This is a genomic window from Acinetobacter minutum, assembly GCF_035916735.1.
GTDB lineage: Bacteria > Pseudomonadota > Gammaproteobacteria > Pseudomonadales > Moraxellaceae > Acinetobacter.
This window is the reverse complement of the sequence record NZ_JAQIHG010000022.1, coordinates 1-42,882: the sequence shown is the minus strand read 5'-3', so window position 1 is coordinate 42,882 and position 42,882 is coordinate 1. Positions and strand designations below refer to the sequence as shown.

The window sequence follows — 42,882 nt, the reverse complement described above, 5'->3', positions numbered from 1 at the left end:
TGGCTCATTAATCTTACTGACTAAAAATTCGCTCAAATAAACTTCGAGTAATTTCTACCAATTCAATCAATGATAATATATCGATCAATCAACCAGTAAAAATCCACACAAGTTGTTCTTCATAATCTCTTAATGATCTTCTCGATGCTTCGTCAGCATCAAGCTAGGTCGGCTATACTACTCTGTTTATCCAGAATGTCAACTCTTAAATTTAACTTATTTCCAATCGCTTGATTTTCAACAAGTTTTATTCAACAGCGCCGCCGATGGATTCGCATTATAGGCCATTCCTTCACAGACGCAAGAAGTTTTTGATAAAGAATCCACTAAGTGTATTTTATTTAGTCAGTCTTTTTTATTTTTTAAAAAGCAAGGCTCTGTATTTAATAACTTTTCTTGAAAAAAAGATTTTTGCTGGTTTTCCTGCCATTTTAATGGTCGGCAATCCACATATTCGCAATATCCGGATTCCCCGCTGTAGCGTTTACCATTCAATTCTGCATCAAAACGGAAACTTCCCACATATCCAGCCCCCAAACCAAATTTAAAATCACCGCGACTTTGTGCATGAATGGTGAGATAAGGTTTTTTATCTTGATAAATTCGCCAGTTAAATTCACGAGGTAAATACATGCGCTGGGCATTCGGTGTTTGCACCCAAGGATAGACGCGGTCTATTTTGAATTGAACATGCTGATCAAAAAATTGATGTTCACCATCCGCCTGTCGAATATAGCAACGGGAAATCACAACCTGATTAAATTGATCACGTACTTGCTGTAATACGATTTGCAAATCATCAGCGAAATGTAGAATCTGGCAGGTATAAAAACACAGAGGTAATGGAGGCATATGCACTGACCGTGCGTATTGCAATGCTCCCATCCCTTGAATGTGATAGGTCTGCCCTTGGTAACGGACTTGCCCCTGACAGTCACATAATACCGACCAGAATTCCATCAGGTTGAGACGTAATTTACTGAAATAGACAGGCTGATTATTGGCCCTTATCTGTAAATCAACCTGAAATTCTGTATCTAAACGCTGAAAACGAAATTGAGGAAACTGACCGGAAATTGTATCAGTCTGTGCAAAACGGAATTGATGATCTTCAAATTGACAATCACGACTGATCGAATAACGTTTGAGATGCCCAACCATATGAGGACTGGCACTGACTAACACGGTTGCGGTATCAAGTGAATCATTGAAAACCGCATCCGCATTCAACCAAATCGGAAGATTCGGCTGACCAAGCAAGGTAAAAAAATTCAGATAATATAACGGTGCAGGAAGCCCCGGAATGACGAGGCTTTGATGAACAATTTTATAACGCCCCTGTGGGGCATGATAAGCAAGTGGCTCTCGATGTTGAGCTTTGAGGTTTAGCTGCCGAGAGAGATCTAGAAAATTGGTGATCTTCAGCATACTTACCTCCTACCCGTTAACTTTTCCTGGCTAAGAAAGTTGTTACAAAACCAGACAAAGCATAAATGAGTGCCACAATCAGAATCCCGACAGGAATATTATAGGTGATTGCAGCAAAAATAAGCACAACCGGTAGCATCACCACAAAAGGAACCCGCTTACGATCAAGCTGCTTGAAAGAGTAATATTTGATATTAGAGACCATCAATAAACCGACTAGCACCATCACGACAGCATTCAACAACTTAATACCAAGAGATTGCAAATCAAATACGCCCGGATAATCCAATCCCACCCATACCAGTGAGATGACCATGATTGCCGCTAATGGACTGGCCACACCAATAAAATAGCGTTTATCCACCACACCGATCTGTACGTTAAACCGTGCTAAACGAAAAGCTGCGCAAGCCGTGTAGATAAAACAGCAAGCCAGACCAATGCGCCCGAGATCATTCAAACTCCAGCTATACATCAAAATTGCAGGCGCAACACCGAACGCGAGCAAATCGGACAAAGAGTCATATTGTTCGCCAAAGGCACTTTGCGCACCAATTGCACGTGCAACACGACCATCGAGACCGTCAAACAATGCAGCCAGAAAAATGGCATATATCGCTTGGGTAAACTCCCCATTCATGCTGGCAATAATCGAATAAAAACCTGAAAGCAGCGCAGCAGTGGTGATCAGATTCGGCCACAAGTAAATCCCACGGCGTCTCACGCGCTGTCCTTCACGCGTATGCTCTTCTTCAACCACCTCGAAGGTGATGCCATCAAAGGAATGCTCCTGGGTGGACTGCTCGCTTTCCGGCTTTGGTGTATTTGTCATTGTTTGTCCCAGCTTGACCTGTCACATAAATTATTTGAGTCTGAACGGGTTATTCACCCACCAACCAGCGCACTGCAGCGTGGCCACCATTTTCCTGCATACGTAAATGCGGGAATAACCATTGCAGTGCTTCATCTGCCTGTTCAGAGAATTGCCAAGGTGGATTGATCACCAGCAAACCGCAACCATTTAATCCCACTGGCGTATCATCCGGCCATACACAAATTTCACACACCAACTGGCGACGAATGCCCGTTTTCATCATTTTCTTTTCAAAGCGTTCAATCATTGCGCGGTCTTTAATTGGATACCATACCGCAAAAACACCCGTTGGCCATTTCTTGTACGCATTTTGCAACAATTCCACCAACTGGGGAAAATCTTTACGCTCTAGCTCATACGGTGGATCAATCATCACCAAACCACGTTTTTCTTTTGGTGGAATGACACCCAGTAAACCTTCGTAAGCATCACGCTCATGCAACCCCGCACGCTTATCACGAATATTCTGGCGCAGTTGCTGAAATACATCGCGTTGCATTTCAAAAACTGTCGCCTTATCAATATTGCGCATTCCTTGTAATGCAAACCACGGCGATCCCGGATAAGCTCCCTGACCGTCCTGAGCACGCATCTGTTCAACCAATTTTAGATATTGGCGCACACCTTCCGGTGCCTGACGTTTGACAGAGTCTTCTAGCTTAACCAAACGATGAATCCCGTTCAGGAATTCACCCGATTTCTGGGCTGGCGCCAGTGACAGATCATACTTACCGGCACCACCATGTGTATCGATATAACGATATGGTTTGTCTTTGGCATTTAAGCGTGCCAATAATTGCAGCAGCAACACATGCTTCATGACGTCGGCAAAGTTGCCGGCATGGAAATGGTGACGGTAATTCATCTTTATATGGGTTCCTTAAATCGGCAGATATTTTAGCATGAAAAAAAGTTTCTTTACTGATGATCACCTGATCTAAAATACTGTTCTGTTTCAATTACACATTTTCAGACTCAATCGAGGCGTCATGACCGCATTTTCTATCCCGTCACATTGGAATATCGATCAGGTTTTGCAGGACATCGATCAACATGGGTTTGCCGTCATTGACCAAGCCTATTCTGAACAGTATGGACAAGCCTTACTTGATGAATGTAACGCTAACCTGGCACGTTTTCGCGAAGCTGCCATCCAGAATGGTGTGGTCAGCAATATCCGCAGCGATCATATTCTATGGATTCAAGAAGATCTCCCTCTCGCACAACAGCATATTCAGGCTTTACATAGTTTCGCCCAAGAACTGAATCGTGCCTTTTTTACCGGAATCCGAGAAGTTGAGGCACATTTTGCCTGTTACCATGCCGGAGAATTCTACGCACTGCATCGTGATAACCCGCAACAGAAAAATGACCGGATGATCTCGGCTGTTTATTATTTACATCCCGAATGGCAACCCGATTGGGGTGGTGAACTGCGTTTACAAGATAAACATGGCGAATGGCATATTCTACGGCCCGAACCCAACCGCCTTGCTGTTTTCCAAAGTGATCTGCTTCACGAGGTCTTGGTCGCCAAACAACAACGCCTTTCTATCACCGCCTGGTTACGTAGTGGCCATACACTCTGGTAAAAACACTCACGGCTTTAAATTCCGAGGATCATCCTCATATAGAACAGATCAATTCAGAGGTTTTGCTTCATGGCGGAAAATGCACAACATATCATCGCGCGTATTGGCGAGACAGATCAACTGTACTTGAGCCAGAACACTCCTGAACTTTCTCTGGAACGCGGAGATTTACGTCTGCAGCTGGTGGTACTGAGCAATATGCGTCAGGAACAAATCCATTTTCTGCAGGAAGCGATTGTCATTCTGGAGCAGGCACGGATTGAATATGAAGAAATACCTTTAGCACTCTATCTGAGCCTGTCTTTACATTTAGCCAAAGCCTATATGCTGTATTTTGAACTGAACCGTGAAAACCGTTTTGCTTTAATCACGCAACAGATTCTGAAACCACTTGCACATCATGAAGAAGGGAATATTTATTTCTTCTTGGCTTATGCCTCAGCTGCTCAAAAAGAACATGCGCTGACACGTCATTGGCTCAAAAAATACACCAAAACCGCAGAGTTTGATCCACAACTTTTACAAGTACATCCAGCTTTTGATCCGCTGCGTACAGCAAGCTGGTTCCAGCAAATGATTGCTCAAACACTTCACTGAATTTACAATCATCTATCAAGGCAAAACCTGAAGTCTTAGACTTCAGGCATGCTGTCTTCATGGAGTTGTTCATTCAGCTGGTCAATAATGACAATCCATTCATCATCTTCTTTCCAGTGACTTTGCAAAAAATCGCGCTGTCCGGCATTCCAAAATTCGGCACAATGCAGTTTGACCTCTGCCGGTAACTGATGTTCTTGAATAAATTTTTCAATGGAAGCTTCGTCAGAGGGAAGGCCGAGCTGTTCAAATAATAATTCGAAAGTAGGTTGTTGTTCTAACATAACGCTCTCCTGTTATTTTCAGTATTTTCTGTTGATTAAATCAAACTCGCGTATTTGTTTTCAATTTACCGCGACTCTCGCATCCAGTCTTGTTATTTTTTGTTTTGCCCGATAAATACCATAAAAAAAGCACCCCAAGTGGAGTGCTCTTTCAATCTAATCTAAAAGATTAAATTATTTAACCATGTCAGCGATTGCTGCACGTTCTTCTTCTAGCTCGTTCAGCGTGAAGTTGATACGCTCACGGCTGAATTCGTCGATTTCAAGACCTTGAACGATCTTGTATTCGCCATTTTCGCAAGTTACAGGGAAACCGAACATTACACCTTCAGGGATACCATAAGAACCGTCAGAAGGAATACCCATTGTTACCCATTCGCCGTTTGTGCCAAGCGCCCAGTCACGCATATGGTCAATTGCAGCGTTTGCAGCGGAAGCAGCAGAAGAAAGACCACGTGCTTCAATGATCGCAGCACCACGTTTACCAACTGTAGGAAGGAATACGTCTTTGTTCCATGCTGCATCGTTGATTTTGTCTTTCAAGCTTTCGCCGTTTACATTGGCAAAACGGTAGTCAGCATACATTGTTGGAGAGTGGTTACCCCAAACAGTCATGTTTTTGATGTCAGAAACCGCAACACCCGCTTTTTGAGCAAGTTGAGTCAACGCACGGTTGTGGTCAAGACGTAACATTGCTGTGAAGTTTTTCGCTGGAAGATCTGGAGCAGATTTCATTGCGATGTAAGCATTGGTGTTCGCAGGGTTACCTACAACAAGAACTTTAACGTCACGGCTCGCTACTTCGTTAAGCGCTTGACCTTGACCGATGAAGATTTCACCGTTTACTTTTAATAGGTCAGCACGTTCCATACCAGGACCACGTGGACGTGAACCAACCAATAACGCGTAGTCAGCATCTTTAAATGCAACTTTCGGATCATCAGTACCGATCATGCCTGCCAATAATGGGAAAGCACAGTCATCAAGTTCCATCATTACGCCTTTAAGCGCAGCTTGAGCTTTCTCAAAAGGAACTTCTAACAATTGCAAAATAACTGGCTGGTCTTTACCTAGCATTTCACCGCTGGCAATACGGAATAGTAGGCTGTAACCAATTTGACCAGCAGCGCCAGTAACGGCAACGCGAACAGGTTGCTTCATGTAATTATCTCCAATTGAGGATAGTCAATGCGATTAAATAGCTGTTCTATTTAACCTAATAATCATAAACGCGAAAGATTGTACTCCAAAGCTTGACTGCCTGCACCCAAAAGCACATGTATTTCAACAAAAGTCTGATAGAAAATATAAATGAAAATTGGAAAAAGGCTTAATAAATACCTTTAATCAGGAAGCTGGCCGGACAGCTGGAAGTCAGCTGAGTTGAGCATTGTTTATACTGACCACCAACTGTATAGCAAACCTGAATATTGGTGAGTACAGCATTCCCCCCGCTAGATTGGCAATTAAAACGTAACGCCCCGGCGGGTAAACCTGAATTCAAACGTAAAAATTGTTGTTTTAAGCGTGTAGCAGACATACTTCGCGTCTCAGCACTGCTTAATTCTGCTGGAACTTTTAAACGCTCAGCCAGATTGATGATGGTACGGAAATATTGGCTTGCATTCATCGGAATACATCCACCAATACTACGCCATAACTGAACCCGGGCGTTTTCATCCGGCATTACCCGTGCAACAACTTTAGCCTGTAAGGGTGACAAATTTGCGGATGAACGGGTCGCACAGTCTTTTTCGGAAGTTTCAGGCAACAAACCTGTAATAGTAAGAGAATAACCCTCCAGACACTTGCGCTGTTTTTTACGTGCGGGATCCAAAGCACAAACTGCAGGCGTCATTTGCACCTGCATCACATAGCCTTGCAATGGTGCAGCCTGCACATTCGAACCCAAGCATAATGCCAGTCCACTCCCCACAAGAGAACCGAGAAAAATCAAGCTAGTCTGCGTGGTGCTTTTATTTTTCATCTCAACCCAAGACATCAATCGCAACCGTGACAATAATTATGGCGTCATCCGCATCGGAATCACCTGCATGCGCTGACCGATAGATTGTGCTCCCTGCCCCAACAAAATGCCGTAATGCGTAGCGTTGGTCATCACGTGCTTGACATAGTCCCGTGTCTCGAGCAAAGGAATGGTTTCCGTATATTGATCTGCAGAAAGTGGTTGCACTTCTGATTGCCAACGGCGTGCGCGGTTCGGTCCTGCATTATAACCAGCTGTCGCTAGTACGGGATTGGCATTCAGCTGATTATGAATCATCGACAGATAGAAAGTGCCATAACGGATATTGGTATTCAGGTCACTTAAGGCCGCAGGTGTGTAGGTTTCGCCCATTTGCCGTGCAACCAGCTTTGCAGTGTCAGGCATAATTTGCATTAAGCCACCGGCGCCCACATGAGATCGGGCACTGGTCACAAAGCGGCTTTCCTGACGCATCAAGCCGTAAGCCCAAGCAGGATCTAGGTTGGTATTGCGGCTATGGTTCACTACAGTATCGCGGTGTGGCATCAAATAACGATAGTTATAACTGGGTTTGTTGACAGTACGATCCGCTGCATAAATGGCCCGGTCGTACCATCCCATGTCCGTTGCCTGTTTTGCTGCAGCTAACAATAAGCCATCATCATGCTTGAGATAAGCCTGGCGTACCGCCCAGTTCCACTCCCGGTTAATATAACTATCTGGTGCATTGATGCTGCGCAAAGTGAAGGCACGGTTAAAATGAATATCTTGTGCTAAGCGCTGCAGATCACGCCGACTCGGCTGGTCATCGGTAGGAATACTGTTATAGCGCTGACCGATTTTGTCTTTAGCCAACAGGTTATGGTAATCATCTCCCTGAGCCAGGCGCTGATAAATCTCTTGCGCAACACGTTTTGCATTCGCATCTCCACGTTGTTCGGATGCTCGGGCCAACCAGTATTGCCAACGGTCTTCCTGCCGCTGATTTACACTCATCGCATTAATGGCACGAATCAGGCCTTCCCAAGCACTAAAACGGATGGCTTGACGTGCATAGATTTCCGCCTCTTCAGGACTAAAGACCAAACCATAGCTGGCATCAAAGGCATTTAACACGGCACGGTTAAAATTATTTTTCATGACCGTAGTTCCCCCGATATAGGCGACCGTACGGTATAAATATTTCTGGATTTCAACTGGCGTATCCTGGGCAGCACGCGGAACAGCAGCCAAGGCCGTATTCAGGTCACTGTCTGCCAGACGACCTAACGCAAAAATCAGATAAGCATAGTCCTCTGCGGTCTTTTTACTGGCTGACCAGAGATAATTCTGTGGGTCGAGCTGGATCTGGTTGAATTGTGCCAGTGAGAGGTTCATTCCAATGGTTTGTGCTGTTGCAATCGCCTGACCACTCTGTCCAGCACGCAGTTGTCCCCAAAGACGTTGTTGTCGATCCTGAGCCGTGAGTAATGGACTCGATAGCATCATACGTCCGAGACCGGTACAGGATTCCGGTTGGCTATCGGTCTTTAGCCAGATATCTTTGTATTCAGCAAAAACCAAGGCATCACCTGATTTGGCACGGACCTGTGCCACTGCACAGCTTTCCGCCTGGTCTGGATTGGTGACATAGCTCAAGACTGGCTGTGCACTAGTAAAATCCGCTTGTTTAACTTTTTCTTCTACATAGTCAGCAGCCAGTTTTTCAGCCATGGCAGATTGCGGGTAGCGCTGGGCAAAAGAAACAATATTTGTAGCAGGCTGGAAGGCAAGGTTACTGTTCAGTTTCCAGTATTCGGGATAATAGCCCAATACATCATTTTGCATTGCGAGCTGATACTCATCCAGCAGAGCCAGATCAGCATTACTGGCTGCACGTAAAGCATCGTTAAACTGTTGTTCAGCCGCGTGAGCGGTTTGACCGGCGATGACTAAAGTACAGACAGCCATCAGCACCGGGTGATTAACCTTCTTCGTACGAAGGAATAAATCACTGATTTTATTGAACCTCATGCCGCCCTCTGCCTGCTACCTATCCACCCTTGATGGATATTTTAGTTATTCCAAAACAACAGTATTGTTGTCTTATGTAACCTTATGACTAAAAGGGATTAATTTTCAAATATTTTTTATTAAAAAATCAACATGCTAAGCCGGACAGATTTTTATAAGTTTAACGCTAAATGCTGCTAAAATAGCGCTCTCATTTTTTGATCCCTCCCATGGACGTGTCTCGGCATTGCCATGTTTATCCGTTTTAGGAGCCTACATGACGGTTCAAACCTTCATCCCCACTGCTGCCAACGCTGCCTCAGAAAACACTGTCCACCAGCCTGCGCACACTTCTTCTCAAGGCACAGTCAAAAAACTGTACATTGAGACGCAAGGGTGTCAGATGAATGAGTATGACAGTCACCGTATGGCGGATCTGCTTGGCGACTCTCATGGTTATGTATTAACCACGGATCCAAGTGATGCCGATATTCTGCTGATGAACACCTGTTCCATTCGTGAGAAAGCACAGGAAAAAGTATTCAGCGAACTCGGTCGCTGGCGCAAACTGAAAGAAAAAAATCCGGAGCTGATTATTGGCGTCGGTGGTTGCGTGGCCTCACAAGAAGGCGACAATATCCAGAAACGCGCGCCTTATGTCGATATGGTTTTTGGCCCACAAACCCTGCACCGTTTACCACAGATGCTGGATCAACACCAAGAGCAGGTTGAATTACCGAAAAAAGAAAAAATCAAACTCGTTGATATTTCCTTCCCGGATATTGAAAAATTTGACTTTCTGCCAGAACCTCGTGTCGAAGGTTATAAGGCCTTTGTTTCAATTATGGAAGGCTGTTCCAAATATTGTTCATTCTGTGTTGTACCTTATACACGGGGTGAAGAGGTCTCACGTCCACTTGATGATGTTCTCGCAGAGATCGCAACCTTGGCTGAAAAAGGCGTACGTGAAGTCAGCCTGTTAGGTCAAAACGTCAATGGCTATCGTGGTGAAACCTTTGAAGGCAGCATTTGCACCTTCCCTGAATTGTTACGTTTAGTTGCAGAAATTCCGGGTATCGGTCGAATTCGCTACACCACCTCGCACCCGCTCGAATTCTCTGATGAGCTGATCCAGTGCTACCGTGACTTGCCACAGATGGTGTCACATCTGCACTTACCTGTACAAAGCGGCTCGAATGCCGTGTTACAGGCAATGAAGCGCAACCATACCATTGATGTGTATATCGACAAGATTGCTAAACTGCGTCAAGTACGCCCAGATATGCATTTATCAAGTGATTTCATTATCGGTTTCCCGGGTGAAACGGATGAGCACTTTGCTGAAACCTTACAGTTTATTAGAGACTTGGATTTTGACCACTCTTATAGCTTCGTCTACTCAAAGCGTCCTGGCACCCCTGCTGCAGAATTACCAGATGACACGCCAGAAGAAGTGAAAAAAGAACGTTTGGCTCAAGTTCAGCAGGTCATCAAGCAATCCAGCATTGATAAAACAGATGCCATGCTCGGCACCATCCAGCGTGTCCTCGTCGAGAACGTTTCAGAAAAAGATCCGAATTTGCTCGTCGGCACTGCAGACAACACCCGTTTAGTAACTTTTATTGGGGACGCTGCTTGGATTGGACGTTTTGCCGAGATCGAGATTACCGAAATTAAAACGCTAAATTTAGTTTACGGAGAACTCTTGAATCTAGAGCCAGACGTGGCGTAATGTAAGGCGACAAGCTAACTTCATAAGGATTTCTCTTGACTGCAGCGATTCGACGTACAGTAACTTTTACCGGGATTTCGATGGATCGTTTACAAAGCATGTTGGGTGCTTATAACGGCCATCTGAAACAGATCGAACAGCGTTTAAATGTTCAGATTACCCAACGTGGAGACGCCTTTTTTATCGATGGCGATATTGATGCAGTAGAACGTGCCGAAGCCTTGTTGCATCGGCTGTTCGAGGAATCCGAACCTCCTCGACAAATCACAGCCGATCAGTTGCACCTCATGATTCAGGGCAGTCAGACTGAACGCGAACTGTTGGACGATCCAGATCAGGAACATACTGGTCTGGATAATGTCTGGCTGCAGACCCGTAAAGGACGGATTAACCCGCGTGGTGCCAACCAGAAACGTTATGTCCAGCGTATCCTGCAAAGCGATATTTCCTTTGGTATTGGTCCGGCAGGAACAGGGAAAACCTATCTGGCCGTTGCCGCAGCCGTCGATATGCTGGAGCGTAATGAAATTCAGCGCATTCTATTGGTTCGTCCTGCTGTCGAAGCCGGTGAAAAACTTGGCTTCCTGCCGGGTGACCTGACCCAGAAGATCGACCCTTATCTGCGTCCGCTGTATGATGCGCTGTATGAGATGCTCGGCTTTGAAAAAGTCGCCAAAATGATTGAACGCCAAATCATTGAAGTTGCTCCTCTTGCCTATATGCGTGGTCGTACCTTGAACCACTCTTTTGTGATTCTGGATGAAGCACAAAATACCACGCCCGAACAGATGAAAATGTTCCTCACCCGTTTAGGCTTTGGTTCACGTGCTGTCATTACCGGGGATATTACCCAGGTCGACTTGCCGCGTGGCCAGCAATCTGGTTTGGCACACGCCTTACGCGTATTGGAGCCGATCAAGGAAATTCACATTACCCGCTTCCACTCGCGTGATGTCGTACGTCACCAGTTAGTGCAGAAAATTGTCGAGGCCTATGAAGGCTGGGATAGTGAACAGCAGCGTTTAAGTGCTGAAGCACGTGCCGAACGTAAGGCCCGTCAAGAAGCCTTAATGGCTGAACATAATGCTGCTGCAGACCAGCAGCATAACGAATAAAAAGGTGTATTTTTGAAACTGAGTCTGTCTTTACAGCAGGACTTTAAAAGTCCTGCTCTGGAAGTAAAACGTGGTGCCCTGAAAAAAGTCCTGGAAACCACCTTGCGTCATGTACACATGGACAGTGATTGTGAAATGGGCATTGCCTGTGTTGATCTTGCTGAAAGCCAGCAGCTCAACCAGCAATACCGTGAAAAAGACAAACCAACCAACGTCTTATCTTTCCCTAGTGAAGTTCCGGAGGAAGTGCTTCCTATGCTGGAAGCTTTACCGCTCGGTGACCTGGTGATCTGCATCCCGGTTGTTCTGCGTGAAGCAGAGGAACAGGCGAAAAAGCCGCTCGATCATTTCACCCATATGCTGGTGCATGGTACCTTGCATTTACTCGGTTATGATCATGAAAGTTCAGAAGCCGATGCTGAAGAAATGGAAGCGTTAGAAATCGAGATTATGGCCAAATTAGGCTTCAGTAATCCCTATACTGAACGCGATGAATAAACATCAAAAAAGCGAGCCTGGAGCTCGCTTTTTTATGATCAAGAAAAGAATGAATTAATGAACTTCAAATTCTGCTTCTGCAGGATCAAAACGCCAGGTCCGGATAATTCTCAGCTCGGAAATCTCGCGCATGTTGGCATCAAAACGTCCAAAAGGTGCACCCTTACGCACAGAAGCTTTTGCTGCTTCATCCAGAATAGGATGACCTGAACTTTCCAGCAGAGTGATCGCACGGATTCCACCTTGTGAATTGAGAGCCACCATCAAACGGACTTCACCAGATAAGCGCTGCTGTTTGGCTTGTTCCGGATAATAGCGGTTGCCATACAACTCCACCTTTTGTCGAAACTTGTCGAGATAGGCCGCTGAAGCATCCTGTTTCGCCTGAATACCATCGACGGTTTTAATTTTTTGCTGTCGACTAAAATTCTGCTGTCGTTGTAAATACTGCGCTTCCAAACTCGCCACCATGGCTGCTTTCGCCTGGAACTGACTTTGTAACTCTTCGAGGGCTTTTTTACGCTGCTTTTCTTCGGCCTGTTTTTGCCAGCTCAACACTGTCATGAGCACTTTTTCCTCGAATTTAAGCTCACGTTGTTGCTGCATTGATTCTAAAGTTTCGTTAGGCTGCTCACCATTGGTCTGATCCTGCATTGGCACAGGCATATCACTCGACATGCGATGAACTTCTTGAAATTTTCCCGCGCCCTGCTGATCCGCTTGGGCAAGGAAATCGGCCTCCTGAACTGTATCCGCACTTGGACGCAACGTGATCGCAATATCCTTGCTCGCCGCCTCTGACGGTTCAGGCATTGCAAATTGAATGGCCAAGATCAGGGCATGCAAAATCACAGCAAATGTCACGGCACCGACAAATATGGGGTCTTTCCACCAAAATGCAGTGAAACTGGATTTAAACAATGCTTTTTTTACCATGGCATTCTGCTGACAAAAAATGTCCATCCCCAAATTGCGAAAACAGTATAATAAAAAATATATGCCCTCTCTGAATAGCATTGTATTTCGGCAGTTTCTCTACGGCATCAAAGAATCCACAGCAAAATGTGATGTCATGCACAATCCATCCGGAAGAATACTTGATTTTTTTTTTGCATTCGCCAAGATGGGCACTCATATTTAAATCGATCTGTTTTCCTGGAAGCTCCTGTATATGCAAACGCTGATTTCCAATTTCTCTAAACGTCTTCGCCAAGTGTATCAACGGGCGGAAGAATTTATTGAAGAGGAGCGCGAGTTTGCTTTATCGCAAGTCTTCCTGAATGCCACCTTTAAGCGCTACGTCACGGATAACGTCAGAATTTTACAAGACTTACATGCAGATTTGCATGAAGACTGGTTAAGACTGTATGCAACGCTTGAAGTCAAAGGTCTACATACCACACTGTCCGTAGACTTAAAGCTGATCCAAATGGAACTCAACCAACGTGTCCAACTGGTCGTCTTTGAACAGATCAGTGAAACTCAAGTTGTGGAAGCACGCTTTAAAAACTGGTTCCAGAAAATAGGTTTTTATGCAGCGATTTCCTTTTATCAGAAAATCTTAAAAGAAGATCCCTTGGGGAAAATTCTGGAAAAATACCAGATCGTACGGGTTCAGGATGAGTTGTTATATCTGGATTTGAATCGCTGGATGGGAAAAAGCCGCTCTGTGATCGAAACCTTAGGCAAGGTACATATTAACCATGCCCGATTACGCGAAACAGAGTTAGTTATTCTGGGAAATGTAAATCTGGCTGCCCTCCTCAACAAAATGAGTAATATGGCTTCTGACACGGATTCCTTTGATCTCCGAGATAGTCAAGTGTCTCCGATTCAGCAAAAATAAAAGACTTGCGTGGCTCTACAGGATTTATACAGTTTTCACATGATTATGTGGATTTCTCCATGCTTTAAAGCACAGCCACGCGTTACAATTATTTCAAACATTTCTTTACTTAGGACTGATCCACTAATGGCGATTTCACTTGTTAAAAACATGCGTCTGGTGTTGGGATTTACGACTACTGTCTTGTTAACCAGCATGACGGGCCACGCACTCGCCATGAGTCCATTCCAGGCCAGTTATCAGTTTTCTTATAATGGTAAAAACCTGGGTTCCGCCACGCGTACGCTCAGCAAAAGTGGCAATCAGTGGAATTATGTTTTTAGTGCCAGAGCGGGGGGGCTTGCCTCAGCGACTGAAAGCAGCCGTTTTAGCTTTAACAATGGCAAGATCATTTCCAACGACTTCAAACGCAGCAGCAAGGTGTTGATTCATAACAATACCTTGACAATTGATTTCGACCCAGCCAGAAAAATCATCAGTACACGCAAAGATGACAAGGCACGAAGTTTCAGCTGGACATCAGGGGTACTCGATGAATTGAACGCTGAGCTGCAAATTCGTGAAGATCTTAAAGCTTCAGGTCTAAAATCAGCTTATCCAATTGCAGATGCCAAAGAAGTTGAAGCACGCCGTTTTATTAAACAAGGGAATGAAACGGTGAAAACCAGTTATGGTACTTTTGAAACAGTGAAAGTCAAAATTCAACACAAGAAACCAGAACGCAATACGATCTTCTGGCTTGCACCTAAACTCGACTACTTACCAGTAAAAGTCAGCCATCAGGATGGTAACAGCTCTTATGGCTTACTCTTGACAGGCTACAAAGGCGCAACCCAATAAACTGACGTAACAAACTTCTGTCTTTCGACACATCTCAAATGTCTTGGAATATTAATCAAAGAGCACCTTAAGGTGCTCTTTGGTTGTTTCTAGCTGGACAGTTTTTTCACTAACTCACCCAAGCGCTTGCCTTGTGCTTCACAAAGAGCTTTTTCATCCTGACTCAGGCTAAGCTCATGACGTGGCCCGCTGACGTGACTAGCCCCATACGGCGTTCCCCCACTTTGCGTATTTGATAGCGCTGGATGGGCATTCGGTAAACCCATGATAAACATGCCGTGATGGAACAAAGGCGGTAACATACTAAACAAAGTCATTTCCTGACCACCATGCATAGCCCCAGAGGACGTAAAAACGCAGGCCGGTTTATTATGCAGTGCACCATTCAGCCAGAGGCTAGTCGTCTGATCCCAGAAATATTTCATTTCTGCCGCCATATTGCCGAAGCGTGTTGGTGAACCGAGCGCCAAACCTGCACAATTGGCTAGATCATCCAAAGTACAATAAATATCCCCTTGCTCTGGGATACTTGGTTCTGCTTCCTTGATTGAAGGGAAAACATGAGGCACTGTACGGATTTTTACCGAGACACCCGCCGCCTCCACGCCATTTGCGATGAGATGCGCCATTTCCCGGGTAGAACCATATTTGCTGTAGTACAGCACAAGGACATATGCTTGCATATTATTTAAAAAATTTGGTTAAAAAGAAAAACTATACGGTATTTCTCTTACTTTTTGGCTAAGCTAATAATAAATCACCGCAAGAACATCAAAAAATTGAGATCCGTGCCGATGATGCATTTATTAAAGAAACTGCCTTTTTATCAAGAAACCTGGTTTCAGTTTGTGGTCTTTGTTATTCGTCGTTTTGAAGCAGATCGCTGCCGGGAACAGGCAGGCTCTTTAACCTACACCACGTTGTTTGCTGTAGTGCCGATGCTCACGGTATTCTTGGTGATCATTTCTTCAATTAAGGCCTTAGAACCGGCACGGCAACAATTACAACAATTAATCTATAGCCATTTCCTACCCAAAAGTACCATCGCCTTTGATAAGGCACTGAATGCATTTACAGAAAAATCCAGCAATTTGACCGCCATCGGGGTGCTGTTTCTGTTTATCACGACGGTACTGATGCTGATCAGTGTAGAAGGTGCTTTTAATCGCATCTGGCGGGTCAAAGAAACCCGCGGTGGGATTATGGGTTTCATGCGTTACTGGACCATTATTTCCTTAGGACCGATTGTCTTAGGAAGTGCCTTTGCGCTTTCCTCTACCGTCGCTTCCATGAATATCCTGAGCAATAATTTTGCAGGTTATGAAGTGGATGGAGCATTTATCTTATGGATCATTTCATTTGCTCTCACGGTCATCGGTTTTTTTATTCTGTACTGGACCATTCCTAACCGCAGTGTCCCGATCTCAGCCGCAGCAGTTGCAGGTCTATTCAGTGCTGTGGTATTTGAGCTGTTAAAGAATCTGTTTAGCTGGGTCATGGCCAATTTTACCAGCTATGAAATTGTCTATGGTGCCTTTGCTGCCGTGCCGATTTTCCTGCTCTGGATTTATCTGTCGTGGAATATCGTCCTGCTCGGCGTCGAAATCAGCTATGCACTCACGGCCTTTCATACCAGCAAAGAAAGATTACGACATCCAGTGCTCATGCTGTTGGATATTTTGGAACTGTTCTATCGCAAACAGCAGATCGGTGCGAGTGTCAGTGATGAAGAAGCCCTAAATATTCTGGGTCGCGGTGAGATGGGGCACTGGCCCACTTATGTGCTGATGCTGGAACAGCAAAATCTGATCAAGCGTACCGATAATGACGAATATGTTTTGGTTCGCAATCTGGCTCAGGTCGATTTCTGGAGTTTTTATAGTGCCCTGCCGTATCCGCTGCCTTTACGCAAGGATATCGGCAATTTGCATACGGATGACAGATGGATCTGCCGGATCGGCCCGGCTCTGATCGAAACAGATGATTATCTGGCAGCAAAGCTGTCTATTCCACTCGCACGTATTTTTGAACAAAAATAATTTCGAGCCTAGGACCAGCGGGTGATCCTAGGTCATACGATAAAAAATTATTTTACAAAGGTCGTCCAGACAAAATCCTGCGTTGTGCCATTCAAGGTCATGGTCAACTGATCGCCTGAATGCAATGCTGCAACACCAGCAGGTGTGCCAGTCATAATCACATCGCCCGGCTGTAGAGAGAAACTCTGACTAATTTCTGCAATCAAAGCACCAATCTCAAAAATCAGTAAGGCTGTATTACCTTTTTGACGGATTTCGTCATTGACCTGTAACTGATAACTTACTGCTTTCCAGTCCTGGATTTCGCTTACCTCCACCCAGCTTCCGAGCAAACATGAGCCATCAAAAGCTTTGGCACGCTCCCAAGGCTGGCCTTTGGCTTTTAATTCATTTTGTAGATCACGCAAGGTTAAATCCAGCCCCAAAGTCACCGCACCCACCGCCTGCAAGGCTTGAGATGGATCTGTTTCTGCTTTTAATGGCTGATCTATACGCAAGCACAACTCACTCTCATAATGGCAATCCCCGAGAGCCCGATTCCATGCGATTCCCTGTTCCAGACTCACCAAGCTACTCGGTGGCTTGATAAAAAGAACTGGACGGTCAGGAACAGCATTACCCAACTCTTTGGCATGATCCGCATAACTGCGACCAACACAGACAATCTTTGATGGAATGCTCATCACAATCTTCCTTATTTTTTAAAGGTGTTTTCAAATAAACTCTTGTCGGCTGCATTGGCAAAAGCACGCTTTGGCACAATCACCACCATACGGTTATTAAACTCGATCATATAAGTCAAGTCGCTGCTAGCAAAATGGCGAACGGCGCTATAAGCAAATACCTGTTTGCGTCCATTGACGTAGAGTTCAACATGATCCTGGAACAGTTCAATCCCCTGTTCACTTTTCCCGAGCTGATATTTGACAAACTGGCGCTTGAAGACCATCGGTAAAAACCAGTAGCGCATCACTGCCTGTAAAACCAGAAAGAATGCCCCGAGCGCAACATAATAACGCCCGACTCCAGCGAATCCCAAATAAATACCCCACAGCATAATCCCGATGCTGATCAGCGGGGTCATAAAACGGGTGAATTGTTTTTTACCAAAGGCTGCTAGCGCAAAACCATCTTGTGATTCTTCCAGATTGAGCTGATAACGTAGCGCCAAGGCAGGTTGTTGATCTGTCATAACGAAAATTCGGTTGGTCGTATAATCGCCGCTATTAGAGCATATTCAGATAGTCTTGAAAAATAATAGACGGATTTATTTCAAGAGGGGTAAAGGGAGAAGATTGGGGAAATTTCAGGCACAAAAAAACCGCTATAAAGCGGTTTCTTATTCAAGTTGGTGCGCTCAGCGCGCACCAGAAACCATCAGTAGACTATTGATAGTATTTAACTTTTTATACTTAAAGATTTTATTTACCGTATTAAATACCGTAAAAACTTTAATCAGATGTATGACATCAAATGCCTTATGATTTTATTGCCCACATACATGATTTAGATCTATCTCATTATTCTATCATATTCAATTTCTTATTTATGATATGTTATATCATTACGTTTTTAGATGCTCCGTTTTTCATATATCATTAATTAATTAAGATTCAGGGTTCAGGGCATGTTTGAAAGTATTGATGATTTAAAGAAAAAATTAGATCAGCATCGTCCTCTTCCTCCTGCAATTGTAAAAAATTTACAAGAAGATCTTATTGTCCGTTGGACATATCACTCGAATGCAATTGAAGGCAATACACTTACATTGCTTGAAACAAAAGTTGTTTTAGAAGGCATAACCGTTGGTGGCAAAGCCTTACGCGAACACTTCGAAGCAATCAATCATAGAAATGCGATTTATTATGTTGAAGATATTATTCGAAAAGAAGAACCATTCTCTGAATGGCAGATTCGAAATATACATCAACTCATTTTAAAAAATATCGATGATGACAATGCTGGCCACTATCGCCAGCAAAACGTATTGATTTCAGGTGCTACATTTACCCAACCTGATTACACATTACTAAATGACAAGATGACTCAATTAGTAGACTGGTATAATAGTGAAGCACATAAGCTGCATCCAATTGAACGTGCAGCCAAAGTACATGCTGATTTTGTGGGTATTCATCCGTTCATTGATGGCAATGGACGTACATCACGTCTTTTGATGAATCTTGAATTATTAAAAGCTGGCTATCCGCCTTGTGTGATTACAGTCGAAAATCGTTTGGCTTATTATGAAGCTCTTGATCAGTGGATGGCTTATGGCAAAACTGAAGCTTTTATTCAGTTGATTGCCGAAGCTGTACTAGAGGGATTTAAACCATATCAGGTAGTTTTAGGGCTTTAACTCTTTGCGATACGAATTTTTAACTTATACTTTTACTTACAATTCTTTAGTTCATCATTTAACTTTTCCTGCCTTCCATTATGGAGAGGCAGGACTCAACTAGAAGTTGATAGAAGCACCCGCATACGTAGAGAAGCCTTCGCCAGGTGTAGAGCGCGCCACATCTAGTCCCTTATCGTTGTAGCCTGGTGTAACCGTGGCAGCATAGTGTTTATCACCAATATTTTTGAAGTCAATCCATGTATTCCATTTCTTGCTTTCAGGCTGGTAGCCGAGACTGACGCCCCAAGTATTGTAACCATCTGCATAAAATGAATTTGCATAATCAACTGGCACTTTAGATGCATGCTCTGTATTCAGGCTGGCAAATATACCATTGTAGAAATCCATTCTAAGCTGCGCCTGATAAAAATGCTTAGGCAACCCGGGAAGCTGATTTTTTCCGAATACAGGATCATCTTTGTACTTAAAATCACTGTAAGTATATGATTGGCGAAGTGATAAATCACCCAAGCCATCCTGACTCAACAATAAGCTGTTCAGGCCTGCCTCTATCCCCTGATGAATGGTACGGCTTGCATTTGATTCGGCAATAATAGGATTCGGCATTGGAGAAATCTCAACACTCAACAACTCATTTTTGACTTTAGAGTAGTAATAATTTAAATCCCAGCCCCCAATTGTACTTTCACCACGACCACCAATTTCGAAAGTTTGTGCTTCCTGATTATCTAAATGAATCGGTGCACGCATACGACCAGCAGCAGGACCACTACCTTGTGGGAAGTATTTATTTGATCCCCAAATTAATGACCATGGATGCGGCGGTTCAACACTTTTGCTGATATTACCGTAAACTTGAAGATCTGGATTAATCTCATACCGCAGACCAAACCTTGGTGCAAAATCCCAATTGCTTTCACTTAACTTTTCATTCGTAACTGGATAATAAACTTCACTGCCGCGTTTGGTGTAAATGCCAGCCACACCTGCACTGAACCATAAATTTGGCTGAATTTCGGATTCATTGCTCAATTGAATCACATTGTCAGAACCACGATATGTATATTTGCGGGTAATCGTTCCTGCATCATAACTGTTTCTATCGAAACGAAGCGATTCTGTGACACCTGAATCCGGGCGATGTGTAGTGCTGCGAATTGATGCCTTTACTACACTATTCAATCCGAACAAATCATAAGATTGCAGATATGACAGGCTTGCAGAGATATCACTATATTTCACATCTGTACGGTACGGACTTTCTTGCAAATCCATAGGATAATTGTGATAAGCCAACGTTGCTTGCAATGTGCCGCCATTATCTAAATTTAATGTTGTTTTATTGGCCAACCAAGTACTACCCGGCTGAATGCGTTTTGCATCATATTGCAGATTGTAGGCATTTGCCGCCTTAGGGTCATCTTTAATTTGCTGTTTAGTTAAACGACCTGGTGTCTGATGTTCAGTCTCACGGTAACGTAAATAAAAACGAGTTTCTAAATTTGGATTAATCTGATATCCAACATTAGCTGCAATACCTTTGCTATCTCCTTCACCATGCTTTTGGTATCCATTATAGGTGGAACCATTAATTGAAACATAATAATCAAGATCGGCAATTTTTTGGCCGGAACTAAGCGCATACTTTTGGAAACCTCGACTGCCAGCTTCGTAACGGAGCTGCAAGCGTTCAGCATCCTTCCCTGTTTTAGTCACATAATTGACTGCACCACCTAGAGCCAAAGAACCTTTATCGAAGCCATTTGCTCCTCTAAATACTTCAGCTCTGCTCAACCATAATGGTTCAAGTAATTCATAAGGCGTTCCACCAGGCCCTGTAAAAGGGATATCATCCAGAAGGACATGCACGCCTGAAGCATGAGCACCCGGTGTACGGTTAATACCGGAACCACGTATAGATACTTTTGTACCTTCATTGCCTGGAGATTTTGCATATACTCCGGGCTGGAGTGCCAATACATCTTCATTAGTGCCAGACTTTCCTTTCTCCAGCTGCGCTGCACTGATCAAATTGGTGCCGCCCGGCACTTTTTCTAAAAAACTTCTTGGCTGCCTGGAAACTCGATTTTTCCTCAGCTTTGACTACAACGGTTTCAAGATGGATCACCTCATCTTTTTCATCGGTATTCTGTACTTCATCAGCATATACTCCTCCTGCCCCCGCAGATGCAATCATGACAGTTAGAATTTTCTGTTTAAATGGGTTAGTATTTTTCATTGTTCATTCTCTTAATGACTTAACTCACGTTTAGAAATCGGCTGGTTAGTCTTTAAACGGTCACCTTGCCCATATAGTTTTTTTCGCAAACCTGGCCGATATTCTATTTTTAACAAATCACGCTTCCTAAGTTCTGGTATAAGAGCATCTTCAAAATATTCATAGCTGTTGCAGAAATCACATCTGCAACATTAATAATGCCATGTAATTTCTGTAGCTTCATTTGTAACTTACCCTTTAAAATCTCAATCAACAGTATGCTCTGCAATAAATAGAACAATTTTATCCAAAATTCCATCAATTTCTGATTCATTCTTAATAACATGTATCTGTGTCATACTTTGTACTTATTCACAATTTAAAATCTCTCTATTTTTTTATTAAAACAATAATGATTTAAATTTTGGCACCCATTTTGCTTAATCAGTATTACGTTTTATAAAAATTGTAATATTGAGGGGCAACACTATGGGTTACGTTGCACGTGAACTCAGTCAAAGAAATAAACTCCTGTTTGGCTTGGGGTCTTTTTTAATACCGGTCTTGATTTGGTGTGCAGTCAGCTATTTACCTTTTATCTGGCATCCACAAGTCCAGATTGCTGATTCAGGCAGCGTGAATTATTTACAGGTCGGTAGTCGGATTGATAAAGACGTCTTTTTCTCTGCCGCTCAGTCTGCGCTAGATCAAGGTCTGGCTCCACCGCAAGGGATTCTGGTGAATCCGATCTATCTGCCCGCCCCGCATGAAGTGGCGATTGCCCTGGTCACAGCATTCACCACTGAACCTGCACAGGCCAATGCACCCTGGTTCCATGAAAGCCTGTGGCACAGTATCAAACTGGTTTTTAGTGCTTTCTTTATTTCTTCGCTGATCGGGATTCCACTCGGTATTTTATGTGGTTTCTCTCATAAAATTTCCCAGCTGACCGAGCCTTTTGTTGAATTTTTCCGCTATCTGCCTGCCCCGGCCTTTGGTGCACTTGCGGTTGCTATTTTAGGGATCAATGATGCACCGAAAATTGCCATCATTGTGATTGGCACCCTGTTCCAGCAAATTCTGATTATTGCCAATACCACACGTCTGGTGGACCGTAGCCTGATTGAAGCCGGTTTTACCTTAGGCACCAATAAAATGAAAAGCCTGTTTTATGTGGTCATTCCAGCGGCCCTCCCTGAAATTTACCGCAATCTGCGTGTCCTGCTCGGCTGGGCATGGACCTATCTGATCGTGGCTGAACTGATCGGCAGTACCTCGGGGATTACTTGGTTCATTACCCAGCAAGCCCGTTACCAGAATTTTGACAATGTCTTTGCCGCGATCCTGATCATTGGGGTGGTTGGTCTGCTTTGCGATGTGCTTTTAATGAAACTTGGACAACGCCTATTTAAATGGAAACCGGGAGCAAATTAATGCAAAACCCTGAATTTAATACCCGTGAATACTTTGACAAAATTTATAGCCGTCCGGTGATTCTGGAAGCGAAACAGCTGACACAAAAATTCAGTCATGGCAAAACTGAACGTACGGTTTTAAATGCCCTGAATCTCAAAATTCATAAGCGTGAGTTTATCTGTGTGATTGGTCCTTCCGGTTGTGGTAAATCGACCTTTAGCCGTGTAGTGGCAGGGCTAGACCCTTATAGCAGTGGTGAAATTCTGGTCGATGGCCAGCCGATTACCGGTCCGAGTCCGGAACGTGGCATGGTGTTTCAGGGCTATACCCTGTTCCCATGGAAAACCGTCAAAGAAAATGTCATGTTTGGCCCGAAAATGAAAGGCCAAAGTAATGCCTCAGCCGAAGCGCAGGCACGTGAATGGATCAACATCATTGGCCTGGAAAAATATCAGGATCAGTATCCGCATCAACTTTCAGGCGGAATGAAGCAACGTGTGGCGATTGCCCGCGCCTTGGTCAATGAACCCAAAGTGTTGCTGATGGATGAACCTTTTGGTGCACTGGATCCGCATACGCGCCAGAAAATGCAGCGTCACCTGATGGATCTGTGGCAAAACATCGACATTACCATCATTTTCGTGACCCACGATATGGATGAAGCCATCTTGCTGGCAGACCGGATTGTGGCGCTGAAAGCCAATCCAGGTGAAATCAAGGAAATTATTGAAGTGGATTTACCACGTCCACGCCATCCAGATCTGATGTTGACTCCGGAATTTAAACAGCTGCGTGAGCACGTCAATCATCTGGTACATGCACAGGAGGATGAGCTGGATCCTGCACTAGCCGATCTTCCAGAAATTCCACGCTTGACCAAAGTCAGCACGAGCAAATAATCTGTTTAAAACAAGCCTTTGGGACGACCCAAAGGTTTTAGTCGCTGTGTTGGACGACCAACAATAAGGTGATTGCAATGCAAGACCAATACGTACTCCCACTCGTCGATATTTCTAAAATGCAAAGCCCACATCTGGCCGATTGTCTTGAAGTTGCGGCAGCTTTAGACCAGGCCTGTAAAGATGTCGGATTCCTTTATCTTAAAGGGGATCAGTTTAACTTTGATTATGCCAAGTCGATGGTTGAACTGGCCAAATCCTATTTCGAGCAGGACCTGGACACAAAAATGCAGCACTATATTGGCAAATCCAGTAACCATAGCGGTTATGTGCCAATTGGTGAAGAACAGTTTGCGGGCAACAGTTATGACCTCAAAGAAGCCTATGATGTGAATTATGATTATCAGGGTTCTAGAACAGACTACCCATTGCTTGGCCCAACCTTATGGCCTGATCATCCAAATTTTAAAACCATTGTCAGCCAATATTACGGTCACTTGCGCACCATTAGCGAACAGATTTTTTCTGCTTTTGCCCTGGCTCTCGGTGTCAAAGAAGATTTCTTTGCCGATAAAATTAATGATGCACCAAGTCAATTGCGCCTGATTCATTATCCGTACAATCCTGATATCAAAGATGCCGAAGGCATCGGCGCACATACCGACTATGAATGCTTTACCCTGCTGCTGCCTACCGCACCAGGTTTGCAGGTGCTGAACAAAGCTGGTGAATGGATCGATATTCCACTGATCGAAAATACGCTGGTGATGAACATTGGAGACATGATGGAAATCCTGTCTAATGGCAAATACCTGGCAACCAAACACCGCGTAAAAAAAGTCTCTGAAGAACGATATTCCTTCCCGCTGTTCTGTGCCTGCAACTATGACACGGTGATTGAACCGGTAGTACAAACCAATGATTCCAAATATAAACCTTTAATTGGTGGTGAACACCTGTTTAACCAGACCGCACAAACGTTCCAGTATTTAAAACAGCGAATTACCGATGGTGAGCTGGTGCTGAAAAATGCCGTTCCGCTGTCTTCCTTTGGTCTGAATGAAAAATCGGAGGCAGCATCATGAACCTGTTAGAAGCCATAAAAACCTTAACACCGACAACTGCTCAACCTGAAGTTGTTCCGAGCTTTTTATACGGGGCATTTCGCAGGAAAAGCATCAGTTTTTTTAATGGCCTGACCGATCAAAACACCATTGTGTACTGGTTCCAGTCACGCAGCTTTACTATAGATCTACGGCTGAAAAGTCAGAATGACACACCAGTGACAGAACGGCAGGGCTGGATTGGCAATACAGTATGGGATGATGCAATGCAGCTCTTGTCCTGGGAAGTAGAAGACTACGCCAATTACCAGAACCATGTGCAATGGCCTGAACCCGCAAAACTGCACGCGATCGGCAACTGTATTCTGGAATTTTCACCGAGCAATGTTTATGTCGAAGATTGGCGTCAGCAAGTGAAGAAAGGCTTGTTCTTAGGCCTACGCCTAGAATCTGCGGTAGATGTCCAATCAGGTGCAAAGCTGGAAATGGATGGCGGTCTGATCATCTGTGATGATCATATTGCTTATGCCCTGACCCGCTTGCCGGAAGTGCAATCTCAAGTCGCAGAACTAAATATCAAATCAGCCGATGCTACTTCATTTAATCTATTACAAAGCTTTGAAGTCTCTATTGGTACTCAGGGCTTCAGCAAAACCTACAGCACCCGTATCGGTGAAACAGGCAACGCCTTTGACCTGAACAATTTTGAAATTCTGGATGCAACCCGTCTGGTCCAGCATGTAGAAGTTGAGGGCCGTGCAATTGATCTGATTTTTGAGATTGATATCTACCAACCTGAATATGAGTTTCAGCACACGACTACCACGACTGCAGAAGCAGCACAGTGGATGAGCGCGGAACAGAATCACCTGCTCCATCATGCAGAACGGGTGTTATAAGGAGGAATATGGCTTTTTTATATCTATTGATATAGAAATATCTATTACATAATTATCATTTTATTAAATTTAATAATATTAAATAAAACTAACATTATAAGATTTTAAGGCTAATTTATATTAGTCTTTTTATTTTGACTATTAATAGTGCGGTTTGGCTTTGTTGCACAAACATAGCTTAGAAGGCTTCTTCAGCAATATAATTTCAGAATGAAGAAGCCTGCACCTAAAATCTATCGTACAACTAATTGGTCATCCTATAATCAAGCTTTAATTAACCGAGGTAATATCTCCATTTGGTTTGATCCAAAGACTCAGTGGTATGCACAATTACAAGGCAAGCAAGGTCGAAATCAAACCTACTCCGATACAGCAATTCAATGCTGCTTAATGATCAAATCTCTATTTCGACTCTCTTTACGTATGGTGACAGGTTTTGTTCAAAGCCTGATTAAACTCTGTGGATTAGATTGGACAGCTCCTGATTACACTACGCTTTGTAGAAGACAAAAGCATATTGATATTGCGATTAGCTATCAAAAAAGTCGTGATGGTCTCCATCTACTCGTGGATTCTACTGGCTTGAAGTTTCTAGGTGAAGGCGAATGGAAATGCAAGAAACATGGGGCTGAATATCGTCGCCAATGGCGTAAGCTTCATATTGCTATAGACGCTGAAACTCTTGAAATACGTGCAGTTCAGCTCACAACGAATAATGTCAGTGATTCACAAGTACTCGAAGATTTACTAGCCCAAATTCCCTTAGATGAGCAAATTGATTCTGTCTATACAGATGGTGCTTATGACACAAAGTACTGCCGACAAGTCATTTTAGATCGAGATGCACATGCGGTGATTCCTCCCAGGAAGAATGCAAAGCCTTGGAAAGATCAGCAAGCGAGGTCTATAGAGCGGAATGAGTTATTGAAAACCGTCAAACGGCTAGGAAGGTCACTTTGGAAAAAATGGTCTGGTTATCATCGTCGAAGTTTGGTGGAAACCAAGATGCATTGCATCAAATTATTAGGCGATAAATTAACAGCAAGGAGCTTTCCGAGTCAGGTGAATGAGATCCATGCACGTACAGCGGTATTGAATAAATTCACAGAATTAGGGCGCCCTCATACCCAAGTTGTCACTTAAATTTAGATCACTTAGGGGAGCTCAGCCTTTCAAACCTTTATGCAACAAAGCCGTGCGGTTTTATTTATAAAGTGCACCATTTAATAAGAAAATAAATTTTAAAATCATAAGAACCACCATTAATACACTTAATAATAAATCAAATATATATATTTCACTGATTTTAAATGATGGCATAGTAGTTGCATTATAAATATCAGTAATACTTTTTTAAATATTCGTATTACTAAAATAATGCCGTATGACGGCCTACCTTATATCGTGAGATTATAATGCTTTGGTCTGAATTAACCTGGGAAGAAATTCCTGAAGTTTTAAAAGCTGTGAATTATTCAGCGATCCTGCCTGTAGGCGCAACTGAACAGCATGGTCCACATTTAGGCTGTGGTGTAGATAGTGTTATCGCCGATATTGTATGCAAGGAAGTTTCTAAGCGTACTAAAGTCCCTATGCTACCTACCCTGCCATATGGTTGTTCTATTGGGCACAGTAAACATTGGCCAGGAACAATTGCCATCCAACCTATTACTTTAATCGAATTTGTCAAACAAATTGGAGATTGGGCATACGCTGGTGGTGTTCGACGTTTATTTATTGTTAATGCCCATGTAACGAATTCAGCCCCACTACGCTGCACCCTCGAGATGCTACGAGCAAGTTACGATGATTTGATGGTGAGTATTATCCATACTGCCAGCATCAGCACACGTGTCAAAGAATTTCATTTTTCAGATGCAGAAGACTGGCATGCAAACGATGCCGAAACCTCAGTCATTATGGCTCGTACACCAGAGTTATTCCGTGCTGACAAGCTTGATGTTGCTGATGACCCTGACCGTACTGAAAATCTAATCTTTGCTCATCCTGTAAACCATACCAGCAAAAATGGTGTCACGGGCTATCCAAGCCGTGCCAGCATTGAAAAAGGCAAACAAGGCTTTGAGTGGATGGTCGAAGACCTTTGTCAAGTGATTTTAAAAGGTAGCCAAGAAGAGCCGCCTTTAGACACCCCATATTGTTGCAAACACTAAATAACCCTAACTGAAAAAAATTCTTCCCAAATAGAATAGGTGAATACTATGTATACAAATGAACAAATTACTGAACTCAAAGATGAACTTGTTGAGAAAGGGGTTAAATACTGTATCGGTGCTTATGTCGATATTCATGGTATCCCTAAAGCCAAAGTTGTTCCAATCGACCACTTACACCAAATGGCAAATGGCTCTGAACGCTATACAGGTTATGCCCTTGACGGTTTAGGTCAGGCTCCAAACGATGATGAGTTAACTTCTGTACCTGACTTGGACAAAGCGATTCAAATTCCTTGGGAACCAAAATTGGCGTGGATTCCTGCTGATAACTATTTTCAAGGTAATCCATACCCATTGAATACCCGTGTTGCGCTTAAAAACCAACTGGCTGAAGCTGCAAAAATGGGCTATGGCATGAACCTAGGCATCGAGTGCGAAATTTACCTTCTTAAAAAATTAGAAGATGGCACCCTCACTGTGCCACATGCAAAAGATAAATTAGTTAAACCATGCTATGACGTACAATCTTTTGTAGACAACTTCTCTTGGTTGGATAAAGTTGCAACGCAAATCAATAACTTGGGTTGGGATCTTTACTCTTTCGATCACGAAGATGCTAACGGTCAATTTGAGTTTGACTTTAACTATGCTGATGCCCTTACTAGCTGTGACCGTTTGATTTTCTTTAGATTTATGGCAAAACACTTTGCTGAGGAAGAAGGTTTGCTGGCAACTATGATGCCAAAACCATTTGCAGATAAAACAGGGAATGCTGCTCACTTTAATATGTCTTTATATGACTTAAAAGATGGCAAAAACCTATTTGCCTGCGACCCGAAAGATGACCCACGCGGTATTGGCTTAACCACACTTGGCTATCAATTTATTGCAGGTATTTTAAAACATGGTCGTGCACTTTGTGCGGTATTTGCACCAACAGTGAATAGTTACAAACGTCTAGTACGCCGTGGGGCCATGAGCAATTTTAGCTGGGCACCTGTGTTTAACTCTTATGGTTCTAATAACCGTACAAACTCAGTTCGTGTACCAAGTGGTGGTGGTCGTTGTGAATCCCGTAATGTAGATGGTGCAGTAAACCCATATTTAGCTTCTGCATTGGTATTAGCTGCAGGTTTAGAAGGGATTCGTGAAAAGCTTGATCCAGGTGAGCCAAACGAGGATAACTTATACGAAATCACAGATGCAGAACGTGAAGCACGTGGTATCGAATTCTTACCACAAACTTTACAAGAAGCAGTTCAAGCATTTGCTGCTGATCCTTTAGTTGAAAAAACTTTAGGCAAAGAGTTACGAGATGAGTTTATTAAATACAAAACTATGGAATGGGAAAGCTATCATTTATCTGTAAGCAAATGGGAAACTGAACGTTATAGCGATATGTTCTAATCCTTTAATTTTAAGGATATTTATCAGAATCCAGTCCATCTTTTTTGAACTGGATTCTTTTTTATATCTATTTCTCTCCACTATGTAACATTCTAAGTTATTTAAACAGTGCTTTTAAATGCCTTGTAAATGGGCTCAATTCAACTTTTCTGCACCATTTTAAAATAAAATTAGGTTGAATATTCAAACGACCAATATTGTTCTATTTACCAGAAAATAATTATATTTATCAAAATCTTAATCTAATAGATCAACTAAATTTAGCGCACTTTTGGCATTTTTTCTGTAACCAACTCAGTAATACTTTTATGCAATTTCATATGACTAAAAATTTCCTTGGTTTTCGTTTTTTGCCTTTGATCTCAACTCCAATTTTGCATTTTAGAATGCGTAACTCAAGGTAAAATTTACAATTAAACCAATGGCTTAGTTTTGGATAGCTATAAACGTCTTGTACGTCGTGGTGCAATGAATAATTTTAGCTGGGCGCCTGTATTTAACTCTTAAGGTTCTAATAACCGTACCAACTCTTTTCATATTCAGAATGGCGGTAGTCATTGTGAATCCCGTAACGTTGATGACTCAGTTAATCTATATTTGGATATTTGGATATTTGGATATTTGGCTACGGCACTTGTACTCTCTGCAGGTTTGGAAGGAATCCGTGAACAACTTGATTCAGGTAAACCAAACGAAGATAACTTATATGAGTTCACCGAAGCAGAATGCCAGACACGAGGTATCAAATTCTTACCACAAACTTTACAAGAGGCCGTACAGGCTTTCGCCGATGATTCTCTAGTTGAAAAAACTTTAGGTAAAGAGTTACGAGATGAGTTTATTAAATACAAAACTATGGAATGGGAAAGCTATCATTTATCGGTAAGTAAATGGAAAATTGAATGTTATAGTGATATGTTCTAAATATCTTGTATTTAAAAAAACCTGCTATAGCAGGTTTTTTTATAGCTCATATTGTTAATCCAATAAAGAGTTCTCTTCTTTAAACTAGGTATTATTAATAGCAAAAAACCAAACTTGACGTTTGGTTTTTTTAAATTAAATTTTACTCAATACTATTAACAATTTCATCAGTAATTAAACTATCAACATTAATATCTTTTTCATAGATATTAAAATCAAGATTAAATTTATTTACATAATAGCTTGACCCATAAATAGATTCCAATCCCTCAGACTTTTTAAATACGTTTTTATTATCTGCCACAGACAGGAAATGGGTGCCGCTGATAAATTGCTCATATTGTTTAGGGTCTACCCCTACACGATTTGCCATAATCCGAACGGCATCATCATGTGTTTTAGGATCATTAATGTATGAAACAACTTTATCCCAGACCTTAACAATTTTTTTCCATTCTTCTTTGTGTTGGGCAAGATGCTCTGCATTTACAGAAACTGTGTCATATATAAGTCCAGGCTTCTCGGCTGAACTATAAATAATTTTTGAACCTGTTACATTTTTTAGAGCTTGGTTAGCTACTGGTTGCCAAACTGCAACTGCTGACACATCTTGTGAGGTAAATACTTGTGGTAATTCATTTGTTACAGCGTTCGTTATTTTCACATCAGATGGTGAAAGCTTTGCATCAGCTAAAGCTGTATTAAATAAAAGATGATCAACCAAGCCTTTTTCTAATGCTACAGTCTTACCTTTTAAATCCTGGATCGAATTAATTCCTGGTTTAGCTACAATTGCATCATTGCCGGCAGAGTAGTCGGTTGCCATTATTATGACACCTCTCATACCACCTGCACCTATTACTAGATTATCACCATTAGTTACGGTTACAGCATCAATTTGTTTTGCCGAAAATGCATTTAAGGATGATGAATAATCAAACCATTTAAAGTCTACATTCACTCCAGCTTCTTTTAACCAACCTTTTTCAATAGCCACTTGCCAAGCTACCCAACCAGGGTAATCACTATAACCAATAGTAATTGGTTTAGTACTAACTGTGGTGGATTCTTTCGCACCATTATTTGGTTCTGGTATTTTTGCACTGTTATCACAACCAGCTAAAAAAATTGCCCCAAGAATAGAAATAGATAAACCGGCTTTCTTGATCATTGTGCTACTTCTCCTATGAAATTACATTTAAAACGCGTATTTGAAATTTGTTTTGATTTGATAAAGTCACGCCAGCCGCCGAAATGACTGATGTCAGTTGCATCTTCAAGCGCATAGCCTTCGCAGATAAAACCTTTAACCCAGCTGCCATCTGCCAGCTGGACATTGCCAATGCCCAACGGTGCCGGAACTTCTGCCACGATCTGACCAAAGTTGGCGAATGGAATATCCCAGACTTCCACTTCGATTTCTTGACCTTTACTGTGGTACTGCAAACCCGGTTTCGGTGGTGTGGTATTTTTCAGCGCAAACAGCTTGTAGCTGGCTGAAGTTTTGGTTTTTTTCACTAAAGTGCCGCCACGTGTGGTGAGCTGAAAGTTCAAAGGCATACCAGTCAGATGCGCACCGACGACTGCCAGTTTCACTGCATGCTGCGATTGAATCTCTGTGCTTGGCGTATAATTTTTTTGCGAAGTACCCAGTGTCAACGCCGTTGCCTGCTGCCAGGTCTGACCAAAGTTTGCCAAGGCCTGATCCATCCATGCTGGTGCAATAAAGGTCACCCCGCTTGGCAAACCATCAGCACGAATTGCATTAGGCAGTGCCAAAGCCGATAAATCCGCAAAATTCACGAAGTTGGTATAAGCGCCCATGTGGCTGTTTTTCACCAGTGGACCGGCTTCTACATCGGCAATCTTGTAGATGGTTGGCGCCGTTGGCACCATCAAGGCATCAAAGTCTGCCAGGGCTAGATTGATCTGACGAGCCAATTGCGCTCGCTCATATTCCGCCTGCATCATATCCACGGCATTAAAGTTATCTGCCTGACTGATAATTTGGTTAATCACCGGATGGGTCACGTCACGAGAAACCAATTTTTCAACGGCACTGGTCCGTTCTGCGACCCAAGCCTTGTTATATAGTGCGGAAGCCAGTTGGTTGAAAATAGTGAAATCAATGGTTTCCACTGCATAACCAAGCTGCTCTACCCGGGCAATAGCCTGTTTAAATGCTTTTTCGGTTTCAGTATCGCCATAGAATTCCAGCTGTGCCGGAATCGCGATTTTGCTTTTGGAAAATTGGGTTGGCACATTGGCTGGATGCTGGCGTGAATATTCATCTGTCGCGTCATAACCTTGCATAATTTGTGCGACTTGCCATGCATCATCCACAGTCAGGGCAAAGACTGAAATCACATCAATGGTGCGGCATGCTGGCACCAGACCTGTGGTAGAAAACCAGCCTTTGGTGGGTTTCAAGCCGACAATATTGTTATGTCCTGCCGGTACACGGCCTGAACCTGCCGTATCGGTACCTAAACTAAAAGGCACCTGACCATTCGCCACCGCTACCGATGAACCTGAGCTTGAACCGCCGCTGATATATTCCGGATTAAAGCTGTTTTTCACTGCGCCGTAGGGTGAACGTACACCAACTAAGCCAGTTGCAAACTGGTCCAGGTTGGTTTTACCCACCACAATTGCACCTGCAGCTTTTAATTTAGTGACGACAGTGGCATCGCTGGTTGCGAGATAAGATGCTTCTTTGCAGGCTGCAGTGGTATAAAAACCGGCTACATCAATATTGTCTTTGACTGCAAATGGAATGCCGTAGAGTGGCAATTCGGCTAGTGATTTTCCTGTTAAGGCATCAATTTGTGCTTGTAATTGTTCTGCAGATGCAATTGAAATCCAGGCATGATCGTCATTTTTAAACGATGCGACATAAGACACCAAGTCTTGTAACTGGATCTGCTGCTGTTGATAGGCATTCTGCCAGTCTTGAATTGTCCATAAAGTATTCATGCTGATACTCCTTTATTTGTATTTTGGAGAATGGGAGGCATCACAACATCCATCAGTTCCAGATGCCCTTTTAGCACCCCTTTTAATGCGATAAATTGTTCGCTAATTTCTTTCAGATCACTGCTTACACCCTGCATCAACATGACTTGCAGGATTTTTTCATCGGCCAGTTGGATATGCAGTGAATTGATCACTTGCGCCAGATACTGTTGTTGCAGATCGACCAGCTGACTGCGCAGTGGTTTCAGGCTGACGTCATAGAGCAAGGTCAGTGTGCCGACCATGACTTCATCACGAATCGCTAATTCATCAATCAGGTGACGATTAATCATGTCGACAATGGCCTGTGAGCGACTTTCATAGTGCTGCTCGACAATTTTTTGATCCATGGCTTGTAAGGTGGTTTCTGGCACGGTGATACTGATCCGTGCCAATTTTTGTTTAGCCACGCTGTTTATCCTTCGGCTGAACATGAGCAGATTGTTTAATGTGGAATCCAGCACGAATACTTAAAAGCTCGACCAGAAAGTGAAGCCACGGATGCATTTTTTTATTAGATGTCGGACTGTTCATGTGCATCTCCTCAAGGTATTACAAAACCATAATTTCGTATTACTTAGAAAATGCAGAAAACGTGCCAAGTATTATTTATTAAGATGCAGTAAATAAAATTGCGTAAATGGGCAAAAAAAAGCCCCATAACATTGAGATGGGGCTTATTCTAAAGCAAAAGTAAGTTGAGTATTTCATCAGTTTATTCCATTTTTATTGCTCATGTCCTCGCTCTTGTTTTTATACATGAATGGTTAACTGATGCGTTTGATTGAGTGACCAAATGTATTGCTCTCCTCTATTTATGCTGTATTTATAAATAAGCATAGAGCATGCCAAAATAAAAAATAGCGTTTAATTTAAGCAAAATCTCTGAAAAATAGCTCACATAGCTATAATGAGAAAGAACGTGGGGGATTTACTTTTGTCGTTATGGCTAAAAAATAGACCATTTTGCACCATTGGGGTTCAGTAGGTGCATCAAAGTGTGGCTATATTTTATTCTGGCTTGGTTAAGGATTAGTGCTGTAAATTTACAGTCTAAAAATAAGTATCATTAACAGTGCGGCCAACCTACACACGTGCTGCTATAGGTTAAGGTCTACTAGATTTAAAAAAATAAATAAAATTTTGCTTTATTTTTGAATTAAAAAACATTCAGATTTCTTTTAATCTATGCTAGTTTTACTGCAATTTTAATGACAACACTCTATAAAATTTTTCATGCAAAAATATACGGTTAACCAATACTTAATTGAAAATATTCTTTCGTGGGTTACATCAGGTGAAATTGCAATTCCTGAAATCCAACGTCCATTTGTTTGGGATAGCTCAAAGGTCCGTGATTTGATGGATAGCCTTTATCAAGGCTTCCCTATTGGTTATGTAATCGCTTGGAAAAACCCGAATGTAAAATTGAAAGACGGTACCTTAAGCGAAGGTAAAAAAGTCCTTATTGATGGTCAACAACGAATAACTGCCCTAACAGCAGGTATTCTAGGGCAATATGTTATTAATAAAAGTTATCAACGTGTAAAAATAAAAATTTCCTTCAATCCTATTGAAGAAAAATTTGAAGTACAAAACCCAGCAATTTTAAAAGATAAAACATGGCTATCAGATATTCATGATGCTTTTTCAGGGAAAATTAGCCTAATCAAACTTGTACGTGAATATTTAAAACAAAATCCAGATGCCGATGAAGACCAAATTGAAAATGCCTTCACTCGTTTAATCAGTATCACTAAAAAACCTATTGGAATGATTGAGTTAGCTCCAGAGCTCGATATTGAAACTGTTACTGAAATCTTTATTCGTATCAACTCTAAGGGTGTTGTACTTAGTCAAGCTGACTTTGCGATGAGTAAAATTGCTTCTGATACTGAAAATGATGGAAATACATTACGAAAGGCGATCGATTATTTTTGTCATTTAGCAATTTCCCCTGATTTCTATAAACATATTGAAGATTATGATCCTGAATTTGCCCAAACTGACTATTATCAAAAAATGGTTTGGCTGAAAAAAGAAAATGAAGATCTCTATGATCCAAGTTACAATGATTTATTAAGAGTTGCTTTTACATCACAATTTAATCGAGGACGTCTTTCTGATCTTGTAAGTTTACTTTCAGGTCGTAATTTCGAAACTCGAACTTTCGAATCCGATATATCAACAGAGTCATATCGTATATTAAAGATTGGTGTTCATAATTTTATTAATGAAACCAACTTTAAAAGATTTTTAATGATTGTCAAATCTGCTGGGTTCATATCACCCAAATTATTACGTTCACAGAATGCTTTAAACTTTGCTTATATCTTATATTTAAAACTAAAAGACTTAGGTGTAAATTCTGTACAAATTGAAAGTCATGTTAAACGCTGGCTCGTGTATAGCATCTTAACAGGACGTTACTCAGCCTCTCCTGAAAGTACAATTGACTATGATATTAAACAAATATCTGAAAAATCTTTTGATGTGTATTTAAAAGAGAAAGAAGAAAGTGAGCTTTCTGAAGCCTTCTGGAACTCGTCACTCCCTAGAAGTTTGGATACTTCTGTTGGCAGTAGTCCGTACTTCCATGTTTTTTTAGCCTCTCAAGTAAAAGAAAATGATTTAGGTTTTTTATCAAAAGATATCACAGTTGGTCACATGATTGAGCATAGAGGCGATGTTCATCATCTTTTCCCTAAAGAATACCTAAAAAGTGCGGGGTTAGATCGAAGTAAGTATAATCAGATTGCCAATTATGTTTATATGCAACAAGATATTAATATCAAAGTGGGGAAACAATCACCTCAAGAATATTTCTCCATTATTCGAAATCAAATTAAAACAAATCAAGTTTCGATTTCTGGTATCACAACTGAAAATGAATTAATAAGCAACTTTGAATCACATTGTATTCCTAAAGAAATTGAAACTATGACCATTGATAATTATTTTGATTTTTTAGAAAAAAGGCGAAAACTTATGGCACTAAAAATTAAAAATTATTATTTTTCTTTATAAAAAAAGACCGCTTAAGCGGTCTTTTTTTATTTCCAACTCATCAAGCCACCGGCGCCAACGTAAACAACACCTGCCCCGTTTTTACCGTTTGCCCTTTTTCAATAGTAATCGCATCAACACGCATACGTTCAGGCGCAATAATTGGAATCTCAATCTTCATCGCTTCAATCACTGCAAGCGTTGCACCTTCTTCCACAATATCACCTGACTGACATTCAATTTTCCAAATTGAACCCGGCATATGCGATTCCACCGCACAGCCACCTTCAGGCACTTCAACACCTTCACCATCATCCACAGCATCCAGACTTTCAGGCACATATTCCGCAAGCCCTGCTTCATGCCAGCGACGGCGCTCCGCATCAAAGTTGGCTTGTTGTACAGACTTAAATGCCGAAATCGACTCTTGGTTTTCAGTTAAAAAGTCATTGTATTCTTTCAGGTTGAGTACACCTTCTTCAATACGCAGTTTTAAACGCCCTGCTTTGAAGTCCTCACGCATTTGCATCAGTTCAGCTTCAGATACTTCATAAAACTTAATTTGGTCAAAGAAACGCAGTAACCACGGTTTACCTTGTTCAAAGTCAGCATTTTTACGGTAGCGTGACCACATTTGTGTGGTACGTCCCACGAACTGATAACCACCTGGGCCTTCCATACCGTAGACACACATATAGGCTCCGCCAATACCCACGGCATTTTCAGGCGTCCATGTCCGTGCAGGGTTATATTTGGTGGTGACTAAACGCTGACGCGGATCAAGCGGGGTCGCCACAGGCGCGCCCAAGTACACATCCCCCAAACCCATGACCAAATAACGGGCATCACAGACCACATCTTTCACGGCTTGCTTGTCTTTTAAGCCATTAATACGACGGATAAATTCGATATTATCTGGACACCACGGCGCATCTGGGCGCACGGTTTGCATATAGCGTTCAGTTGCGAGTTGCGTTTGAGAATCTTCCCAAGCCAGCGGCAAATACACGGTACGTGATGGTACTTGCATCTCAGTTACATCAGGCAATTCAGCTTCAGCCACTTGCAGTAAACGGAGTAAATCAAGTTGATCAAGCTTGATTGAATCAAAATGTATTTGCAGAGAACGAATACCCGGGGTCAGGTCGATAATGCCCTCAATATTTTGCTGTTGAACCCATTGCATCAAGGCATGAATACGGAAACGTAAGTTCAGGTCTAAAACCAGCTCACCATATTCCACCAACATATAGTTATTACCAGCAGGACGATAGACCACATCAGGCGCACCGTTTAGACCTGCTAAGGTATCGAGTACGGCATTGTTCAGCGTAGAAAGTTCAGGATAGAACGATTCATCAAATGTCGCCGCTTGCGTATCGGTCGCTTCTAGCTGCGCATGATATTTTTCATTTAAAAGTTTGGCTTGGTGATAACTCACAGGGACAAACTTGACTTTGTCACCAGCTTTGAGTTGACCCAATTTCCAAAGCTCAGAATTGATCACCACCGCTGGACACACGAAACCGCCTAGGCTTGGGCCATCTGGACCGAGGATAATTGGCATATCGCCTGTAAAGTCGATGGCACCAATCGCATAAGCATTGTCATGAATATTGGATGGATGCAGACCCGCTTCACCCCCATCCTCACGTGCCCATTCAGGTTTTGGACCAATTAAACGGATACCGGTACGGCTGGAGTTAAAGTGAATCTCAAAGGTATTGGCAAAGAAAGTATCAATATCATTTTTGGTAAAGAAATCAGGTGCACCATGTGGACCATACATCACGGCAATTTCCCATTCATGGCTGAATGTTGGGATCTGTTCAGGCGCTAGTGCATTGATGTCATCCGATGTAAATGCTGTGATTGGAAGCATATCGCCAATTAATAAGTTACGTCCTGCATGACCGCCAAATTGACCAAGGGTAAAAGTCGCTTGTGAGCCTAAGTAATCAGGCACATTCAAACCGCCTTTAATGCCGATATAAGTACGGCAACCTGAGGTGATTTTCCCACATTTTAAAATTTGACCTTTACGCACATTCACGGTTTGCCACATTGGCACAGTCACACCATCCAAAGTCGATGGCATATCACCACCTGCCAATACAATCTGGCTATCGCAATGGAATTTTAAGGTAGGACCCTGCAAGGTACATTCCAACCCTGCGGTGTTATAGGCATTGCCAAGCAGTTGGTTTGCCACATTTAAAGATAGTGGATCAATCGCACCTGATGGTGGCACACCGACATCCCAATAGCCCAAACGCCCTGTGACATCTTGCACAGCAGTTTGAATACCAGCTTGTAGGACTTCAATTTTTTGGGTTTTCCACTCAAATGTATTTAAGAAACGTGTGGTTTGTGTGCCTGCTTTAAATACATCACAGTCGATAATGTTTTGTAGATATTCAAGATTTGTTTCAATCCCTGCAACGGAAGTTTTGGCCAAAGTTTCGGTCATGGCTTGAATGGCAGAGTCCCGATCATCTGCTGTGACGATGATTTTGGCAATCATTGGGTCATAGAAGGATGAAACATTTGAGCCTGTTTCTACCCAAGTTTCATTACGCGCATTGGCATCAAACTCAACATGGGTTAAAAGCCCTGCACTCGGTTGGAAGTTTTTAATTGGGTCTTCAGCATAGAGACGCACTTGAATCGAATGACCCTTGGATTCAAGTTTTGCTGTTGGTGGCGTCCAGTCACCGCTGGCAAGGGTCACCATCCATTCCACCAAGTCCACACCAAAGACTTGCTCCGTCACGCCATGTTCCACTTGTAAACGGGTGTTGACTTCAAGGAAATAGAATTCTTGTGTGTCGGTGTCCATTACGAATTCAACTGTTCCCGCAGAACGGTAGTTCACTGACTGCATCAGTTGAATCGCGACATTTTGGATATAGGCGCGTTGTTCGTCGTTGATGTGTGGTGCAGGCGTTTCCTCAATCACTTTTTGGTTACGACGTTGTACTGAACAATCACGCTCACCAAGTGCAATGACCTGACCTTGACCATCACCGAAAATTTGCACTTCGATATGACGGGCATTTTGGACAAATTTCTCTAAATATAATCCTGCATCTTTAAAGTTGGCTTGAGCCAAATAGGAAACCGTTGCAAAGGCATCTTTCAGTTCATCCTCGTTCCACACCAGACGCATGCCGATCCCGCCACCGCCTGCGGTACTTTTCAACATCACTGGATAGCCAATACGTTCAGCTTCTAATAATGCTTCAGCTTCATCTGCCAATAACTGACTACCAGGCAGTAAAGGTACATTCGCTTGAATGGCAAGTTCACGTGCGGTGTGTTTTAAACCAAAAGCTCGCATTTGTGCGGAGTTCGGACCAATAAAGGCAATACCTTGTGATTCACACAAGTCGCAGAATTCAGCATTCTCTGATAAGAAACCATAGCCCGGATGAATCGCTTGCGCACCAGTTTGTTTCGCGACTTCCAGAATTTTTTCGACATTTAAATAGCTTTGGCTGGCTGGTGCTTCACCAATATAAACTGCTTCATCCGCTAAAGTCACATGCAATGAATCACGGTCTGCTTCAGAATAGACGGCTACAGATTGGATGCCCAATTTTTTTAGGCTACGAATCACACGACAGGCAATGGCACCACGGTTGGCGATCAGAACTTTATTAAACATTTTATGCTTCCTCGCCTTCACGGATAATCAATTGAATTTGGGTGGGGTTATAGGCATTACATGGGTTATTGAGCTGAGGACAGTTGGAGATCAGCACGATCAAATCCATCTCTGCTTTAATCTCGACATATTTACCCGGTGCAGAAATACCATCATCAAATTTAAGATGCCCTTCACTGGTAACAGGCACATTCATAAAGAAGTTAATATTTGGCCCAATATGACGCACGTTTAAGCCGTGCTTTTTGGCAATTGGATGTTGCGACAGCGCAATCATGAAATTGTTACGGCAACTGTGCATTGGGTATTTATCTAAGCTATAACGAACGGTGTTGCTTTCACATGAACATGCACCGCCCAAAGTGTCGTGGCGACCGCAGTTATCATCGTGGATGGTGGCTATTTTATTGCCAAAGTTGGTGTATAACGCTGTACCTTTTTCTAAATAAATTTGCTGATTAATCGCTAAAGTATCGGTTGCGCTATAACGCTCTTCAGGATTTGAAGCTGAGATAAATAGCGTGTCTACAGCTTGATTACCTTCCAGATCGACGATACGGAAATACTGTCCTTTTTTTACTTCGCACATCCATGCTTCACCAGCAGGACAGATTTCGCTCAATACTGATTTTTCTAACTCTTGTTTTAAATTGGCTAATGCAGTCATGATCTATTCCCCTTAAGCACTTAAAGCGTAGTAACGATTATTGTTTTGAAAAGCACGCTGATTTTGCGGGCATGAATCACGACACACATCGCTGTCGCCTAAAGGCAAAGCTTTAAACAGGGAAAGTTGAATATCCGCTGGGGCATATTCAGTACTGTTATCTAGCGCATGGGGTGCAGCAGATAAGAAAACTAAACAGTCCATTTCAAAGCGTAGTTCAATCACTTGATCAGTATTGTCAGATGTCACATAGCTCAAATTGCCATTATCATCGGGTTGAACTTTAGAAAAGAGATTTAAAGTACTGCTCAGGTCTGTTGCCGATAAACCGAATTTGGTCATCTCTAAAAGCAAACTGTCTTTGCCATTGCGAAACATGTCATTACGCGCATCCTGGAAAGTTTTAGAGCCAAATTGCTGTTCAATTTGCTGTGCAGTGCTTGGCGCACAAAAAGCATCATTCCAACCGTGATCATCTTTGACAATCGAGATCATCGCGCGACCTAGGTCAGAAGCTAAAATATTGCCTGTACTTAAAAATGCAGTATGTTGTGCCTTGAGACTATCTGGCATGTTATAACGTTCGAGTTTGTCTTCACTGTTCACACAGTACAGTGCGACATTGGCATTTTGTCCCAGTGATTTCAGTTGTAAAACTGCGCCACGCTGAATACGTGCAGACCAATGATGCCCTCCCGGCAATTCTTCAGTCCAAAGTGTTTGATTGTTGTGATAGTCGCCCATTACATGACCTCTTAAGGTTTGTCCTATTGCTAGGTATTTGCCAACCTCCCGGGCTTTTATCCCTCCGTGTAACTCTGCTTATTATAAAAACAAAGTCGTGAACTCTCGGTCTCAGACACAGCTTTTAAATATGCTGCCGGAACCCTAGATCACTTTATCAATAAGGATGGAAATGCAAATGACATGCCAATTTAGTATTACGTTTTTTATTATTTGTAATACTAATATCATCGCTTAAATTCTAAAGTTGTTCTTGAAATAAGATTTAGTAATAAAAAACTGTTTTCTATTAATCAGATAAAACTGTGTAACCTTATCAGTGTTAAATATATTCAATGTCTAAAAATTATGAAGATGATTTGGGATTCATGTCTTAACTTAGAGCAGATTATGAATAAATGCTCTACGATGAGGCATAAGTTAAATAATTTATTGTAAATTAAATATTTAATGACTGAATAGCCACCGTTTTGTGGTAGTGATCAAAAATCTGAGTCATTTCAATAAACTGAATCAAACAGGAAATGACACATCATGGCAAACAACTTTGATTTCGAAGCAGTTTTAAATGCTGAAATTGAAAACTATCTGGAAGAAAATCCCAAACCATCCAATCGCAGGAATAGCTACTCTCGCAAGACCGTAAAATCATCCTCCGGTTCATTTGAACTGGAAACACCTCGTGATCATACCGGTGATTTTGAGCCTTAACTCGTTAAGAAAAATCAAACCAAACTCTCTGAAGAGATCGACAACAAAGTAATTTCGCTATTTGCACTCGGCATGAGCTACCGTGATATTCAAAAACATATTGCAAATATGTATGCACTGGATATTTCCGAGAGTGCCATTACCAATATTACAGACAAGCTAATCCCCGAATTACGTGCCTGGCAACAGAGGCCGCTTGATGCCGTATATCCCTTTGTTTGGCTCGATTCCACTCATTACAAGATCAAAGATAAAGATCATTATGTCAACAAAGCCGTTTAGGAAGCCGATTTATACCACCAATGCGGTTGAGGCAGTACATCGCCAATTCAGAAAACTGACCAAAACCAAGGGGGCTTTTCCGAATAAAAATAGCCTGCTGAAATTGCTGTATATTGGTATTCAACAGGCTTCTGAAAACTGGACAATGCCGGTGAAAAACTGGGGGCAAACCATCACACAGTTATCGATTTACTTTGAAGGTAGGCACTTGCAGAGCAGTGCTCTTAATATAATTAAATTAAATTCTAGCCAATTCGGCTGACACAGAATTTTGAACGCTCTATTAAACTCTGGTGGTGGCAGTTTAACTCAATACTCAACACCTTGTTTTTTTTTATAGTTAATTCACTAAAGAATTACCCAAATTTACCCAGTCACTAAACCTTTATAAAATAGAAGAATGATGGACAAGTGCCTATCATTCTTCTATTTGGTCAATTATAAATCTAGAAATAATTCGCCTACAGGTTTCGAATACATTGCAGATTTCGCATGCTCGATAATAACATCATGCATTCTTGCGTGCTAATCAGCGTGCAAAACTGACCAGAAATCTGGGAAAAACAGCGTCCAATTTTGACCACCCCAGATGTTATGTAA

Annotated in this window: 37 protein-coding genes, 2 pseudogenes and 1 riboswitch; of the genes and pseudogenes, 19 read left to right on the top strand and 20 right to left on the bottom strand. The window is 42.4% G+C overall.

Annotated elements, in window-relative coordinates; genetic code table 11:
• Nucleotides 1-345: 345 nt before the first annotated feature.
• The 3 genes from PAE54_RS09510 to PAE54_RS09500 are packed head-to-tail and all read right to left on the bottom strand — an operon-like array spanning nt 346 to nt 3,167.
• Nucleotides 346-1,428: a DUF6670 family protein gene (locus PAE54_RS09510; RefSeq protein WP_326519261.1), complete on the bottom strand. Its 1,083-nt coding sequence runs from the start codon at nt 1,426-1,428 to the stop codon at nt 346-348.
• Between the two features lie 16 nt (nt 1,429-1,444).
• Entirely contained in the window at nt 1,445-2,260 is an 816-nt protein-coding gene (gene pssA / locus PAE54_RS09505; protein ID WP_326519260.1) for a CDP-diacylglycerol--serine O-phosphatidyltransferase, read from the bottom strand.
• A gap of 49 nt (nt 2,261-2,309) precedes the next feature.
• Nucleotides 2,310-3,167, bottom strand: coding sequence for a 23S rRNA (adenine(2030)-N(6))-methyltransferase RlmJ (locus PAE54_RS09500; RefSeq protein WP_326519259.1), 858 nt, complete (start codon nt 3,165-3,167; stop codon nt 2,310-2,312).
• Between the two features lie 124 nt (nt 3,168-3,291).
• Between PAE54_RS09500 and PAE54_RS09495 the strand changes: the two genes are divergently transcribed.
• Nucleotides 3,292-3,894: a 2OG-Fe(II) oxygenase gene (locus PAE54_RS09495; RefSeq protein ID WP_326519258.1), complete on the top strand. Its 603-nt coding sequence runs from the start codon at nt 3,292-3,294 to the stop codon at nt 3,892-3,894.
• A gap of 69 nt (nt 3,895-3,963) precedes the next feature.
• On the top strand, nt 3,964-4,491 hold the full coding sequence (locus tag PAE54_RS09490) for a hypothetical protein (RefSeq protein ID WP_326519257.1): 528 nt from the start codon (nt 3,964-3,966) through the stop codon (nt 4,489-4,491).
• A 35-nt stretch (nt 4,492-4,526) separates the two neighbouring features.
• Here the strand turns inward: PAE54_RS09490 and PAE54_RS09485 are convergent, their stop codons facing one another.
• From PAE54_RS09485 to PAE54_RS09470, 4 genes are all read right to left on the bottom strand, one after another.
• Nucleotides 4,527-4,775, bottom strand: a complete 249-nt coding sequence (locus PAE54_RS09485) for a DUF2789 family protein (protein ID WP_273778425.1) — start codon at nt 4,773-4,775, stop codon at nt 4,527-4,529.
• A gap of 174 nt (nt 4,776-4,949) precedes the next feature.
• A complete protein-coding gene (locus PAE54_RS09480; RefSeq protein ID WP_273778422.1) occupies nt 4,950-5,936 on the bottom strand; it encodes a malate dehydrogenase in 987 nt (328 codons plus the stop codon).
• A gap of 169 nt (nt 5,937-6,105) precedes the next feature.
• Entirely contained in the window at nt 6,106-6,762 is a 657-nt protein-coding gene (locus PAE54_RS09475; RefSeq protein ID WP_326519256.1) for a ribonuclease T2 family protein, read from the bottom strand.
• Nucleotides 6,763-6,798: 36 nt separating this feature from the next.
• Nucleotides 6,799-8,712 carry a lytic transglycosylase domain-containing protein gene (locus PAE54_RS09470; RefSeq protein WP_326519262.1) on the bottom strand — a complete coding sequence of 638 codons (1,914 nt, stop codon included), beginning with the start codon at nt 8,710-8,712 and terminating at the stop codon, nt 6,799-6,801.
• Between the two features lie 319 nt (nt 8,713-9,031).
• On the opposite strand from PAE54_RS09470, the gene miaB reads away from it, so the two are divergent.
• From miaB to ybeY, 3 genes are read left to right on the top strand one after another with little or no spacing between them, the layout of a single operon-like run.
• A complete protein-coding gene (miaB, locus tag PAE54_RS09465; protein ID WP_326519255.1) occupies nt 9,032-10,486 on the top strand; it encodes a tRNA (N6-isopentenyl adenosine(37)-C2)-methylthiotransferase MiaB in 1,455 nt (484 codons plus the stop codon).
• Nucleotides 10,487-10,521: 35 nt separating this feature from the next.
• Nucleotides 10,522-11,601, top strand: coding sequence for a PhoH family protein (locus PAE54_RS09460; protein WP_273778419.1), 1,080 nt, complete (start codon nt 10,522-10,524; stop codon nt 11,599-11,601).
• 12 nt (nt 11,602-11,613) lie between these two features.
• Nucleotides 11,614-12,099: an rRNA maturation RNase YbeY gene (gene ybeY, locus PAE54_RS09455; protein ID WP_326519254.1), complete on the top strand. Its 486-nt coding sequence runs from the start codon at nt 11,614-11,616 to the stop codon at nt 12,097-12,099.
• A 54-nt stretch (nt 12,100-12,153) separates the two neighbouring features.
• On the opposite strand, the gene PAE54_RS09450 is transcribed toward ybeY, so the two are convergent.
• Nucleotides 12,154-13,035 carry an energy transducer TonB gene (locus PAE54_RS09450; protein ID WP_326519253.1) on the bottom strand — a complete coding sequence of 294 codons (882 nt, stop codon included), beginning with the start codon at nt 13,033-13,035 and terminating at the stop codon, nt 12,154-12,156.
• A 235-nt stretch (nt 13,036-13,270) separates the two neighbouring features.
• Between PAE54_RS09450 and PAE54_RS09445 the strand changes: the two genes are divergently transcribed.
• Both PAE54_RS09445 and PAE54_RS09440 read left to right on the top strand, forming a co-directional pair.
• Nucleotides 13,271-13,945, top strand: a complete 675-nt coding sequence (locus PAE54_RS09445; protein WP_326519252.1) for a hypothetical protein — start codon at nt 13,271-13,273, stop codon at nt 13,943-13,945.
• Nucleotides 13,946-14,071: 126 nt separating this feature from the next.
• Nucleotides 14,072-14,785, top strand: coding sequence for a DUF3108 domain-containing protein (locus PAE54_RS09440; protein ID WP_326519251.1), 714 nt, complete (start codon nt 14,072-14,074; stop codon nt 14,783-14,785).
• An 89-nt stretch (nt 14,786-14,874) separates the two neighbouring features.
• Here PAE54_RS09440 and wrbA read toward each other — a convergent pair whose 3' ends face one another.
• Nucleotides 14,875-15,468: an NAD(P)H:quinone oxidoreductase gene (gene wrbA / locus PAE54_RS09435; protein WP_326519250.1), complete on the bottom strand. Its 594-nt coding sequence runs from the start codon at nt 15,466-15,468 to the stop codon at nt 14,875-14,877.
• Nucleotides 15,469-15,579: 111 nt separating this feature from the next.
• Between wrbA and PAE54_RS09430 the strand changes: the two genes are divergently transcribed.
• Nucleotides 15,580-16,824, top strand: a complete 1,245-nt coding sequence (locus PAE54_RS09430; RefSeq protein WP_326519249.1) for a YihY family inner membrane protein — start codon at nt 15,580-15,582, stop codon at nt 16,822-16,824.
• Between the two features lie 47 nt (nt 16,825-16,871).
• Here PAE54_RS09430 and PAE54_RS09425 read toward each other — a convergent pair whose 3' ends face one another.
• Complete coding sequence (locus PAE54_RS09425; protein ID WP_326519248.1) at nt 16,872-17,510, bottom strand: fumarylacetoacetate hydrolase family protein; 639 nt, start codon at nt 17,508-17,510, stop codon at nt 16,872-16,874.
• An 8-nt stretch (nt 17,511-17,518) separates the two neighbouring features.
• Entirely contained in the window at nt 17,519-18,016 is a 498-nt protein-coding gene (locus tag PAE54_RS09420; RefSeq protein ID WP_326519247.1) for a YcxB family protein, read from the bottom strand.
• Between the two features lie 435 nt (nt 18,017-18,451).
• On the opposite strand from PAE54_RS09420, the gene PAE54_RS09415 reads away from it, so the two are divergent.
• Nucleotides 18,452-19,183, top strand: a complete 732-nt coding sequence (locus tag PAE54_RS09415) for a Fic family protein (RefSeq protein WP_326519246.1) — start codon at nt 18,452-18,454, stop codon at nt 19,181-19,183.
• 99 nt (nt 19,184-19,282) lie between these two features.
• Here PAE54_RS09415 and PAE54_RS09410 read toward each other — a convergent pair whose 3' ends face one another.
• Both PAE54_RS09410 and PAE54_RS09405 read right to left on the bottom strand, forming a co-directional pair.
• Complete coding sequence (locus tag PAE54_RS09410) at nt 19,283-21,217, bottom strand: TonB-dependent receptor family protein (protein ID WP_326519245.1); 1,935 nt, start codon at nt 21,215-21,217, stop codon at nt 19,283-19,285.
• Complete coding sequence (locus PAE54_RS09405; RefSeq protein WP_326519244.1) at nt 21,174-21,425, bottom strand: hypothetical protein; 252 nt, start codon at nt 21,423-21,425, stop codon at nt 21,174-21,176. The genes PAE54_RS09410 and PAE54_RS09405 overlap by 44 nt, the downstream gene beginning before the upstream one ends.
• A 468-nt stretch (nt 21,426-21,893) precedes the next feature.
• Here PAE54_RS09405 and PAE54_RS09400 point away from each other — a divergent pair, with 468 nt between their 5' ends.
• The 8 genes and pseudogenes from PAE54_RS09400 to PAE54_RS09365 form a co-directional block, all read left to right on the top strand.
• Entirely contained in the window at nt 21,894-22,838 is a 945-nt protein-coding gene (locus tag PAE54_RS09400) for an ABC transporter permease (protein WP_326519243.1), read from the top strand.
• On the top strand, nt 22,838-23,719 hold the full coding sequence (locus PAE54_RS09395) for an ABC transporter ATP-binding protein (RefSeq protein ID WP_326519242.1): 882 nt from the start codon (nt 22,838-22,840) through the stop codon (nt 23,717-23,719). The genes PAE54_RS09400 and PAE54_RS09395 overlap by 1 nt, the downstream gene beginning before the upstream one ends.
• Before the next feature lie 77 nt (nt 23,720-23,796).
• Nucleotides 23,797-24,804, top strand: a complete 1,008-nt coding sequence (locus PAE54_RS09390; RefSeq protein ID WP_326519241.1) for an isopenicillin N synthase family dioxygenase — start codon at nt 23,797-23,799, stop codon at nt 24,802-24,804.
• Nucleotides 24,801-25,682 carry a hypothetical protein gene (locus tag PAE54_RS09385; protein WP_180137885.1) on the top strand — a complete coding sequence of 294 codons (882 nt, stop codon included), beginning with the start codon at nt 24,801-24,803 and terminating at the stop codon, nt 25,680-25,682. Before PAE54_RS09390 ends, PAE54_RS09385 begins: the two co-directional genes overlap by 4 nt.
• A gap of 210 nt (nt 25,683-25,892) precedes the next feature.
• Entirely contained in the window at nt 25,893-26,825 is a 933-nt protein-coding gene (locus tag PAE54_RS09380) for an IS5 family transposase (protein ID WP_261181941.1), read from the top strand.
• A 272-nt stretch (nt 26,826-27,097) separates the two neighbouring features.
• Entirely contained in the window at nt 27,098-27,856 is a 759-nt protein-coding gene (locus tag PAE54_RS09375) for a creatininase family protein (protein ID WP_326519240.1), read from the top strand.
• Between the two features lie 48 nt (nt 27,857-27,904).
• A complete protein-coding gene (gene glnT / locus PAE54_RS09370) occupies nt 27,905-29,266 on the top strand; it encodes a type III glutamate--ammonia ligase (RefSeq protein ID WP_326519239.1) in 1,362 nt (453 codons plus the stop codon).
• Nucleotides 29,267-29,785: 519 nt separating this feature from the next.
• Nucleotides 29,786-30,190 (top strand): annotated as a pseudogene (locus PAE54_RS09365) (hypothetical protein); the annotation flags it as partial.
• 142 nt (nt 30,191-30,332) lie between these two features.
• Here PAE54_RS09365 and PAE54_RS09360 read toward each other — a convergent pair.
• The 4 genes from PAE54_RS09360 to PAE54_RS09345 are packed head-to-tail and all read right to left on the bottom strand — an operon-like array spanning nt 30,333 to nt 33,739.
• On the bottom strand, nt 30,333-31,361 hold the full coding sequence (locus tag PAE54_RS09360) for an ABC transporter substrate-binding protein (RefSeq protein ID WP_180137891.1): 1,029 nt from the start codon (nt 31,359-31,361) through the stop codon (nt 30,333-30,335).
• Nucleotides 31,358-33,166: an allophanate hydrolase gene (gene atzF / locus PAE54_RS09355; protein WP_326519238.1), complete on the bottom strand. Its 1,809-nt coding sequence runs from the start codon at nt 33,164-33,166 to the stop codon at nt 31,358-31,360. The genes PAE54_RS09360 and atzF overlap by 4 nt, the downstream gene beginning before the upstream one ends.
• Nucleotides 33,163-33,615 (bottom strand): CopG family ribbon-helix-helix protein, encoded by a 453-nt coding sequence (locus tag PAE54_RS09350; RefSeq protein WP_326519237.1) that lies wholly within the window; start codon nt 33,613-33,615, stop codon nt 33,163-33,165. Before PAE54_RS09350 ends, atzF begins: the two co-directional genes overlap by 4 nt.
• Nucleotides 33,608-33,739 carry a hypothetical protein gene (locus PAE54_RS09345; protein ID WP_326519236.1) on the bottom strand — a complete coding sequence of 44 codons (132 nt, stop codon included), beginning with the start codon at nt 33,737-33,739 and terminating at the stop codon, nt 33,608-33,610. Before PAE54_RS09345 ends, PAE54_RS09350 begins: the two co-directional genes overlap by 8 nt.
• Nucleotides 33,740-34,441: 702 nt before the next feature.
• Here PAE54_RS09345 and PAE54_RS09340 point away from each other — a divergent pair.
• Complete coding sequence (locus PAE54_RS09340; protein WP_326519235.1) at nt 34,442-36,232, top strand: GmrSD restriction endonuclease domain-containing protein; 1,791 nt, start codon at nt 34,442-34,444, stop codon at nt 36,230-36,232.
• A 40-nt stretch (nt 36,233-36,272) separates the two neighbouring features.
• Here the strand turns inward: PAE54_RS09340 and uca are convergent, their stop codons facing one another.
• The 3 genes from uca to PAE54_RS09325 are packed head-to-tail and all read right to left on the bottom strand — an operon-like array spanning nt 36,273 to nt 41,289.
• Nucleotides 36,273-39,878: an urea carboxylase gene (gene uca / locus PAE54_RS09335; protein WP_326519234.1), complete on the bottom strand. Its 3,606-nt coding sequence runs from the start codon at nt 39,876-39,878 to the stop codon at nt 36,273-36,275.
• A 1-nt stretch (nt 39,879) separates the two neighbouring features.
• Nucleotides 39,880-40,545, bottom strand: a complete 666-nt coding sequence (locus PAE54_RS09330) for an urea amidolyase associated protein UAAP2 (RefSeq protein WP_194558798.1) — start codon at nt 40,543-40,545, stop codon at nt 39,880-39,882.
• Between the two features lie 12 nt (nt 40,546-40,557).
• The gene (locus PAE54_RS09325) at nt 40,558-41,289 is read right to left on the bottom strand and encodes an urea amidolyase associated protein UAAP1 (protein ID WP_326519233.1); all 732 of its coding nucleotides are present in this window, start codon (nt 41,287-41,289) and stop codon (nt 40,558-40,560) included.
• Nucleotides 41,290-41,332: 43 nt separating this feature from the next.
• A riboswitch (guanidine-I (ykkC/yxkD leader) is annotated at nt 41,333-41,448 on the bottom strand.
• 375 nt (nt 41,449-41,823) lie between these two features.
• Between PAE54_RS09325 and PAE54_RS09320 the strand changes: the two are divergent.
• Nucleotides 41,824-42,544: pseudogene (locus tag PAE54_RS09320) on the top strand (transposase).
• Nucleotides 42,545-42,882: the final 338 nt, after the last annotated feature.

Excerpts from the sequence above, each read along its gene's own strand:
- PAE54_RS09385 (WP_180137885.1), top strand. The coding sequence starts at position 24,801 with ATGAACCTGTTAGAAGCCATAAAAACCTTAACACCGACAACTGCTCAA.
- PAE54_RS09510 (WP_326519261.1), bottom strand. The coding sequence starts at position 1,428 with ATGCTGAAGATCACCAATTTTCTAGATCTCTCTCGGCAGCTAAACCTC.
- wrbA (WP_326519250.1), bottom strand. The coding sequence starts at position 15,468 with ATGCAAGCATATGTCCTTGTGCTGTACTACAGCAAATATGGTTCTACC.
- PAE54_RS09495 (WP_326519258.1), top strand. The coding sequence starts at position 3,292 with ATGACCGCATTTTCTATCCCGTCACATTGGAATATCGATCAGGTTTTG.
- PAE54_RS09390 (WP_326519241.1), top strand. The coding sequence starts at position 23,797 with ATGCAAGACCAATACGTACTCCCACTCGTCGATATTTCTAAAATGCAA.
- PAE54_RS09420 (WP_326519247.1), bottom strand. The coding sequence starts at position 18,016 with ATGACAGATCAACAACCTGCCTTGGCGCTACGTTATCAGCTCAATCTG.
- PAE54_RS09400 (WP_326519243.1), top strand. The coding sequence starts at position 21,894 with ATGGGTTACGTTGCACGTGAACTCAGTCAAAGAAATAAACTCCTGTTT.
- pssA (WP_326519260.1), bottom strand. The coding sequence starts at position 2,260 with ATGACAAATACACCAAAGCCGGAAAGCGAGCAGTCCACCCAGGAGCAT.
- PAE54_RS09405 (WP_326519244.1), bottom strand. The coding sequence starts at position 21,425 with ATGAAAAATACTAACCCATTTAAACAGAAAATTCTAACTGTCATGATT.
- miaB (WP_326519255.1), top strand. The coding sequence starts at position 9,032 with ATGACGGTTCAAACCTTCATCCCCACTGCTGCCAACGCTGCCTCAGAA.
- PAE54_RS09330 (WP_194558798.1), bottom strand. The coding sequence starts at position 40,545 with ATGACTGCATTAGCCAATTTAAAACAAGAGTTAGAAAAATCAGTATTG.
- atzF (WP_326519238.1), bottom strand. The coding sequence starts at position 33,166 with ATGAATACTTTATGGACAATTCAAGACTGGCAGAATGCCTATCAACAG.
- PAE54_RS09360 (WP_180137891.1), bottom strand. The coding sequence starts at position 31,361 with ATGATCAAGAAAGCCGGTTTATCTATTTCTATTCTTGGGGCAATTTTT.
- PAE54_RS09470 (WP_326519262.1), bottom strand. The coding sequence starts at position 8,712 with ATGGCTGTCTGTACTTTAGTCATCGCCGGTCAAACCGCTCACGCGGCT.
- glnT (WP_326519239.1), top strand. The coding sequence starts at position 27,905 with ATGTATACAAATGAACAAATTACTGAACTCAAAGATGAACTTGTTGAG.
- PAE54_RS09375 (WP_326519240.1), top strand. The coding sequence starts at position 27,098 with ATGCTTTGGTCTGAATTAACCTGGGAAGAAATTCCTGAAGTTTTAAAA.
- PAE54_RS09450 (WP_326519253.1), bottom strand. The coding sequence starts at position 13,035 with ATGGTAAAAAAAGCATTGTTTAAATCCAGTTTCACTGCATTTTGGTGG.
- PAE54_RS09395 (WP_326519242.1), top strand. The coding sequence starts at position 22,838 with ATGCAAAACCCTGAATTTAATACCCGTGAATACTTTGACAAAATTTAT.
- PAE54_RS09480 (WP_273778422.1), bottom strand. The coding sequence starts at position 5,936 with ATGAAGCAACCTGTTCGCGTTGCCGTTACTGGCGCTGCTGGTCAAATT.
- PAE54_RS09485 (WP_273778425.1), bottom strand. The coding sequence starts at position 4,775 with ATGTTAGAACAACAACCTACTTTCGAATTATTATTTGAACAGCTCGGC.
- PAE54_RS09490 (WP_326519257.1), top strand. The coding sequence starts at position 3,964 with ATGGCGGAAAATGCACAACATATCATCGCGCGTATTGGCGAGACAGAT.
- PAE54_RS09445 (WP_326519252.1), top strand. The coding sequence starts at position 13,271 with ATGCAAACGCTGATTTCCAATTTCTCTAAACGTCTTCGCCAAGTGTAT.
- PAE54_RS09345 (WP_326519236.1), bottom strand. The coding sequence starts at position 33,739 with ATGAACAGTCCGACATCTAATAAAAAAATGCATCCGTGGCTTCACTTT.
- PAE54_RS09430 (WP_326519249.1), top strand. The coding sequence starts at position 15,580 with ATGATGCATTTATTAAAGAAACTGCCTTTTTATCAAGAAACCTGGTTT.
- PAE54_RS09415 (WP_326519246.1), top strand. The coding sequence starts at position 18,452 with ATGTTTGAAAGTATTGATGATTTAAAGAAAAAATTAGATCAGCATCGT.
- uca (WP_326519234.1), bottom strand. The coding sequence starts at position 39,878 with ATGTTTAATAAAGTTCTGATCGCCAACCGTGGTGCCATTGCCTGTCGT.
- PAE54_RS09380 (WP_261181941.1), top strand. The coding sequence starts at position 25,893 with ATGAAGAAGCCTGCACCTAAAATCTATCGTACAACTAATTGGTCATCC.
- PAE54_RS09440 (WP_326519251.1), top strand. The coding sequence starts at position 14,072 with ATGGCGATTTCACTTGTTAAAAACATGCGTCTGGTGTTGGGATTTACG.
- PAE54_RS09325 (WP_326519233.1), bottom strand. The coding sequence starts at position 41,289 with ATGGGCGACTATCACAACAATCAAACACTTTGGACTGAAGAATTGCCG.
- PAE54_RS09340 (WP_326519235.1), top strand. The coding sequence starts at position 34,442 with ATGCAAAAATATACGGTTAACCAATACTTAATTGAAAATATTCTTTCG.
- PAE54_RS09500 (WP_326519259.1), bottom strand. The coding sequence starts at position 3,167 with ATGAATTACCGTCACCATTTCCATGCCGGCAACTTTGCCGACGTCATG.
- PAE54_RS09475 (WP_326519256.1), bottom strand. The coding sequence starts at position 6,762 with ATGAAAAATAAAAGCACCACGCAGACTAGCTTGATTTTTCTCGGTTCT.